The sequence below is a fragment of the Amnibacterium sp. genome (genome assembly GCF_051956055.1).
Lineage (GTDB): Bacteria > Actinomycetota > Actinomycetes > Actinomycetales > Microbacteriaceae > Amnibacterium.
This window is the reverse complement of record NZ_JBQCGC010000023.1, coordinates 1-41066: the sequence shown is the minus strand read 5'-3', so window position 1 is coordinate 41066 and position 41066 is coordinate 1. Positions and strand designations below refer to the sequence as shown.

Here is a 41066-nt window from a genome sequence, read left to right as displayed (position 1 = left end):
CCTGCTGTTCCAGCACGTGTTCGGCTTCCCCGGCTTCGACGTGCAGGTGCCGCTGTTCGCGTTCCTGTTCCTGGTCGCGCTCGGCGTCGACTACAACATCTTCCTCACCGCGCGGGCGCGGGAGGAGCGGCTGCAGCACGGCACCAGGGAGGGGATCGTCGTCGCCCTCGGCACCACGGGCGGCGTGATCACGAGCGCCGGTGTGCTGCTCGCGGCGGTGTTCGTGGTGCTCGGGGTCCTGCCCGTGGTGGCGCTCGCGCAGATCGGGACGCTCGTGTGCATCGGCGTGCTGCTCGACACCCTCGTCGTGCGGACGCTGCTCGTGCCCGCGCTCGTGCTCATCACCGGCGATCGGTTCTGGTGGCCGTCTCCGCGCGACGCCGCCGTGCTGGAGCGTGCCCGGGCCTGAGGCTTCCGGCCCGGTCGGCCGCGGGCTCAGGCCTCCGCGGTGTGGTGGTCGTGCTGGTGGCCCGCGTCGGGCGAGCCGCCCATCTCGCGCAGCATCGGCCCCGATCCGGAGCGGAAGAACCGGATCACGAGGACCGCGGCGACCGCGAGGAACACGATGTTGAGCCAGGTCGTGTAGTTCCAGGAGATGCTCGACTCGAGGACGGCGGCGTGCCGGTCCTGCGGCACGAGGCCGAGCGGCGCGAAGACCAGCTCGATCACGTAGCCGGCGAGCACCATCGACAGGTAGAACGTGCCCGCGATGACGAGGGTGGCGCGCAGGCCGTAGTAGCGGCGGTAGATCGCCAGGATCGGCAGGATCAGCAGGTCGGCGAAGATGAAGCTCATCACGCCGCCGAAGCTGATGCCGCCGTTCCAGAGCACCGCGGCGAGCGGCACGTTGCCGACCGAGCACACGAAGCTCACGACCGCGATGAGCGGGCCGATGAGCGGTCCGAGCACGAAGGCGAGCACCGGGTCCTTCGCGAGGAACACGGTCTGCCAGAACGACGCCGGCACCCACGCGGCGAGGGCCCCGGCGATCAGCAGCCCGATGACGATGTCGCGGAGCACGGCGGCCCAGTCCATGACGAAGTAGCGGCTCGTCGCGGTGAGGCCGTCGCGGGACAGCAGGCGCCGGAGGAACGGCCCGTCGGACTGGACGGACATGTCCATGCCGGCGTGCCCCTCCATCGACCCCGCCACGCCCTTGTCGGCCTGCTCCCGCGCCGCGTCGACGACCCGGCGGTGGAGCCAGAGGCGGAACAGGAGCGCGACGAGCACGATCATGATCGGCCCGGCGATGAACTCCGCGAGCGTGAACTGCCAGCCGAGGGCGAGCGCGAGGATGATGCCGAGCTCGAGCACGAGGTTGGTCGACGCGATCTCGAACACCATCGCGGAGGTGAAGCTCGCCCCCTTGCGGAACAGCGACCTGGCGAGCGCCACCGCGGCGTAGGAGCACGACGACGAGGCGGCGCCGAGGCCCGAGGACACCGCCACCGACCTCGGACCCGAGCCGGCCATCAGCGCCGTGATCCGCTCCCGGCGCACCACCGCCTGGATCACGGCGGAGAGCGCGAAGCCGAGCACGAGGGGCCAGAGGATCTGCCAGGCCATGTTCCCGGCCATCGCCAGGGCGTCGAGGACCGCGGTGAGCACGAACATGCGCGACACCATACCCCCGAGGGGTATCCGAACGGGCTGGGAGGTGGAGGGCTCCGCGCCCGCGCGTATCAGCCCGAACCTGACCGCTATCTGCTTGCACACGCTCAACCGAAAGTGCGCGAGCGACACGCGGACACGCCGCGCACGATCCCCGCGCTGCGTAATCGGTGCCCCCCAGACTGGGGGCACCTCGTCGTCAGGCGGGGAGCAAGTCGCCAACGCCGGCGGTGTCCGGTCGTGGCCGGGCGCCGCCTGGGGAACCGGGAGCCGATCCGACGTGACGAGACGCGCGAAGACCAACCGCCATGCGGCGGGCGCGATGGGCCGCAGCACCGAATCCGCGACGGCCCAGTCGCCCACGATGGTGCTGTTCGTGCTGCTGGGCGTGCTGGGCATCATCGCCTACGGTTCGTTCCTGCTGAACCCGGCGAACCGCGGCGACCTGCTGCCGTGGCTGCTCGTGATCGGCGCCGAGTCGGTGCTCGTCGCGACCGCCCTGCTGTCGATGTGGACGATCCTCGCCGGGTCGCAGGACCCCAGGGACTACGGCTACCACCGGGCGAAGGAGCTGCTGTTCGACGGGCGCCTGATCCGCGAGTCCCGGGTCGAGGCCGACCCGCGGCTGTGGCCGCTCCGGGTGGGTGGCGAGAGCATCGACGTCGACGTGTTCATCACGACCTACGGCGAGGACGTCGCGGTGATCCGCAGGACGGTGCAGGCGGCCGTCGCCATGCACGGGCGGCACCGCACGTTCGTCCTGGACGACGGGCACTCCGACGAGGTGCGCCGGGTCGCGCGCTCGAGCGGCGCGCACTACCTCCGCCGGGCCGACCGGGCCCACGCGAAGGCGGGCAACATCAACGCGGCGCTCGCCCGCACCTCCGCCCCCTTCTTCGTCATCCTCGACGCGGACTTCGTGCCGGCACCCCAGTTCCTCACGGAGACGCTGCCGTTCTTCGCGCGGCGCAGCGTCGCGTTCGTGCAGACGCCGCAGACGTACGGCAACCTGACGAACTTCATCTCCCGCGGCGCCGGCTACATGCAGACCGTGTTCTACAAGCTGATCCAGCCGGGCCGGAACCGCTTCAACGCGGCGTTCTGCGTCGGGACGAACGTGATGTTCCGCCGCACGGCGATCGAGGACATCGGCGGCATGTACACGGCGTCGAAGTCGGAGGACGTCTGGACGTCCCTCATGCTGCACGAGCGCGGATGGCGCAGCGTGTTCCTGCCGGAGGTGCTCGCGATCGGCGACGCCCCCGAGACGATCGCCGCCTATGCCAAGCAGCAGCTGCGCTGGGCGACCGGCGGGTTCGAGATCCTGCTCACCCACAACCCGCTCGGGTTCCGTCGCCGGCTCACGCTCGACCAGCGGCTGCAGTACCTCGCGACCGCGACGCACTACCTGACCGGGATCGCGACCGCACTGCTGCTGCTCGTGCCGCCGCTCGAGATCTTCCTCGACCTGCGGCCGATGAACCTCGCCATCACCCCGCTCACGTGGGGGCTCTACTACGCCGGGTTCTACCTGCTGCAGATCGGGCTCGCGTTCTACGCGGTCGGGTCGTTCCGGTTCGAGACGCTGCTGCTGTCGGCGTGCTCGTTCCCGATCTACCTGAAGGCGCTGACCAACGTGCTGACCGGGAAGAAGACCGCCTGGAGCGCGACCGGCGCCGCCGGCAGCGCCTCCTCGCCGTTCAACTACATCGTCCCGCAGATGCTCACCTTCCTGTTCCTGGCGATCACGAGTGCGGTCGGGCTCTGGCGCGACCTCGACAACGGCGTGTTCACGCTCGCCTCCGCCTGGAACATCACGAACACGCTGATCATCGGCTCGTTCCTCGGGTTCGCGGCGCGCGAGTCCGCGCGCATGAAGCGCGAGGTCCGCGTCGCCAGGCGCCTGGAGCGCGTGTCGACGTCCCCGGTGTCGTCGATGCCCGGCGTGCCCGTGCTGGGCATGGCCCCCGCTGAGCAGATGGAGGGGGTCGCATGACCTGGGGGAACCGGTTCCGGCTGCTGCTCGGCGGCGTGCTCGTGCTGGCGCTGACCGCCGCGCTCACCGTCGTCTTCAACCAGCGGCAGCACAGTGCCACGAGCGAGACGGCCGCGATCACGGCCGTCGACTACCCGGTCGGCTCGACCTACGCGGGCACGGTCACCAAGGTCGCGGTGCAGGAGGGGCAGCAGGTGCAGGCGGGCGATCCGCTCGTCTCGGTGCGGAGCGCGAGCCTGCTCCACGACCTGCATCAGGGCCTCGTGACCACGAAGTCGCTCGGCTACTCGGTGTCGTCGACCGGGGTGATCGAGTTCCAGTCCGCGGTCGCCGGCACGGTGAGCGGGCTGCAGGTGCGGCCGGGGATGTTCGTCCAGGCGGGCGGCACGCTCCTCCACGTCGCGAAGGCCGGGTCGCTCACCGTCCAGGCGAAGGTGTCGCTGACGCCGACCGACTACGGGCGGCTCACCCGCGGCGCGGCCGTCGACCTGCTGCTGCCCAATCAGCAGACGGTCACGGGCCGCGTCGGCGACATCTCGGTCACGACGGTCGGGGACCGCGCGATCGCGCAGCTCGAGGTGCAGAGCTCCGCGCTGGTGCAGGGCGCGGACGACGGGCTGATCGAGCCCGGCACGCCCGTCACCGCGACGGTCCACCTCCGGGACGACGGCCCGCTCGCGGGCGCGCTGGACGCGGGGCAGGCGCTGCTGCGGAAGGTCGGTCTGTGACGGCGCGCCGCCGCGCCGCGCTCCTCCTGCCCGCCCTCGCCGCGCTGGCCGGGCTCCTGACCGGCTGCACCGGCGCGCATCAGCCGGTGACGCCGTCCTCGACGGAGGCGCCCGTTGCCGCCGCCGCCGCCCTCACGCGCGCGCTCCCATCGCTGCCGACGGGCAGCGCGCAGCAGCGCCCGAGCCGCCTGGCGGCCGGGCTGGCGGTACCGACGAACCGCTGGTTCTCCGGGCTGGTCTTCGGGGCGAAGCCCCAGCCCGTCTTCCCGATGCCGTTGTCCTTCACCGCTTCGTCGCACGGCTTCGACATCGGGCTGCCGCGCCCGGTCGCGACGGCGGACTCGATCCTCGGCCCCGCGGTCGCCGGCCTCGGCCTGCGGTTCGACGGCGCGCCGATGCGCGTCTCCGGGTACGACGCGCTCACCGTCACCTCCCGGTTCGGGGCGGCCGATGTCCTGATGGCGGAGGGCTGGCCGTACGTCGCGGTGACCGCGCGCTCGGCGCTCACCGCGCGGTTCACCACCGCGCTGCGGACGGGCCCGGACGGCACGGCCCAGGCGGTCGTGGGCGGCACGACCTACGCGGTGCGCGCACCCTCCGGTGCGGTGTCGGGGTCCCGGCTGCGCCTGGCCGCCGGGCAGCGCGCGGTGCTCTGGGCGCTCCCGAGCGGGGTGTCGGCGGCCACCATGGCGGCCGGCGCGAAGGGCGTCGTGACCGGCTCGACCGTCACGCATCACGCCGCAGGCGACCGCATCGTCACGCGGCTCGGCTACCGCACCGTTGGCGACGCGCCCACCGTGCTCGCCGCGACCGCGATGCAGCAGACCGGCGGCGCCCACTGCCGCTCGGGCGCCGTGCTCTCGTCGCTCGGCACCCTGTCGCTCTGCCGCGGCCGATCCATCACCTCCGGCGTGGCCGCGGTGACCCCCTCCGACTCGATCGATCTCTCGCACGCCTCGTCGGCGCAGCTCGCCTCAATCCGGTCGCAGCTCACCCGCGACCTGCAGTCGACGCCCGCGGAGCCCGCGGACACCTACGCAGGCGGCAAATGGCTCTACCGGCTTGCGAACCTCCTCCAGGTCGCGAAGGCGGCGCACGATCCCGCCGCTGCCGCCGACGCGCGGAAGCGGCTGCAGACGGCGCTCACCGAGTGGACCCAGCCGAAGGGCTGCGACACCCGGTCGACCCACTGCTTCGTGCACGACACCCGGATCGGCGGGATCGTCGGGCTGCAGGCCTCGTACGGCAGCGACCAGTTCAACGACCACCACTTCCACTACGGGTACTTCCTGTACGCCGCGGCGGTCGCGGCGCAGGACGACGCGGCGCTCGGCGCGCGGATCGCCCCGGTGATCGATCTGCTCGCGGCCGACATCGCCTCGCCGACCGCGCAGGACGGCATCCCCGCGCTGCGGGTCTACGACCCCTGGGCGGGCCATTCCTGGGCGAGCGGGTACGCGCCCTTCGCCGACGGCAACAACCAGGAGTCGACGTCGGAGGCGGTGAACGCCTGGAACGGGCTCGCGCTCTGGGCGTCGGCCAGGAAGGACGCCGCGCTGACGAGCACGGCGGCCTGGCTGCTCGCGAACGAGGCCGCAGCCGCGAAGGCGTTCTGGCTCTATCCCGACCTGCGGGCGTTCCCCGCGTTCCACCACGCCTTCGCGTCGCTGGTCTGGGGCGGGAAGCGGGACAGCGCCACCTGGTTCAGCCCGGATCCGGCGGCGAAGCTCGCGATCCAGCTGATCCCCATGAGCCCGGCGGCCGGCTACCTCCGCGGTGCCCGATCGTCGATGCGGGCGGACCTCGCGGAGGCGCGCACGAGCCGCAGCGGCCTGTTCGCCGACTACCTGCTCATGTACGGGGTGCTGGCCGGCGGGTCGAAGAGCACCGCGCTGCACGAGCTCGCCGGGTTGCCGTCGACGCAGGTCGACGGCGCGAACTCGAAGGCCTACGCGGCTGCCTGGATCCTGTCGCGGTAGCGCTCAGTACAGGCCGCGCGAGTAGTTCTCGGTCCGGTAGTACTCGTCGAACTGCTCGAGCGTGCGGCCGTCCGGCTCGACGTCGCGGGCGATGATCGCGCGGCGGGGGACCAGCGCCTCCGGGGCCCACGTCTCCGGCCGCCAGAGCCCAGAGCGAAGGAACGCCTTCGAGCAGTGGAAGAAGACCTCCTCGATGTCGACGACCACGGCGAGGACCGGCCGCTTGCCCTTGACGGCGAGGTCGTCGAAGAACGGGGCATCGGACACGAGCCGCGCGCGGCCGTTGATGCGCAGCGTGTCGCCGCGGCCGGGGATCAGGAAGTCCAGCCCCACGTGCGGGTTCCGCAGGATGTTCCGGTACCCGTCCGCGCGGCGGTTGCCCGGGCGCTCCGCGATCGCGATCGTGCGGTCGTCGAGCACGTGCGCGAGCTGCCCGGCCGGGTCGCCCTTGGGGGAGGCGTCGCAGCGGCCCTCCGCGTCGGCCGTCGCCATGACGCAGAACGGTGACGCGGCGAGCCACTGCCGGTCCACCTCGAGCAGCGCGGTCCGCGACTTCTCCCGCGCCCGGGCGTTCGGCTCGCCGATCAGGGCGACGAGCTCGTCCAGGGTCTCGACGGCCGTCCAGGTCTCCGCGTCCGCGATGGTCACGACTCGACCGTAGGACCGCGCGGTCCGGTCCGCACCACGACCCGCTCCGGAACCACGGGTGCGGGTCGGCGCGCCGCCGCGTCCTCCCGTACCGTGCGCGCCATGCGACCGCGTCCCTGGGTCCCGCTCGCCGTCGGCGTCGCCGCTGGAGCGATCGGGCTCGTGCCCTGGCTCATCCACGGGATGCGGCTGCCGCTCCAGAACCTGTGGGTGACGGCGCCACCGGAGGACGCGTGGCCCCTCGTCCTGCTGCCCTTCAGTCAGTACGCGCTGTCGACGCTCGCGTCCCTGCTCGTGATCGGCGGAGCCCTCGGCGGCCTCGGCGGCCGTGCGCTGCGCGGGGAGCGCACCGGCGCGCAGCGCGCCCCGCTCGCGGCGGGCGTGCTCCTGGTGCAGGTGGTCGCGCTCGTGCAGACCACGGTGGTGGTCCGGGCCGGGCTGCCCGATCGGCCGGAGACGGCGACCTACCTCGGGCTGCTCATCGCCGGGTCCCTGTTCGCGATGCTCGTGGGGCTCGCCGTCCTCCTCCTGCTCGCCGCTCCGCGACGCGCAGCCGTCGTCGTCGGTGCCGCGCTCGCGGCCGTGCTCCTGCCGTCCTGGCTCGGCGGCTTGCTCGTGCCGCCGATCACGTCCGTCACAGGACCGACCTGGATCCTCGAGGTGCCGCGGTGGCTCGCACCCATCGCCGTCGGCGTCGCGGTCGCCTGGAGCGGCGTGCGGACCCTCGGGCGCATCGCTGCGGCCGTGTTCGCGGCGCTCGCGCTCTGGATCGGGCCGCCGATCGTGACAGCGGTCACCTCCGCGGCAGGAGCGCGGGTCTACGCCCGCCTCCCCGGCGAGATGCTCGGCTTCGGCCTCGACGTCTTCCGGTCAGCGCTCCTCGCACCTGAGCTGGTCATCCCGCCGCTGCTCGTCGCCGCGGCGATCGCCGCGGTCGGCATCGTCGCGCACGGAGCGGCGCGACGGCGGCGGCCTGCTCCGGAGGCCTGAGCGGCGGCTACAGCGCGTTCAGGAACACGATCGCGCTCGCGCCGATGAGGACCGCGCCGAGCGTGGCGGCGAGCGTCCGCTGCAGGACGAAGCGGAGGCGCTGCGCGCGCTCGTCGACGAGGCGGAGTGCGGGGGATGCGGGCATGGGGAGCCTTGGGGGGAGGCGGGTGCCGGATCGGGTGGTCCGGCTCACGAACGCTCCCGCCCGCGCGCGGGTGGCGGCAAGCCCCCCGAACGGGGGTGCGACGATCGACGGGTGCCGCCCGGCTCCCTCCGCCGCCTCCGTCCGATCGCCCCTGGACTGCTCGTCGCCACGAGCCGCCGGGACCGGACGAACAGCGTCGTGCTCGTCGGGCCGCGCCGGAGCGCGATACTCGTCGATCCGGCGTGGACCCCGGAGGAGCTCGACGGCCTCGCCGCCGACCTCGCCGCCCTGCGGCTGACCGTCGTCGCGGGGATCTCGAGCCACAGCCACTTCGACCACCTCCTGTGGCACCCGGCGTGGGGCGAGGTGCCGCGCTGGGGCTCGCCCGCGACCGCGGCCGCGCCGCGGGCGCCGATGCTCGACGAGCTGGGCCCCGGGTTCCCGCCAAGCGCATTCCTGACCGCGCCCCCACTCGCCGCGCTGCCGGAACGGCTCCCGTGGACGGGGAGCCCCGTCGTGCCGATCGTCACGGACGCGCACGCCCCCGGGCACACCTCGCTGTGGCTCCCGCGGCTCCGCGTGCTCATCGCCGGCGACCTGCTGAGCGACATCGAGCCCCCACTGCTGTCGGAGGTGGACCCGGACGGCGTCGCCTACCGCGCCGGGCTCGACCGCCTCGAGCCGTTCGCGGCGCGGGCCACGCTGGTGATCCCCGGGCACGGCTCTCCGGGCGGTGATGCGCTCGCGCGGCTCCGGCGCGACCGCGAGCGACTGGCGATGCGCGCAATCGACGCCGACCGGTAACACCGGTGAAACGCGGAAGGAGGAGCATCTCGCTGAGCGACCGCTGAGAGGAGTCCATCCGTGACCGCAGTGACCGAGCCGGGCGCTGCGCCCGCCGCACAGGAGTCCGCGAAGCTGCAGCGGCACTTCGGCCGCTTCGACATCCTGTTCTTCCTGATCTGCACGATCGTGGGCGTCGACACGATCGCCTCGGTCGCCTCCTCCGGGGGCGAGGCGTTCACCTGGATGCTCGTGTTCGCGGTGGTCTTCTTCGTGCCGCAGGCCCTGCTGTTCGCGGAGCTCGGCAGCGCCTTCCCGCAGGAGGGCGGCCCGTACATGTGGACGCGGATGGCGTTCGGCCACCTCGCGGGCGCGATCAACAACTTCATGTACTGGGTCACGAACCCGGTGTGGCTCGGCGGCACGCTCGCGATCAGCGCGATCGCGGCGCTCCAGACCTTCTTCAACGACGGGAACGCGTACGGCACCCCGGTCGTGCTCGTCGTCTCGATCGTGTTCATCTGGATCGCGGTGCTCGCCGCGGTGCTGTCGTTCCAGATCGGCAAGTGGATCACGACCGTCGGCGCGTTCGCCCGCTTCCTGCTGCTCGGCCTGTTCACGGTCTCGGTCGTCGTCTACGCCGCCGAGCACGGGCTCCACGGTCTCGGCGCCTCCTCCTTCACCCCGACGATGGGCGGATTCGTCGCGCTCGTGGGCGTGCTCCTGTTCAACTACGTCGGCTTCGAGCTGCCGTCCGCGGCGGGGGAGGAGATGCGGAACCCGAAGCGGGACGTGCCGTTCGCGATCCTCCGCTCGGCGATCGCCTCCTTCCTCCTGTACGCGGTGCCGATCCTCGGGATCCTGCTCGTGCTGCCCGCCGACAAGGTGACGAACTTCGGCGGACTCGTCGACGCGATGAAGAGCGTGTTCACCGTCTACGGCGGCTCGATCGCCGCCGACGGCGCGGTGACCCTGACCGGACTCGGCCAGGCGCTCGGCGACGTCGGCGCGGTGTTGTTCGTGCTCTGCGTGCTCACCTCGGGTGTCACCTGGATCATGGGCTCGGACCGCGCGCTCGCGGTGTCGGGCTACGACGGCGCCGCGCCGCGCTTCCTCGGGGTGCTGAACGCGAAGCTCGGCACGCCCGTGCGGGTCAACGTGTTCAGCGGCGTCGTCTCCACGCTGGTGCTGGTCCTCGCGCAGGTGATCACGCAGGGGAGCGCGGCGAAGTTCTTCGGCGCCGTACTCGGCGTCACGATCTCGACGACGCTGATCAGCTACCTCCTGATCTACCCGTCGCTCTGGAAGCTCCGGAGGACGCATCCCGACGTGCCGCGGCCGTACCGGATGCCGTTCCACCGGCCCCTCACGATCGTGCTGATGGTGCTGCTCGCCTTCACCGTGCTGCAGCTGATCGCGCCGGGAGCGCCGTTCGGCTGGTTCGGCGCGGACTACCGCCCGGACGGTTGGAAGGCGAGCGAGGCGGGCCTCTACCTCGCCACGGAGCTCATCCCCGTGCTCGTCTTCATCGGCATCGGGGTGCTGTTCTGGGCGCTCGGCGCGCCGACCAGACGGGCGAACGCCCTGGCGGAGGGTCGGGAGGAGTCGATCGTCTTCGGCGCGCTGCCCGAATCGGTGGCGGACGAAGGGCTCGCGGTCGAGTAGCCGCGCTCCGGGGAGCGAATTGGCGTGCCCCTCCGGTCCACGGGCGCCCGATCGGGGGATGATGGCCTCCTCGAGGCCGTCAATAGGCTGCATCGAGCGCGAAAGGAACTCGATGTCGTCGTCTTCGTCGAATGGTTCGTGGCCGGAGCATCACCTTGCGGACCCCGAGCTGATCCTTCTCAGTGTGGGCGTCTCTCCATGTCGATGACCGGACCGCGCGACTGGGCGCCGGAGGAGCCAGCAGCCTCGCTCCCTCCTGACCACCCCGCCTGGCAGCGATACGCCAGCGGGCAGCAGGCTCCGATCTCCGGCACGCGCCTCCCTCCGCCGAGGCGGGCGCGGGTGCGGCGCCCGTGGGGCCTCGCGCTGCTCTCACTCCTCGCAGGCGTCGCCGCGATCGCGGTCGCGCTCGGCCCGCTGCTCGCCTCGAGCGGGGGCGTTCACGGCTTCGCGTTCTCGACGATCGGCGTGGGCGCGATCCTGATCGGCCTCAATGCGCTGCGCCGCAACCGGAGGGCGCCGAGCGCGGGCGTGCTCGCGACCGCGGTCGCGGGCATCGGTGCGGGAGCCATCGGCAGCGTGGCGATGCTCGGCATGCTCGTGACCTCGCCGGGCGGTCCCACGCTGCTGCCCTTCGCCCCTGCCGGACCGGTCGTCGCGGGCTCGACCGGGCAGTGGGCCGCGTCGACGACCCAGGTGACGCTCACGTCGGTCGCGGTGGTCGGGGTCGGACCGACGAAGCAGGTCGTGGTCGGCAACGGCGGCTCCGTGCGTCTCGCGGCCGGCTACTCGTTCCGCTCCGCGACGTCGAACCCGCAGCTCGACGTCCGCCTCGAGCGCCGGGTCGCCGGAGGCGGCTGGACCGCGACCGGCATCGAGGCGACCGTCGCGCCGAACGCGCCCCTGACCGCTGCGACGCCCGCGTACTCGACGACGCTCGCGACCGAGGCGGTGCAGTACCGGTTCGCCTCCGGCACCTCCGCGTCCGCGCCGGTCTCGGTCGTGTACGAGAACCAGCACCTCTACACGGGCATGGCCGCCACGATCTACGCCGACGCGGCGCCCTACTGCCCGAACACCGCGGTCGAGATCGCGCACCTCGGCGGGCGTGAGGCCGGCGACTACGCGCCGGGCGCCCTCCTGATCCGCATCAGCACGGCCGTCGGCGTCAGGGCCAACCTGACGCGGGCGTCCCAGCGCGCGCTCGCGCTCCACGAGTGCTCGCACGAGCGCCAGTGGCTGAACTACGGCGGGTCCCAGGAGGGGTACGCGCAGATGAAGGCGGCCGCGGCTGCGGACTTCACGGTCGGCGACAACGGCGCGCCGCCCATCGAGCACGCCGCGGACTGCGGGGCGATGGCCCTGGAGCCGAACGGCTACCTCGGCTACGGCGGGTTCTGCACCCGGGCCGAGCTGAACGAGGGCGCGCGCCTCCTCAACGGCCAGGAGTACTGACCCGCGGGCTGGCGCCCTATGCCGGCCGAGCTCCGTCCTCGCCGCGGGTGACCGCCTCCAGCACCTCGGCCAGGAGCGCGTCGGTGTCGGCCTTGAGCTGGGTGAGCCGCTGCTTGCGCTCGTGCCCCTCCTGCGCCTCCACGAGCCGGAGGCCGCGCTCGAGCCGATCGGCACGCAGCACGTAGCCCTCCGCGTCGATGCGCTCGTCCGCGGTCTTCGCGTCGCGCGCCACGTCCCGGATGATGCCGAGCGTGCCGGCGATCTTCGCGGCATCGCCGTGCCGGTGCTGCACGTCCTCCATCTGCTGCGGCACGTCGCGCAGGCGTGCGCGGAACCAGGCCGGGATGCCGGGGTTGTCGTGCGCGAACTTCGTCAGGACGGCGACCGCGCCCGCGACGCGGGGTCCGTACTTCAGGATCAGCGGCCCGGCCTTCGCGGCCATCGCCAGCACGGCGCGTGCGGTTCCCGGCATGTGCCGCTCCTCGTTCCTCGCCGACCGTCGCGGCGGCGCGGAACCATCGTGCGCGACCGCCCTGCGGGAAGCCTGCGGTCGCGACCGTCTCTGGTCCGCCTTCAGCGGAGTGCGGCCACCGGCGCGACCTGCAGCTGCGACCGGGCGTATCCGCCGATGTACAGCGTCCCGCTCGCCGCATCGAGATCGAACGAGATCGGCTGCTGCACCGTGGGGATCGTGCCGTCGAGCGCCGGCCGACCTGCCGAGTCGACCCGGAGGCGCGCGACGAGGTTCGTGTTCGACAGCGCCGTGTAGATCGTGCCCGTGGCCGGGTCCCCTTCGATCCAGAAGGCCCGACCGGGCACGGCGGCGCGACCCAGCTCCTTCGGAGAGTCGGCGAGGTCGTAGGTGAACACCGCGTTGCCGCGCACATCGCACACCGCGACCCGGCTGCCGCCGATCGGGGTGACGTGACTCGGGCCCTCGCCGGCGGGGAGCGCCGCCAGGAGTCGGAGCGTCGAGGCGTCGTAGACGAACAGCGTGCTCGTGGCGACGTCCACGACCGCGACCCGCCCGTCGACGGCGGTGATCCCACCCGGCTGTACCGCCTCCGTCAGGTCGGTCACGAGCTTCCCGTCCCGGATGGCACGGACGCCGTGGCCGTACTCCTGCGAGACGAAGACCGTGCCGCCCGTGACGACTGCCTGATGGGGCTGCTTCCTCGTCGGCCAGGAGGCCACGACCTGGAGCGAGGGGAGCGCGAGCTCGAAGAGGGTCGCCTTGTCCTCCGCCGGGAGCAGGAGGGGGCCGGTGGGGGAGGCGAGGTCGATCATCCGGGCGGATCCCGGGACCTCGGCCGTGGTCACCGCGGAGGCCGCGAGATCCACCACGACGAGCTCGTGGCGATGTCGGGCCGCGAGGTAGACGCGGCCCACTGACGGCGCGACGGCGACGCCCCACGGGTGGGTCCCCGCGGGGAGATCGATGACGTGCCCGACCGGTGCCTCGGTCGGCACGGGTGCCGTGCCGGGCTCGGCTGCACCGGTGATCGGGCGGCCGCCGTAGCCGGTTCGGGCCGGAACCGGACGTGCGGGCGCGCCTGTGCAGCTCGAAAGCGCGGCCGTGACGAGGCCGGCGCCGCCGAGTTGCAGGACCGAGCGCCGGCTCGGTGCGGCACCGGATCCCAGCCGTGCGCGCATGCCACCTCCGGCCCGTGAGGGGGCCAGCGTAGGTTCCGCCCGCGCGAGCGAGGTGCGGCCTGCGCGATGCGGCCCGACTCGGAGCCGGGGGCTGGTCAGAAGGGGGTGTGCTCCGTCTCGTCGGTGGTGCGGATGCGCATGGCGGTCTTCATCACCTGCACCCCGCCCCACTTGGTGCGCCAATAGGGGGTCCCGTCGGCCCCGATGCGGACGTCGGCGAACCCGGCGTCCTTGGCCTGATGGGACCTGCGGCAGAGGATCTGGAGGTTCTGGTGCCGGGTGCGGCCGTCGTGCTCGAACCGCTGGACATGGTCGATATCCGCCCGGTGGGCGGGGAGCCCGCACCCGCATCCGCAGGTCGGTTGCCGCAGATGCAGCAACTTCTTCAGCCCGGCGGGGATGTACCGCTCGTGCGAGTCGAACTTGAGGATCACATCGTCGACCGGGTCGATGACCGCGCGGGTCCAGGTCGCGGTGTGCGCGACCAGGGTCCGGGCGGTCTCGGCATCGATCGTGCCCATCCCCGCCACCTGCCCCGGAGCATCCCCGGCACCGGTGGCGGTGTTCGCGGGGATGGTGACCAGGATCGTCGCGTCGATCAGCTTCCGGGACGCATCCCCGTCCCCGCCCTCCCCGGTCTCGCCGAGGCGTTCGAACGGGTACGACGGCCCACCCGCCTCAGGCCCCCTCATGCACCCCGTCAGCAGCGCATCGATCGCGGAGTCGACCATCAGACACCCCAGGGTGCGGCACTCCCCGTCGCGCCCGTGCGCGGCCACGGCGTGCTTGCGGATCCGGTCGTACACGGCCGCGATATCGATCGCGGTGGAATGGATCTCCAGCACCGCCTGCCCGTCCTGCGTCGCCCGCGCCCGCACGAACCGCCGGTTCGTGGCCTCCGTATGCCGCTCCGTGGTGGTCTCCGGCTCCAACTCGTCGCGGAGTTCGTGCAGTTCCCGCTCGACCGCCCGCACCCGCTCCGTCTGGATCAGTTCCGCGGCCTTGGCATCGAACACCCCGTAATGCGTCGGAGGGAGGCCGATCGCGATCGTCCCGGCCGCGACCGCGGCGTCCTCCGACGCCGCCCCACCCAGGAACACCGCCCACGTCGCCGGGAGGTGGTCCCGCAGCATCCGCGCCGCGTCCAACCGCCGTTGCACCGCGGAACGGGTCACCCGCAACTCGTTGGCCTGATGCAGCAGGAACCCAGTCACCACCGGGTCATCCGGACGCGGCATCGACCCGGTCTGCTCCTGCTCCTCCAACAGCATCGCGTCCATCCCCGCGAGCATCAGATGCAGCCGGACCGCCGCGGCGGCGTTGACCATCCGGTCCGCGTGCTGCAGCGACTTGGTGAAGAGTTCCTCCCGCGCATCGAGCGCGGCGAACGGATCCTGGGGCTCTGCGGGCGGTGGGGATCCGCCCTCATCAGTGGGATCAGACATGCGAAAATCTCACCACGCCCCACCGACAGCGATTCGAAGCCGCATTCGATCCGCAATCGAGTCGCTGGAACCGGACGGGTGAGGACTCGCAACTCCCCGGGCAATCTCAGCGGCCTCAATCGACCCGGTGTCCCTCTAGCTGCACCGGCGGGAAGCCGCCAGCGGTAGCGGTCCCCGTCAGCCGGTCGCCGATCACGAGTGCGTCCACCGTGATGCCGACGGGGAACGGGAACGTCAGCTGCTGGGTCCATCCCACACGGAGGCCGTCTCCCTCGGGCGCCGTCCGCATCGCCGGCACCGGGATGCGACGTCCGTGATAGCTCGCCTCGACTGCGCCGTCCTCGCCGATGTGCACGTCGAAGCGGATCCGCCCGACGGGGGTCGGCACCTCGACCTCCCACTGACCGCTCGCGTCCATGAGGGGAAGTGAACGCCGCGAAGGTTGAGCCCAGCTCAGGTGTGACGGCGTCGCGGTGGCGGACGGCGCGGAACGTTCGTTCCGGACCTCCGGGGAGAGCCGGTGCCAGGGTTGGGCACGCGATCTGCCTTGAGCGCGGACCTTGCTCAGCCCGTCTCAGCTCACGATCATCGGACGATGATCGTCGTCGACGTGCACGAGGCGAAGACAGGGCTCTCGAAGCTGATCGCGAAGGTCGAGGCCGGTGAGCAGGTCGTCATCGCGCGAGCGGGCAAGCCGGTCGTGGAGCTGGTGATGCACCGCTTGCAGGGGATCCGGTTCGGGACCGCAGCAGGACTGATCACGATCAGGGACGACGCGTTCGCTTGGCCCGACGAGCAGATCGCACGGCAGCTCTACGGCGACGAGTGAGGCGCTGTTCGACACGTGCGCTGCGCTCTGCATCGTTGCGCGCGGGGAGCGGCTCGGCTGGGACGCCCGGTGGCTCCTTGAGCACGCGGACGGCGTGGAGTTCTCGTCGATCGCGGTAGCGGAGCCGAATCAAGGCGATGCTGGGCAAGCTCGCGGTACCGGAGGACCTGCTCACCCGGATTGATCAGGCAGGTCTCCGTCCTGCTCCGTACTCAGGAGCAGCAGCGGATGGGCTCGAGGGGTGCGACCCTCGTGCCTCTTCGACCGCACGTTCCTCGCGCAGGTCGTTGCGATGAACACGCAGTTGCGCACTGCGGACGAAGTCCTGCTCGCACTCCACGCCGCACCCGGTGATCGACGCCCGCTCCTGAGGGGAGAACGCGAAAACCGAGCGCCACACCGGGGCGTAGACCTTCGTGAACCGCACGGCTCTTATTCAGTATCGCTGACAGCGGCGCGCCGCACCCCGCCGTGCATGAATTGAACATGAACTACCCGCGTCATCGAACGGCGGGAGAACAGACATGGCTGACGACATTCAGCTCATCAGCGACGGCGACGGAGTCGCAGTGATCGGCGAGTGCTCCGCCGTCGAGCGCTTCTTGGCGTCAGAGCGGCTCGATTCGTCGAAGCTCGATCAGCGGGCTCTGAGCGAGTTGTCGCTTCTGGCGATCGGTGTGGCAGGGGCAGCGGTGCAAGCCGGAGGTGCGATTGCTTCGCAAACTGGCCGGTGGGTGCAGCTGACCGAGGAATCAGCCTCCCTCCTGCACTCGCTCGGGCCGGTGACCAACTCGGCGAGCGGACTCATGATCGGCGTCGTTCGGGGCGATCACGGTCAGTGGCAGAAGATGCTGGAGTTCACTCAGCTGGGGTCCGGCGCGCTCAACCCGATGGTGATCTCCAGCGCGGGGGCCGCGTTGGCTCAGATGGCGATGATGAAGAAGCTGGATGAGCTGAGCGACTACCTCGCGGTCATCGACCAGAAGGTCGACGACGTGCTTCGCAATCAGAAGGACGGCGCGCTCGCAGACATGATCGGTGTCGATCTGATCGTCGATGAAGCAATGGCCATTCGGACAGAAGTTGGCCGCGTCTCCGAGATCACCTGGTCGAAGGTGCAGGCGGTCGGAACGACCGTCGCGCGAACACAGGCGTACGCGCTGCGGCAGCTCGACGGACTGGCGGAGAAGCTGGAGCGCATCACCGACGTCGACGAACTCGCGAAGGTCGTTCCGTCCACGGAGGTGAAGTCGAAGGAGTGGACCGCAGTGCTCGTCCACTGCTTCCGGCTGCAGGAGGCAATCGCGGTTCTCGAGCTCGACCGCGTTGCCGACGTGGCGCCTGGCGACCTGGAGCAGCACCGGATAGGCCTCAAGACTGCTCAGCAGAACCGGTTCGAGCTGATCACGACGAGTACCGAGCGCCTGCTCGAGCGGATGAACGCGGCGGCGGCGCGGGCGAATAAGTGGGTGCTGCTCAACCCACTGAAGTCGCCCGCAATCGTCGATTCGACGAACCGAGTCGCCGCAAGAGTCGTCGAGCTGCATCAGTTGCTCGGGATCGGTCGCGACGACGCTTCGATGGAGGTCCGCCGATGGAGGGGTGCCGTCGGTGACTTGAGGTCGCGTGCAGTCGAAGCGGGCTCTGAGGGCGTGGGCCTCGGTGCGCGCGCCGGTGCGAGGGCGCTGGGCCGGGCCCGTTCCTTGACGAACAAGGTCGCCGCGGGCATCGCGGAGCGCACAGCCGAACGGCCTCAGGGGCAACTCGAGGAGTGAACGATCAGGAGGAGCGCAACTTCGAGGCTCGGAAGCGCGGGAACCGTCAAATCACTCCGCCAGCATCCATACCCGGCGAAGGGGGACTCGAGCAGTGATGTCGTCAGGCAGGCGGTCGTAGAGGGCGAGCATCTTGTCGATGACGTCCGTCTTCGGCTGGGAGCCGGGGAGTGGACCGATGACACCTCCATGGCGATCCCGCTGCTCGAGGTCGCGGCTCGCGGGCAGCGCTTCGACGCCGCGGCCCTCGACCACGTCGCGACGCGCTGGCTCGAGTGGAGCCGCGACGCGAAGGACGTCGGCAATCAGACCCGCGCGGTCCTCGGCGCCGGGCGCCGCGTCGGAACGGGGGAGGCGCTGCTCGAGGAGGCGCGGTGATTCGCAGACACGCACTCGCGATCGGCCGGCAACGGCTCGCTCATGCGCACCGCGCCGGTCGTGCTCGCCTACCTCGACGACGAGGCCGGCTTGGTCGAGGCGGCTCGCCTCGTCAGCGACCTCACCCACGCCGACCCGCTCGCCGGCGACGCCTGCGTGCTCTGGTGCCTCGCGATCCGCCGCGCGGTGAACACCGGCGAGCTGGACCTCAAGGCCGGTCTCGACGCGCTCCCGTAGGATCGCCGCTCCGAGTGGCGTGCCCGAATCGACGACGCCGAGCGGATGCAGCCTCGCGACTTCCCCTCGAACGGCTGGGCCGGCGGAGCGCTCCAGGCCGCGTGGTCGGCGATCACGCATGGCAGCTCGCTCGTCGACATCCTCGAGCGCGCGGTCCGCGGCGGCAACGACACGGACACGGTCGCGGCGATCGCCGGCGGTCTCGCGGGGGCCGTGCACGGCGCTTCCGCGCTCCCGGCCCGGTGGCGCCGCATCCTGCACGGGTGGCCCGGCCTGACCGCCGATCAGCTGACTCGGATGGCCGTGCTCGCGGCGCTGGGCGGCAAGCCTGACAGCAAGGGTTGGCCGAGCGCGGTCGTCTTCCCGACCAACAGCCGCAGGACCCTTGTGCAGCACCCGCACGACGACGGGGTGTGGCTCGGATCCCTCCGAGCTCTCGAGGACCTGCCGACGGAGATCGACGCCGTCATCTCTCTCTGCCGCGTCGGCAGGAAGCAGACCGACCGCGAGCAGGTCGAGTTCTGGCTGATCGACGAGGACGGACGCAATCCGAACCTCGATTTTGTCCTCCGCGACGCGGCGGACACCGTCGCGGCGCTGCGAGCCGAGGGCAAGACCGTGTTCCTCCACTGCTTCGAGGGGCGGAGTCGCACACCCGCAGTCGGTGCCAGCTACTCGGTGCTGCACTGCGGAAAGTCGCGCGAAGTCGCCCTCCGTGAGGTGACCGCGGTCCTGCCCGAGGGCGCGCCGCAGCGCTTCCTCCAAGACGCGGTTCGCTGGCTCGAGACCGTCGAGTGGAGCTGACCGTGACGTTCCATCAGCCCTACCGAGTCAGATCAGCGCTTGAGGCTTCCCGCGGACCGGCCTTCGACACGCGTTCCGGTGACACCCGTCGGTGTGCCACAGATGTCCGCCGTGGCTGGTAGACCTTTCGCGAGCGGTCAGCGCGGGAGACCGCGCGGACGGGTGGGTACCGTCGCGAGCCGCTCATGGGCTGCGGGGAAGGCGGGCGAGCTGTGCTCGAGACCAGGTCGACAGGGTCCTTGAATGAGCATCGGCGCCAGCCGGGGTCGCCGTCACTAGGTGCGTTCCGGTTCATCGATCTCTTCGCGGGTCTAGGGGGCTTCCATGTCGCCCTCGAACGACTCGGGGGCGAGTGCGTGTTCGCTTCCGAGTGGGTTCCGGCGCTGCAAGCTCTGTACCAGCGCAACTTCGGTGTGGCCGTGCACGGAGACATCACGAAGGTCGATGTGGCCGAGATCCCGGCGCACGACTTCCTAACCGCAGGATTTCCCTGCCAGCCCTTCTCGAAGGCAGGCGAGCAGCTCGGATTCGATCACACCCTGCAAGGGCAGCTCTTCTTCGAGGTGCTACGGATCCTGGAGGAACGGAGGCCGAGCGCTTTCGTCCTCGAGAACGTCCCGAACCTGCTGAAGCACAACAGTGGTGACACGTTCGCTTTCATGCGCAAGCAGTTGGAGCGGCTCGGGTACGACGTGGCGGCAGAGCGTCGATCTCCGCATCAGTTCGGCATCCCTCAGGTCCGCGACCGCCTGTACATCGTTGGCGCCCAGGACTCTCTGGGCGAGTTCCGCTGGCCGGAGCCGGAGACTACCGACACCGACATCAATTCCGTTCTCGATGTGCTCCCGAGCGACGCGAGGCAGGTTCGAGGCAGCGCGTTGACAGCCCTCGAGGTCTGGCAGGACTTCCTGGATCGGGCACCAACCGGAACTCGACTTCCCTCGTTCCCGCTGTGGGCGATGGAGTGGGGAGCGACCTATTCGTTCGAGGAGTCGTCTCCTTGGGAGCAGCTCCGCGAAGGCGGCCATGAGAGCTTCCGAGGGGTCTGGGGATCCTTCTTCCAGCGGATTCAGGGTCTCAGCGACGAGGAGGTCGCGGATCTGCTGCCCACCTACGCGATGGCGCGTACCCCGACCCTCCCTGCATGGAAGCGGCAGTTCATCCGACAGAATCGCGACTTCTATCTGGAGCATCAGTCATGGATCGCCCCGTGGCTGCCGCGTCTCGAGGGCCTGCCTACGAGCTTCCAGAAGATGGAGTGGAACGTGAAGGGTGGGCGTCTGTCACTGGAGGATCACGTGATCCAGATGCGAGCGTCGGGTATGCGGGTGAAGCGCGCGACCAGCGCCCCCGCACTCGTAGCGATGACGGACTCCCAGGTCCCCATCATCGGTTGGGAGCGGCGTTACATGACCCCCAGGGAGTGCGCGAAGCTCCAGGGCCTTCAGGGAATCCAGCTGCCCGCAAGCGAGAAGGACGCGTACCGAGCTCTCGGTAACGCGGTGAATGCGGACGTCGTTGAGCGAATCGCGGCACACCTCCTTCAACGGTCAAGCGCTCAGCTGCGCCCCCACGACGCGCGCTCAGCTGCGCCTAGCGCTGTCGGATGATGCGTTCGCCGAAGGCGTCGACGAGTACATCGATCAATTGCGCAGCGACCGCTTCGTCGATCTGGATCGTCTGACTGACCTTCGGTTGAGATTGGCGTCCGTCGGACCCGTAGGTCGAGATCTGTACCAGGGCTTCAGGTCCGCTTCCGGCGATCGCCCATGTCGCGTCGACCTCGGTCGGGTGAGCCTGCGCAGCAGCGCGTCGAAAGGTGAAGGTCCGGATCTTGGCCACGTTCAGAGGGTACGAGTCGTTCTGGTAGCGGCGTCGATAGCGTCGAGGCATTCCTCGACGGCCGCGACAGCATCGTTGACGCGCTCATGCTCGCAGAGCCTGAGCACCTGCCAGCCGGCACCACGCAGCGCCGCATCGGTGTCGAGATCACGAGACCTGTTCTGCTCGATCTTCGACCCCCAGTAGGCGCTGTTCGAGCTCGGTCGTGAACCGTGGAAGGCGCAGCCATGCCAGAAGCAGCCGTCCACCATGACTGCAAGCCGGCGCCTGGTGAAGGCGATGTCGATCGATCGCCGAGGACGATCGGGGACGGGGAACTGGACGCGGAACCTCAGCCCGCGCGCATGCAGCGCAGATCGGAGGGCGAGCTCGGGCCGAGTGTCTCGTCGCCGATTGCCCTGCATCGTCGCTCGAGCGGCAGGGCTGGATGCCCACGACTCGTAGTCGCGGTGAGACAGCGGCACGACGAGATCTTCTCAAGCCTCTCCGCTGGTCGCGATCAGCGAGGCCTCGACTCGACGTCCATCAGTGCCGGTAATCCCGACTGTCCGAAACGGCCGCGAAGCGCCACCGACGCCTCATGCGGGTCGATCCCGAGCAGGCGCAGCGTATCGAGAGCGATGGTGGAGATGTATGACCACTGCGTCGCAGTCTGCGTCTTCTCGAGCCGAGCCCAAGAGGGCTCGTGCAGCGTCGCGCGCAGAAGGTTCGTCCGCGCGTCTCTCATCCGGGCCACGATGTCGTCGCCGAGCACCGTCACCGCAGCGGCGATCGCCACCAGCGTGCCCACGAGCGGCAGCTCCTGCCACTGAGCACCGGTTCCGCCGTCCTTGAACGTCGGCGACCAGGCCTCAGGCATCTGCTCGACCAGGGCGGCGGCTCGTGAGAGCACGGCGAACATGTCCCGCAGTCTTGCCGCGTCTCGCAGCGCATCGTTCGGGTCCTTCTGCACCCGACGGAGGAACGAGTTGATCTGTGCAGCCGTGGAGAGCCGACGCGCCCTCCCGGTGTCGTCGCGCGAGTCGTTGACGAGCAGTGACGCGGTCCAGGAGAGCACCTTCGATCGGCGATATCGGACCGTCCCAAATCCGAGCGAAGTGAGCGCTGCGGACAGCGGCCGGATGGATGCCCACCTCGTCGAGAGGAAGGGCGCAACGTTCTCGAGATCGTTGCTGTCACCTGAAGCGACCAGAACACCGCGCATGAGGTCGAGATCGTGGAACAGCGCGTTCCTGATCTCCTCCGCGTTGAGGTGCTTGCCCTGCTTGTTGTAGAGGTTGAAGACCTCATGGATCTGCGTGTGCGACGCGCGGAGGTACTCGATCACCGGGATCTTGTACTCGGTGACCCGCTCGAAGAGGTCTGCGATCTCGATCCGCTCCTCGGCGACCTCGACCGTGTCGTTGCGGATCTGCGAGTAGTACTTGCCTCGGAGCGGCTCCAGAGCGCCGCGGAGACCGGCACCGAGGCGGAACGGGAAGTAGAGCTCCTTCTCCACGCCAGCCGTGAGCGCTTCTCCGGTGATCGTCTTCCACATCGACCGGAACCGGACGTAGTCCTGCTGAAACGGGGTGAGCAGATCGACCCCGTGCTCCAGGCCGACCTCCTTCACCGTCCTGATCGCGTCCGGGTGGGATCCGATGAATCGCAGGATCGAGGTGAGCCGCTGCTTGCCGTCGACTACTTCGTATGGTGCAGCGGGATCGTGCTGAGGCTTGAGGACGATGACCGAGGGCAGGGGGATGCCTCTGAGGATCGATTCGATGAGCAGCTGAGCGTCCGCGATGGGCCAGACGTCGCCGCGCTGGTACGAGGGACTGAGATTGAGCTTTCCCCGGAGCGCCCGACTGCTGAACTCGTTGATGTTCCAGACCGCCGCCTTCGCTGCGATCGGATCGGAGGAGGACTCGATAGGGAGGCCGTCCTCGTCGCTCACGAGAGCGATGCCTGGGTCAGCCTCCTCCTCCTGCCCGAGCACCTGGTCCTCCTGCGAGCGGAGGTAGCGGTACAGGGCTCGATCGAGGAGGTCATGCAGCCGCTCGAGCGCGGCATCTGTCAGAACGAGGCCCGTAGGGGCGCCGATGAAGGCGTCCGCGGTCGCCGAGAACTGCAAGGACCTCGCGATGACTCTGGAGAGCAGGTCGCGGCTGTGGAAGGGCAGCTCCTCGTCGAAGCCGAGCCACTCCTCCACCTCCGCCAGGCAGGATGCCCAGGAGGACTCATCCCATCGCACATCCCTCGCGAAGAGCCTGCTGCTCAGTCGGGGGGCGCCGTCCGGTCCGCTCTCCGCGAGCGATAGGCGTTCGATCAGCTTCGCCGTCCGACGTTCGAGCGCCGAGCGATCCGCGTCGTCGAACTGGCCGGATGCGGGCGGACGAGTGCTGTCGTCGAGAAGCGTCATGGCCGAATTCCCTCGATTGCGAATGGTGCTGCTTGCACTGGACCACAATTTGACAGGGAATTCTGCCCCCAGGAGACGGGTGACACGCCGACGGCGTGAAAGGTCTGCTGGATCCGCGTCTGCAATTAGTCTGCTTTCGGCCACGGCGCAATGGAGGTTGGAGCTGTATTGACTGATCCCGGTACGTCATCTGCATGGTCGCGATACGACCGCTGGACTGAAGCCATCGCTGATGTCGTATTCGCGCGTCGGTCACGCGCCGGGCGCCCGGTCTACCTCGACCTCGAACCCGAGGTCCTGGAGCAGCTCGGTCGGCGCATGTCGCTGTCGGAGGAGCAGGACGTCGTCCAGGTGCTGAGGGACGACGTTCGTCGTACGACCGACAGCGGCTCTGCGCACGCGTTCCGGCCGCATCTGCGGCGCTACCTCGTGTGGCGCAGATCGAGCCTCAGGACGACACCGCCCGTGCTTCCGCTGCTCGCACTCTTCAGTCTCGCTGCTGAGCAGATGGGAAGTGGGGACGGCATGTCTCCCACGAACTACTATGCGCGGCTCGTCCACCTCATCGGCGGCGACGTGCAGTCGGTGGCCGCGAGCTACCGCGACGTGGCCGAGCGGCTGTGGGGTGGGCTGAATCTCTGGCTTGAGCGGAACGAGGGCGAGCGGGGGCTGCCCACAGCGTTTGCGCTCGGACATCGGCATGTCGGGCTCGCGGTCTCCCAGGCCCTGGTCCGCGAGACGGACCGGGAGCGGCTCCATCTCTTCTTCGAGCAGTTCGGCCTCTCGCCGACCTCTGTCGTGCCTCCCCAGGAGTTGGACCCGCTGCTCGACTCGTGGATCCGCACGAGTGGCTCCGCGGGGATCAGCCTGGCGCGGCTGTGGGACGTCCCGCTCAACAGATCCGTCATCTGCGAGGTGGCCGCCACTGAGCTGGCGGAGTGGTCCGGCGCTGTAGCGGGTCGAGTAGCGCGTATCGGACCGCAGCGCGCTCGACTGGTCGTGTCCCAGAGGAGCTTCCCCAGACCTCGTATCAGCACCGGGATCCTCGTGCCGACGAAGGAAGGCGCGCAGGAGGCGACCCTGCTGAGCGCAAGGGATGGTCAGCCGGTCACATTGCCGCTGGAGCCCTTCCGAGAGGGGCTCGCCCTGCTCGGCGAGAACGACTCCTTCGACAGCGCGGACCTGCTGACCGGACTCATGCGCGTCGAGGTCGAAGGCGTAGGGGAGGTGCGCCGCAGCCCTCAGGGTGTCGTCGTCTTCAAGCACGACGACCTCAGCAACACCTGGATCGAGACCGCCCGGGTGCTCCTCGGGGACTCGCTCATGCTCCTGGCCAGACGGGACCGCATGCCCGCCCTGCAGACGGCACTGGAGGAGATGGCTCGCCCGGGCTGGAGTGTGCGGGACGCGATTGCAGGCCTTCCCGAGGATTGGGTGCAGGTCGCCGGAATCGAGATCTTCGGACGACCGGTTACCAGGATCCCCGAGAGCAGCGACCTCGCAGCGCTGATCCCCCTGACAACCCGACAACTCCAGCTCGCTGGCGGATTGAAGGTGCCGGGGCGGGTCAGGAACCGTTGGCACGTCGCCCGTGCTCCGGAGCTTCGAGCAGTCAGTGACGAGGTCGCGGGCTTCTCGATCGCACTGATTGATCTGGGAGCGGAGGTGGAGACCTCTGACGAGGCGCTGGTGCTCGAGACCTGGAGCTCGGATGCTTCCAACAGCGTGGTCAAGGACCTCGCCGACCTCGACCTTGCTGTCGGCGAGTACGCGCTCGTGATGCAGGAGCGCGATGAGAAGGCCGCCACCTCACGACTGAGCTTCTCGCTCCGCTCGTCCGACGCCCCGGACGAGGCCTCCTGGGAATCAGCGAAGCCGGTCCAGCGTATGCGGAGTCACCCGCTCGCTGTGGTGGGTGCCGAGAGCGGCGAGGGCGGGCGGTCGACGGAGAGGCGCCCTGAGAGCCGCATGGCGCTGGAGCCCCTTCCCTGGTGGCGTCGAGGTCTTCGTGAGGAGCGCGCTGCGCGGATCGGACTCGCTCGTCCGCCGGCGGCGAGCTGCTTCTACACGGGTCGCCACCGGATGCGGATCGACACGGCCCCGGTCGATGGGCGCGGTCGGCCACTCGTCGCGACCACGCTCGGCCGCTGCGATGACTGTGGGACGGAGCGCTCGTTCTCCACCAACCCGCGCTCAGCGGAGCGAGCGAAGGAGCGGGCTGACCGCGAGGCTGCGGCGGCGCTCGCTCGATCACGAGTGGCCGAGCGACCCGCGATCCGACAGAACGGCGAGAGCGACGACCTTTGGACGATCGCGCTCGATCTCCTGGTGTACTTCGGAGGCGGCGACTACGACCTCCTGCAGCGCGTCGCGAACGAGGTCGCCGACGGAGCGCAGTTCGCAGCGCATTTCGTGAGAGTGCTCGAGGGCCTCGGTCACATCTCGGTGGCCCGCTCGTCCACGACGCTCCAGCCGGAGCGGTGGCACATCGATCCGCGCGGTGCGATTCGCACCGGACCATTCCTGAGTCTGATCGGTGCATGGAGCGACAACGAGGTCAAGGCGGTCCTCGCGGCCGGTGCAGCATCGGCAGGCGATCCCGACTCGGGCAGAACGACGATCCGGACCTTCACGGACGCGCCGCCGGAGATCGAGGAGCGGGCGCTGCACGCCTCGGCCAAGCCGTTGGTCGGCGAAGCCCTCCTCGGTATGGCAGCCACGATGCAGGAGACGCTCGCGGCCCTGCCGCGAACCAGCCCTCCCTCGACGCAGCGCCTCGAACGGTTCGATCCGAACAGTGCGTCCTGGATCGAGACCTACGACATCTCGTCAGTCGGCGCCTACCGGACGACGGATCGCAGACGAAGGCACTACGTGCGGACGCAGGTCGACCTTCGCGATGGCACCGCTGCGACCATCGACACATACGGCGCCAAGCACGCAGCGTCGGTGCTCCTGACCGGGCGAGCGCTTGCGGCGTACCACCATGCGAGCCGAGAGCTCATCGTTCCCATCGGGGCGGATCTCCCTGTCCTCTACGACCGAGCAGTCGTCGCTGAGACCCAGCGACCGCCGTTCGTCCGGCGCGGCTTCGCCATCTATGCCGATGTCTCGGCTGAGGTGGCCGGGCGTCTCGGATACCTCCTGACCCACTGAAGGGATGGCAGTGCCCACTCCGCACCCGCTCACCGTCCACCGCGAGATCGAGAGCACCGTCCTCCGGTACATCGACACCGCGTTCTCCCTGCGAGACGGATCGCTCCGTGCCGAGCGCCGCCGCCTCCTCTCGGAGCATCAGCCGCTCCTGCCGCTTCCGATGCTCGAGCCGGTAGTGCCCTACGACAACATCGTCCCGGGCATCGCCGCACTCGAGGAGGTCGGCCTCGACCGGCGAGAGGCGTCCTGGCTGCTGCGAGGACTCTTCGGTACGGACGATCCCGACTCCGTGGTCCTGCGCGAGCACCAGGCGACAGCGTTGGAGGTCGCGATGGGTGACGCCGTCGCCGCCAACCCCGTGGTGACGTCTGGGACGGGTTCGGGGAAGACGGAGGCATTCCTCCTGCCGATCCTCGCTCGACTCGTTCGCGAGGCTCGCAGCTGGCCCGCCGAGCCGGCGGCGAATCCATGGTGGACGGCGATGCCGCCGCGATGGGAGCAGCTCCGAGCGGGCCAGCGCCCGGCGGCGGTCCGGGCGCTGGTGCTCTACCCGACGAACGCGCTGGTCGAGGATCAGGTCGCTCGGCTCCGTCGAACCGTGCGGGGGATCAGCGCCGCAGGAGGCCCGTCGCTGTGGTTCGGCCGCTACACCTCGGCCGCTCCCGGCGGCACCTCCAGACCATCTCCTCGCGGCGCGCATGATCGGGCGGGGTTCATCGCCTCGCAGATGCGTGAACTCGTCGACGAGTTCGACGCACTCGACTCCAGCGACCCGTCGATCGTGGACTTCATGCCCGACCCCCGACGGGCCGAGATGTTCACCCGTTGGGACATGATCGCGACGCCGCCGGACATCCTCATCACGAACTACTCGATGCTGAATGTGATGCTGATGCGCCAGCTCGAGGAGCCGATCTTCGAGGCGACGCGGCAGTGGCTCGCGTCCGACCCGAACAACGTCTTCACCTTGGCGGTCGACGAGCTGCACCTCTACCGCGGCACCCCCGGCACGGAGGTCGCCATGATCGTCCGAGGCCTGCTCATGCGTCTCGGCCTGGAGCCGGACTCGTCGCAGCTCCGCGTGATCGGAACCAGTGCATCACTCGGGGACAGCGGCCACGACTACCTCGAGGACTTCTTCGGGGTGAGCCGCGAGCGCTTCCGGATCATCAGCGGTCGTCCGAGGGCCGTGGAAGCGACCCTGCCAGTCAGGTCGGCCGACGAGCTGAGGATGAGTTCGGCGCTCGCGGAGGCGTGCCGTGATGAGACCGGTCAGATCCGAGCCACCCCGATGGAGGTCGTGGCGGAGCGCGCCTTCGGCTCCTCCAGCGCGATCGATCAGCTCGAGCGGGCCCTGGGCGCCGTGAGCCGGGAGCCCGAGGGTGTCCGCATCCCGTTCCGTGCGCACTACTTCCTGCGAACGATGAGGAACGTCTGGGCGTGCAGCAATCCCTCCTGCGATCAGATCGACCGCAGTGCGAGCGGTTCTCGGGCCGAGGAGGACGGAGCACGTCCGGCGATCGGCCGGCTCTACGGGCGGCCCGTCCGGCAGTGCGCCTGCGGTGGGCGCGTCCTCGAACTGCTTTACTGCGGCCGGTGCGGTGACGCGAGCCTCGGGGGGCACGTGCTCGCGAGCGACCAGGACGGGGAGTTCCTCGGCGTGGACCCCACCGACACGGAGTCGGAGCGCTCCCGCTACGTCTACGAGCGGTCGACCGACGAGTACCGCTGGTTCCTGCCCAGCGAGGACAGGGCACTGACCGTCGGATCCTGGAAGCACAAGGGACCGGGCGAGGTCGAGTACACCTTCACCTTCGAGCGAGCGCGACTCGATCCGCTCACGGGCCATGTGCAGCAGACCCGGGAGGACTCGAATGGGTTCGTCATGAGCTGGACTCCGCGGAAGGGCGCGGCTGCACCTCCCTCCCTTCCCTCCCACTGCCCGAGGTGCGGGCATCATCCGACCCAGGTGTCGTTCAAGTCCGGCCAGGTGCGATCGGCGATCCGTGCGCACACGCAGGGCGCCACGCAGGCGGTGCAGCTGCTCGTGTCGAGCGTGTTCCGAACGCTCGGCGAGAACCCGGACGCCCGCCGGACGATCGTGTTCTCCGACTCGGTCGACGAGGCGGCCCGGATGTCGATGGGGCTGGGTCGGAACCACTACCAGGACCTGGTGCGTCAGCTGGTCGACAAGCAGCTGTCCACCTCCGACGACCTGCTGTCGATCGCGCGTCGTGGCGTGCGCAGGGAGGATCTCGGCACGGACCAGGCGAAGTACGACCTGGTGCGGTCCGTTCGACCGGATCTGATCGCAGCGCTCTACGAGGAGCGCGTCGGCGCACCCAGCGAAGCCGACCTGGCGATCATCGACGAGTACGAGCGAACTCAGACCGGTGGGGTGATCGGGTGGTCTGACCTCGTGCGCGGGGTCGAGCGGGACCTGATCGCCCTCGGCGTCGCACCGGGCGGCCCTCGTGCGTCGCTGGCTCAGCTCGACGAGCAGGGCACGCCCTGGTACAAGGCGTTCGAGCCGCCCGTCGCCGGCGAATGGCTACCGATCGTCGATCCTCACACCCGGAAGTCCTTCGCGGATCACTACCTGGAGGCGCTCACGGAGTCGATCGCCGACGCGTTGACCGGCGTCGATGGGCGTGACGGTGAGTCCGCGCTCGTCGGTACTTCCGGCCGCACGTCGCCGCGCGCCTGGACGGGTCGGTCCGTGAAGCGGTGCTCTCCGCGGTGCGCATCCACCTCGCAGCGGGTCGCTTCCGGCCATCCGAGCACACCAACGAATCGGCCTCGAGGCCAAAGGACGTCACCGACTTCCTCAAGCGCTGCGATGCCGCTGGTCAGGACGTGGCGGTCATCGATGCGGCGTACGAGGAGGTGCTCAAGGAGATCGCAGCCGGCAGCATCGTGGAGCTCGGAAGAGTCGGTCTTCCGCTCGCGATCGTTCCGGCTGAGGAGACGATCTGGATCTGCGACTTCTGCGGGCAGCGCCACCTGCACGCCTCCGCCGGTGTCTGCGTACGGCCTGGATGCGGCGGCACCCCGCGCCCGCAGGCTCGAGTCGCGGGCGACGAGGACTACTACGCGTGGCTCTCCCACCAGGAGCCGCTGCGGCTCGCGGTCGCGGAGTTGACGGGCCAGACCAGGCCTCCGAAGGAGCAGCAGCGTCGCCAGCGGGTGTTCCGGCACGCGCTGCTCCCGCGGCCGCGTGAGAACGAGCGGACGACACCGCTCGACGTGCTCAGCGTGACGACGACGATGGAGGTCGGCGTCGACATCGGCTCCCTCCAGTCGACGGTGATGGGCAACATGCCTCCGCAGCGCTTCAACTACCAGCAGCGTGTCGGCCGAGCCGGTCGATCCGGCCAGCCGTTCTCCTTCGCGGCGACGCTCTGCCGTGACCGGTCGCATGACGACTACTACTTCGCGAACCCCGATCGGATCACCGGGGACATCCCGCCTCAGCCCTGGGTCGACACCGAACGTCCGGCGATCCTGCGGCGCGCAGTCGCAGCAGAGCTTCTCCGTCTCGCCTTCCGTGCTTCGGCGGCTCCTCCCGCCCCGAGGGGGGACAGCGTCCATGGCACGTTCGGACTGGCATCGGACTGGCCGAGCCGAGTCGACGAGATCTCGGCATGGCTGCGCACGAGTCCGCTCGTCGACGATGTCGTGCGCCGGCTGCAGGCGTTCACCGGACTCGACGACTCGGGGCAGCTCGCGCAGTGGGCGCGGGAGTCGCTCGCACCGGAGATCTCCAAGGTCGTGGCGGACAGCTTGTTCACGCAGCCCGCGCTGAGTGAGCGCCTGGCCAACGCGGGCATCCTGCCGATGTTCGGGTTCCCGACGCGCACGCGAGAGCTGTACCGAGGTGTGCAGGGCGGGAAGGTCCTGCCGGGTGGCGACATCGCGAACAGGTCCTTGGACCAGGCGGTGTCGCTGTTCGCTCCTGGCGCCCAGATCGTGAAGGACGGCTGGGTGTACACCGCGAACGGCTTCGCAGCATTCACCGGAGTGTCTGCCAATCCGGTCTCGGCTGACCCGATGCGGTCACGGCTCGAGTTGACCCGCTGCATCCAGTGCGCGGCGATGACCGCTACGGAGACGTGGTCGACGTGTCCCGTGTGCGGGAGCGCGGTCGAGAACCTGACGGTGTTCCAGCCCGAGGGATTCCGCACGCACGAGAAGCGCGACGACACGCTTTCCGATGACCGCAGGGCTGCTGGAGCGAGCCGGCCTGAACTCGGCTGGCTGAAGGTGGATGAGGCGCACGAGCGCATCGGTGCCACCGCGGTCTGGAAGCTCGAACGCGCCAACTTGCTGACGATCAACGACAACAACGGCATGAAGTATTCGATGTACAGGCACTCCAACCGCTCGATCATCGTGCCGACCACGCCATCTGGCGCGAACGGCATGCAGCACTTCGCTGATGCGGCGATCGGCGCGCTCCGGGTGACCGACAGCGCGCTCCTGCTCATCGACCAGGTGTCGCGCCCTGAAGGGGTAATCCCGACAGAGGCGTTCAGGGTGCCGTCGGGAACCGCGGCGCTGCTGTCATTCGCTGAAGCCCTTCGTCGGGCGGCCCAGGACGAGCTGGCGGTGGATCCGTCGGAGATCGTGACCGGGATCCAGCAGCGCTCCATCAACGGCATCCGGACCGCCGCCGTCTACATCGCCGACACCTTGGAGAACGGTGCCGGCTACGCGCTCGAGCTGACTCGCGGCGGCCGGCTCGAGCGGGTGCTCACCACCATGCTGAGCGTGACGGGCGGCAGGTGGTCCTCGAGCGAGCACCTCGAGTGCGACTCGTCCTGCCCTGACTGCTTGCGGTCCTGGGACAACCGGCATCTGCATCCGCGGCTGGACTGGCGCCTGGCGCTCGACGTCTGCGAGCTCGCCCTCGGTCTTCCGCTCCAGGAGAGGCGCTGGTTCGATCTCGCATCCCGCGCCGCGCGACAGTTCGGGCTGGCATTCGGGGAAGCCCTCGACGGTCTGAGCTTCGAGGAGCATGGAGGGCTGACTGTGCTCCGCTCCGGACACAAGCGCGTCGCGGTCGGGCATCCGCTCTGGACGCGCGAGGCCTCGGACTTCAACGATCGTCAGCAGGAGGTCGTGGCAAGCGCCGGCCTTGTCCAGTGGACAGACGTCCGCACCCTGCAGAACAGGCCGGATTCCGTGTATCGACTGCTCGTGAGCTGATGACTCCAGCCAGAGTGTGGTCGCCGGTTATCTGGCGGATTCGTACCCGACGGATATCGGGTCCTTCTCCGCTACGCCCGTCCCGTCCGGAAGCTGATCGGCTATATCGCCCGCCGCCTCCCTCGAATCCGGCGGATTCGAATCCGGACTACACCCTCGGGTGCGATGGTTCCGCAGGCTCGCTTGACGAGAGCCTGCGCATCGAGCCCGATGCCAAAGTCGACTAACAGGTCGGTGTTTACGTGACTTCTCGCGTGATGGCGGGCAGAGAGGATCACGAACCGCCTCGCATTCGCCTTTCACCATGGCGAACCGTCAGAGCCTGTCCTGCAGGTGTTCACGGAGCCGGGGGTCCGAGACGTACACGTACGTCCCACGAATCCCGCGCGTCAGGAGCACCCCGTAGATGTCGGCGATGTAGCGACCTAGATCGGCGTCGCTGTACTCGATGCCGAGCAGCTTGTTGTTCTGTTTCCCACGCTTGTCGAAGTAGGACTCACGAACGCCGACGAGCCTGCCGGACGACGGGTCGATCCGCAGGTCGTCGCCGACGATGACGCCCGCGTAGTTCAGGTCGTACCCCTGCACCGTGTGGATCGAGCCGACCTGATCGACCGCGCCCGGAGACGTGATCCAGTCGACCGCTGTCTTGTTCCACTGCAGGCCGTATCCGTCGATCTCGATGTCTACGGCCGCGGCGTCGGTCCTGCTCCTCCACTCCCATGCGTAGCCGGCGACCAGACGACACAAGCCGTACTCGCGATCACGCATGCGGATCGCATCGTGCATCGCACGGATGTCATCGAAGAACCGGATCTCGTAGTCGGACGCGGCGATCCGGGCACGGGCCTCGAGCGCGGACACAGGCGCGCTCACGTCGAGCAGTGCACGCACGTGGTCGACGTAGTCCCGCCCGCCGCGGACGCGCATCTGGGTCCGGAGCTCGGCCGCGAGTTCGACGGAACACCTCCTGGACCGAGCGTCGCAATGACTGCTGCGGAATCACGAATCCGACGTTCAGTGCGCTGTAGGCCGTGCGGGTGTCGAGGGAGAAGAGCGCTGAGAGCGGGGACTCGCTCTCGCCCTCAGGGTCGGACTGTGGCGCCCCGAGGTCGGCAATCAGCTTCATGAGGAAGATCCCCACGATCGTCTTGCCGGTTCCAGGGGCACCCCGCACGACGATCGTGCAGTCCTCCTTTGCGAGGAGGCGATCGGCGACGATCCGCATGATCCCTTCGACCGTGTCGGTCTGCTCCGGCGTCAACGCCTTGAATGGGGAAAGCTTGTACAGATCGTCGTTCTCGATCGCCCCGATGTCGCGAGTGAACAGGCCCTCCCGGCGTAACTCCTCGAAGATCGTCTCGAACGACTCCTGGTATCGCGCGCGCTCGAAGTAGTTGCCGTCGACGACGCCGTCATTGCGGTTGATGACCTTGAACTGCCCGTCACCCGCGAACAGGCGGATGAGAAACGACTCAAGATCGAGCGCGGCGGACTTGTTGAAGCGCTCGTTCAGGATCACGCGCACGGAGCGCATGTTCGCCTTCGTGCCCGACTCGAGATGCTGGCGGAGGCGGGCCTGTGCGTTCAGCGTCTCTCCGACGTACACCTCTATATCGCCGGCGCGATTCGTCCCCGGTGCGACGCTGTCCAGCACGTATACGACCGGCCAGTTGCTGTGTGAAGCACTGGATTCCGACCACTCCCGGACCGCGTCGGCATCGAATGCGAGCCGCATGACCTCAAAGCCGGTCATACTTCTCCGACCGTCCCCGAGCGCGATCCACCGGGTACTTGCGCGCGTTCTCATCGATCTTCGACGTGATGAGTTCGTCCACGTCCGCGCCCACCCGGTCGGCCAGCAGAAGGCAGTAGATCAGCACGTCGGCGAGTTCGCGCCTCACCTCCGACGGGTCCGCGTCCGAGGACCACTGGAAGCACTCGAGTAACTCGCCTGCTTCGATCGCGATGCTCTTCGCAAGGTTCTCCGGCGAATGGAACTGGGACCACTCCCGCTCCTGCACGAAGGCGCGGACCGCAGCGCTACTCGTCTCCCAGACCACCGCTGAACGCTAATCGTTGCTGATGGCTACCCGTGGGCGCAGAGCCGACAAGCTCGTCACACGCGGCCGAACGCTCGACCAAGCAGCCCTGTGAGAGCGGTCGCCAGGGCCTGCAATGCTGATCCTCGCCGTGCTACGATGTAGCACATGGGTACGGCGGGCATCCGGGAGCTGAAGCAGAATGCGTCTGCGGTCGTGGCGCAGGCGGCCGCTGGTGAGACGGTCGTCATCACCGATCGAGGGCGGCCGGTCGCGCAGCTCACGCCCTTGTCGGATTCGCCCTATGCCGAGATGCGTGCGGCCGGGTTGATCAGGCCAGCGACGCGGTCGATGCGCGATCTTTCGAAGCCCGAGGCCGGTGAACCCGTCTCTCCGATCCTTGAGGCGATGAGAGCTGACGAGCGGTAATGACCGTCCACTACATCGACACCTCGGCGCTGGTGAAGCTGGTTGTCGCCGAGCGGTACTCCGACGAGATGTGGACGTGGGTACAGCCGGAACGAACGCTTGTGACGAGCGATCTGACCCGCACCGAGTTGATGCGTGCTGTGACGCGAGTGCATCCGCTTCGTGCGCAGCGCGTGCGGGCCATCCTCGATTCGATCGACACGGTTGGGCTCACTGCTCGCGTGCTGGATGAGGCGGGTCGCCTGGCGACGCCTGAGCTTCGATCGCTCGATGCGATCCATCTGGCGGTCGCCCTGTCATTCGGCGACGACCTGAGTTCGGTCGTCACGTACGAAAACCGACTCGGGTCGGCAGCGGCAGGCGCCGGCTTGGCGGTCGAAGCGCCAGGAGCGACTGGAGCCGATCATGGCTGAGCAGCTGAGGCTGCGTCTGTCCGCGGCCGAGTTGCATGCCGTGCATGTACGCCCAGATATCGAGGTCGCCTCTGTCCGGGAAGTCGTGCGGCGAGCGATTCGCGACTACTTCGACGCGCGCGGTCGTGCTGAACTCGTCGATCGGGTCCTCGATCGCGCGCTTCCGCGGTACGCGCAAGCGATTAAGCGACTCGCGATAACCAGCGATCTCGGCAACGCCCTCGAGCAGGGCCGGAGGCCGTGACTGCGCCTGTCTCATACAGGCGGTACGTCCGACCCCGACGAGGTGTTGTGGTGTCGGTGTCCGACCCCGGAGGTGTGATGGCGCCATGCTCCGACTCGTGCCCGATGGCGACGACGCCGACCGTCGCGCCGGGGAGGCGCTGCAGGACATCATCGCGCCGATGCTCGAGGACCTGACGGCTAGGCGCCTCCGCCGTCACCAGCGGGCGGAGGCCGATCTGCGGGCCTGCATCGAGGTGACCGGGGCACAGCACCTCGATGACGATGAGCGGGTGCTGCTCGAGCTGGAGCGGTCGATCGATCCGACCGGCGCCGTCGCACGCACCGCACCCGCCGGAGTCCTGCTGCTCGTGCTGCCGTCGTTCCTCGAGGACCCGAGGTGGGACGGCGAGGACGACATCGACCGGAAGGCGCGCATCGACCTCATGCTCTCCATCGCGCGGTGGTGCGTGCGGCTCCCGGAGCTGCGCGACGTCGACACGGACGACGCCATGGAGGACGTGCTCGATGCCTGGCGGGTCGCGCACCGGCGGCTCCGGTTCGACAAGGCCCGTCGGGCGCGCGAGCGGATGGACCCTGCGTTCCGCGCGATGCTCGACGACGTCATGGTCCGCAGTGGCATCCCTCGTCCCTACTACGGACCCTGATCTCCTCCATCGCCGGCATTGCAGTTCGCCGTGGCTGACCTCGGTCCCGCCCCCACCGCGATCGTGCTCAGCCGCGGTACCAGTTGCGCTCCCAGCGGTGCGCCTTCAACTTGTCCACCATCTGCTGGGGGAGCGCGTCCCGGTCGCTCGTGGCCGCGTTCCGCTCCACGTTCCGGACCGTGCGCATTCCGGCGATGACGGTCGAGACGGCGGGATGCGACAGCACGTAGCGGAGCGCGACGTCGGGCACGTCGTCGACGCCGATCCCGAGGTCGTCCGCCAGCGCCTGCACGTGCTGCTCGACCTGCGCCGGGCGGTCGCCCTGGAAGAAGGTGCGGCGGAAGTCGCCCTCCTCGAACGTCGTGTCCTTCGTGATGCGCCCGGTGAGCCCGCCCTCGTCGAGCGCGACGCGGACGATCACGCCCACGCCGCGCTCCTGGCAGGCGGCGAGCAGCTGCTCCTCCGGCTGCTGGTGGAACACGTTGTAGATCACCTGCACGGTGTCGACCGCGCCCGACCGGATGAGGGCGAGGGCGTTCTCCGGCTCGTAGTCGTTGATCGAGATGCCGAAGAACCGGAGCTTGCCCTCCTGCTTCAGCGCCTGGACGGTCTCCAGCCAGTCGCCGTGCCCGACCCACTCGTCGCTCCAGACGTGGAACTGCACGACGTCGAACGCGTCGAGCCCGCTCGCCTTGAGGCTCGTCTCCAGGCTCGCCCGGATGTGCTCGCCCGGGAACGTCTGCTCGACCGGGACCGCCGCCCGCGCGGGCCACTCGCCGTTCCTCGGCGGGACCTTCGTCGCGACGATCGGGCCCTCGCCGCGGTGCTCCCGGACGACCCGGCCCACCAGCTCCTCGCTGCGGCCGTACCCGCGCGCTGTGTCGATGAACGTGCCGCCCAGCTCGATGAAGCGCTCGAGCGCCCGCAGCGACTCGTCGTCCTGCGCGCCGACCCAGCCGCCGCCGGCACCACCGATGCCCCACGCGCCGTAGCCGATGTCGGACACCTTGAGGCCCGTGCGGCCCAGCTCCCGGTACTGCATGTCGTCTCCTGTCGTCGGAACGGGAGACGCTAGACGCTCAGACCGCACGGAGGATGAGCGCCGTCGCGGGCGTTCAGCCGGTGACGAGCTCCCGGAAGAGGTCCGCGACCTCGTCGGGCGAGAACCCGAGGGTCGCGTCTCCGATGCTCAGCTCCACCCGCTGCGCCCCGGGGTCCTGCGTCGTCGCGATGCCGCGGAAGGTCCAGATGCCCCGGGTCTCCGCGATGCGGCGGACGGCGGCCTGCACCTGGTCGGCCGGCGCGTCCAGCAGGACGTGCATCATCGGCACCTGCGGCGGGTCCGGCAGCACGCGGACGCCGTCGACGTCGCGCAGCGCGGCGGCGATCGCCCGCGCATGCGCCAGGTACTCGGGCATGCGGGCGAGGCGCTTCGGCAGCAGCGACAGTGCGGAGGCCGCCGCGGGCCAGAGGCCGTAGAGGGTGCCGCCGAGGCGCTTGCGCCACTCCCGGACCTCCGCGATCACGTCCTCCTCGCCCGCAAGGCAGCAGCCGGCCAGCGCGCCGATGCCCTTGTAGAACGACACGTAGACGGTGTCGAACGGCGCCGCGAGCTCGGCGGGGGAGCGGCCGTATCCGGCGGAGGCCTCCCAGAGCCGCGCGCCGTCGCAGTGCACGGTCGCACCGCGGGATCGGGCCCACGCGATCTGCTCGAGCACGTCGTCCCACTCGGGCAGGAGGCCGCCGAGCTCGCGCTGCGGCAGCTCGAGCAGCAGCGCTGCCGGAGGCTCGGCGACGGCCTGCAGGTCTGCGAGCGTGATCAGCCGGTTCGGGTCGCCGACGGTGCGCCCGTGGAGGCCTTGCACCCGCTCGAGCGCGCCGTCCTCGTGCAGGGCCAGGTGGCAGGTCGGATGGAAGAGCACCGTGCGGCGTGCGGTGCGGTCGGCGTGGACGCGCAGCGCGGCCTGCTGCGCCATGATCCCGCTCGGCAGAAAGACCGCGGCCGGCTTGCCGAGCAGGCGGGCGACCTCCGCCTCGAGCGCCGCGACCACGCCTCCGGCGCCATAGACATCGACCTCCGTGTCCGGCGGGATCGTCGCGAGCAGGTCCGCGGCCCGGACCGGGCCGTGGCCGGCCAGGTGCCGATCGCAGCTGTCGCGCAGCGCGGAGAGGTCGTCGTCGTCCGTCATCGGACCAGTCTCGGGCCGACGCGCCGGGAGCTCCCACTGTGGGCGTCGGGGAGCGCGCGGACGGTCAGATCGAGATGTAGGTCGAACCGGTCGTGAGGTCGGTGGTCATGCTCCCGCTCCGCAGGAGCTGGTGGAGCCTGCCGTCCGAGTCGGAGACCGTGGAGGTGCTGCCGGTCTCCGAGATCACGAACCCGGACTTGCCCGTACTCAGGTCGGTCACCATGCTGCCGGTGCGCAGCACCGAGTGCATCCTGCCGTCCGGCCCGAAAAGGTTCGAGATCCTGCTCATGGTGGGAGAAGCTACTCCGCTGCTCGGACACCGTTCCCGCCCCAGGTCGAGTGGGGCGCACGCCCGTTCCGGAGCGATCAGACGAACCGTGTTCCCCTGGTCAGCATCCGATGTCGGAGGTGCGGTGCATCGTCTCCGCATGGCTGCTGTACCCCGCCGTGGACCGTCGCTCTGGACGGTGCTGTTCGCCTTCTCGCCGATCCTCGTGCCGGCCGCGATCATCGGTCTCTGCTTCGCCTACTTCTTCATCCTCATGATCATCAGCGCGTTCCAGAACGGCTTCGCGGCCGGTTGCGCGGCGCTCGCGGGGCTCATCGGGACGCCGACGCTAATCCTGCTCTGGCTCCGGGCCGTCGGCAGGGTCGCGCTCGGGTGGGGGAGGGCCCCGGAGCCCCAGACGTTCGTCCTGCACCCGACGGTCGAGGAGCGGTACGCCGCGGGCGACTTCGTGCATCGCGACTATGAGCAGGACAAGCGCGAATGGGAGGCGTACCGGCGCGAGCAGGGGTGGTGAGCTCGTCGGCGCCTCCCGCAAGCGGGTCGGCTACTGCGTGAACGCGACCGTGAGCGCCCACCCGGTCCCGATCGGCGCTCGGACGGTGAGCTGGGCGGGCGGCGCTCCGGAGTAACGGACGACCGTCGGGGCGACGCTGCCGTCGCGGAGTGCGGGCCCCTCGAGGGCGACGGTCTCGAGCGCGGCGTCGTCGTGCGAGCCCTCGCGGTGACGCTCTGCGACCCAGCCGATCGGCGCCGGGTCCGAGGAGACGAGCGACACGATCAGCGTGCCGCCGGTCGGTGGTGCGCCCGACAGATCGAGCGGCATGACGGCGCTGCCGCTCCCCGAGGTCGCCTGCCCGGCGATCGGGCCGTGGCGCAGCGTGATCGTCGCCGGCATCAGGAGGGGACCCGGGGTCGGGCGTGCGGTGCCGCTCCAGGGCTGAGCCGCTCGCCGCGTGGGAGGCGGAGAGGTTGTGCTCGTGCGGGCGATCGCGGTCGAGATCGTTCCGAGACCGAGGACCAGGAGGACGCCCGCCGCGCCGAGCACGATCGGCCAGCGCGACCGGCGTGGAGCAGGTGCAGTGAGCGCCGACGCCTCGGTCGGCTCCGGCGCGGTCTCGTCGGGGGCGGGCGGCTCCTGCTCCGCCGACCTCCGCTCGAGGAGGGCGGCGTAGGCCTGCCGGTCCGCATCGGAGGCGCTCGGGCCGTAGACGCGACGGCGGAGCGCTTCGAGCGCCTCCTGGTCGCTCATCGGCCGGTCGTGCACCGGCTGACCTTCATTCGTCGTCGCGGAGCTCCCACGGGATCTCGCCGACCAGCACGACCGGCTCTGCGGGAGGCAGGTCGAACTCGCCGGCATTGAAGATGTCGCCGACGGCGCTCAGGTGCCCGATGTGCACCGCGGTCTGGCGTCCGTCGACCGTCGTGATCGGCACGTCGCCCAGGTGGTGCTCGGTGGTGGGCTCGGAGATGCTCATGCGTCCATCTCCGCATCCCTCGTCCTCCTGACGACCGCGGCGCACCTGAGTCCCGGTGATCGTGCGGCTGCTGCCCGGGATCTTCCCAGAGAGCGGCCGACTCACTTCCCGTACCCGGAGAAGTCCTCCTGGTGGACCCGGGAGGACTTGACCCCCGCCTTTGACAGCGCATCGACCGCTGCGTCGACCATGGGCGGCGTCCCGACCACGTAGTGATCCTGCTTGCGGGGCTCGTCGAGCACGGACCCGAGAGTCTCCGCGGTGAGCCGCCGCCGTTCACCGGTCCAGTCGACGTCGCGCGTCATGACCGGGACGAAGGTGAAACCGGGGCGCTTCGCGGCGAGTCGATGCAGCTCGTCCAGGTACGCCGCTGAGGAGCGTTCCCGGTTGAGGTAGATCAGGCTGACCGCGCTGAGCCGATCATCGTGGTCCAGCTCGCGCAGCATGCTGATGAACGGTGCGATCCCGATCCCGCCCGCGATGAGGGAGAGCGGTCGCCGAGGCTTCGACGGAAGCACGAGGTCGCCCTTCACCCGCTCGATCCGCACGCGGTCCCCGTCTCGCAGCGCGTCGAGGGAGCGCTTGTAGCCGCTCGGGCCGGAGCGCGTGACCACGACGATCCGGTCGCGCTCGTGCGGGGCGTTGACGATCGAGAACTTGCGGCTGCTCTTGCGGTCCGGCCATCGCAGCCGACCGAGGTCGACGCGGCAGTACTGGCCGGCTCGGAACTCGATGCGCTCCTCCGGGAGGAACGTGAGCTCGACGGTGCCGGCCGCGACCTCGCGCCGGCCGCGCAGGACTGCGGCCGTGCCGTGCTTCACCGCTACACCGGCGCGGGTCGCAGCCGGGCGGTCACTCAGCGGCCGACTCTGCTTGCTCGCCGTTGTCGACGATCGAGCCGTCCTTGAACAGGATGCCGCGGGCGATCTCCCGCCACTGCGGCTTCGCGCGGAGCAGGAACTCGAGCTCCATGCTGAAGTGCTTGTACTCCTCCCCGAGGGAGTCGAGCATGATGGCGCGGGCGGACTCGTCGGGCTCGACCGAGATCCGCTGCTCGTACCAGCCGATCGCCTCCGCCTCCTCCGAGAGACTCGCGCACATCCGCGCGAACGTGCGCACCTCAGCAGAGAGCTCCTCGGGCGGCTCGTGGTACTGGTCCGTCGGCATATCGTCTCCTTTTCTGGAGGCGGCAATCGCGTGTTCGAGCGCCCCGGGTGGGCGCCCCGACCGCCTCCGTGATCGAGGCTGACACGGGCGACTGGACCTCTCCTTGCGGTCTCCAGGCCGTTCGCTATCCGTGAGGTGGGCGGTTCATATGGACCGAGTCGGGGTGGTCTCGAGGCTCGCTTCGCTCGCACCTCGACCGACGAAATCCTGCGAACGCGGTCAGTGGGTTGCGAGGGTCAGGAGGAACTGGCCGCCGCCCGGCTTCACGTCGGTGGTGACGCGGAGGTCCGGTGCGAGGCGGGAGAGGCGGTCGACCAGCCAGTCGGCGGCCTGATCGGCGTCCTCGCGGCTCGGGCAGCGGGCGACGACCTCGCGGCCGCCCTTGCGGGAGAGACGCTCGACCGTCTCGACGATCGGGGCGGGATCGATCACGAAGAGGTCCGA

At 69.6% G+C, this 41066-nt stretch carries 38 protein-coding genes and 2 pseudogenes; 20 read left to right on the top strand and 20 right to left on the bottom strand.

The features are described 5' to 3' along the window. Nucleotides 1-409 (top strand): MMPL family transporter (locus tag ACTHLI_RS03520; protein WP_440181533.1); only part of this gene is annotated, 409 nt, incomplete at its 5' end. A gap of 26 nt (nt 410-435) precedes the next feature. On the opposite strand, the gene ACTHLI_RS03515 is transcribed toward ACTHLI_RS03520, so the two are convergent. Then, nucleotides 436-1614 (bottom strand): permease, encoded by a 1179-nt coding sequence (locus tag ACTHLI_RS03515; protein WP_440181531.1) that lies wholly within the window; start codon nt 1612-1614, stop codon nt 436-438. Nucleotides 1615-1891: 277 nt separating this feature from the next. Between ACTHLI_RS03515 and ACTHLI_RS03510 the strand changes: the two genes are divergently transcribed. The 3 genes from ACTHLI_RS03510 to ACTHLI_RS03500 are packed head-to-tail and all read left to right on the top strand — an operon-like array spanning nt 1892 to nt 6314. After that, entirely contained in the window at nt 1892-3607 is a 1716-nt protein-coding gene (locus ACTHLI_RS03510) for a glycosyltransferase (RefSeq protein WP_440181529.1), read from the top strand. After that, nucleotides 3604-4335 carry an HlyD family efflux transporter periplasmic adaptor subunit gene (locus ACTHLI_RS03505; RefSeq protein WP_440181528.1) on the top strand — a complete coding sequence of 244 codons (732 nt, stop codon included), beginning with the start codon at nt 3604-3606 and terminating at the stop codon, nt 4333-4335. The genes ACTHLI_RS03510 and ACTHLI_RS03505 overlap by 4 nt, the downstream gene beginning before the upstream one ends. After that, on the top strand, nt 4332-6314 hold the full coding sequence (locus ACTHLI_RS03500; protein ID WP_440181527.1) for a glycosyl hydrolase: 1983 nt from the start codon (nt 4332-4334) through the stop codon (nt 6312-6314). Before ACTHLI_RS03505 ends, ACTHLI_RS03500 begins: the two co-directional genes overlap by 4 nt. Before the next feature lie 3 nt (nt 6315-6317). Here the strand turns inward: ACTHLI_RS03500 and ACTHLI_RS03495 are convergent, their stop codons facing one another. Continuing rightward, nucleotides 6318-6962 (bottom strand): pyridoxamine 5'-phosphate oxidase family protein, encoded by a 645-nt coding sequence (locus ACTHLI_RS03495; RefSeq protein WP_440181526.1) that lies wholly within the window; start codon nt 6960-6962, stop codon nt 6318-6320. A 102-nt stretch (nt 6963-7064) separates the two neighbouring features. On the opposite strand from ACTHLI_RS03495, the gene ACTHLI_RS03490 reads away from it, so the two are divergent. Beyond that, nucleotides 7065-7952, top strand: a complete 888-nt coding sequence (locus tag ACTHLI_RS03490; protein WP_440181525.1) for a hypothetical protein — start codon at nt 7065-7067, stop codon at nt 7950-7952. Between the two features lie 7 nt (nt 7953-7959). Here the strand turns inward: ACTHLI_RS03490 and ACTHLI_RS03485 are convergent, their stop codons facing one another. Then, the gene (locus tag ACTHLI_RS03485) at nt 7960-8097 is read right to left on the bottom strand and encodes a hypothetical protein (RefSeq protein WP_440181524.1); all 138 of its coding nucleotides are present in this window, start codon (nt 8095-8097) and stop codon (nt 7960-7962) included. Nucleotides 8098-8208: 111 nt separating this feature from the next. Here ACTHLI_RS03485 and ACTHLI_RS03480 point away from each other — a divergent pair, with 111 nt between their 5' ends. The 3 genes from ACTHLI_RS03480 to ACTHLI_RS03470 all read left to right on the top strand — a co-directional run bounded on the left by ACTHLI_RS03480 (nt 8209) and on the right by ACTHLI_RS03470 (nt 12000). Then, nucleotides 8209-8901 carry an MBL fold metallo-hydrolase gene (locus ACTHLI_RS03480; RefSeq protein WP_440181523.1) on the top strand — a complete coding sequence of 231 codons (693 nt, stop codon included), beginning with the start codon at nt 8209-8211 and terminating at the stop codon, nt 8899-8901. A gap of 60 nt (nt 8902-8961) precedes the next feature. After that, nucleotides 8962-10545 (top strand): APC family permease, encoded by a 1584-nt coding sequence (locus ACTHLI_RS03475; protein ID WP_440181522.1) that lies wholly within the window; start codon nt 8962-8964, stop codon nt 10543-10545. A 342-nt stretch (nt 10546-10887) separates the two neighbouring features. Further along, entirely contained in the window at nt 10888-12000 is a 1113-nt protein-coding gene (locus ACTHLI_RS03470) for a hypothetical protein (RefSeq protein ID WP_440181521.1), read from the top strand. 16 nt (nt 12001-12016) lie between these two features. On the opposite strand, the gene ACTHLI_RS03465 is transcribed toward ACTHLI_RS03470, so the two are convergent. The 4 genes from ACTHLI_RS03465 to ACTHLI_RS03450 all read right to left on the bottom strand — a co-directional run bounded on the left by ACTHLI_RS03465 (nt 12017) and on the right by ACTHLI_RS03450 (nt 15516). Next, nucleotides 12017-12472: a hypothetical protein gene (locus ACTHLI_RS03465; protein ID WP_440181520.1), complete on the bottom strand. Its 456-nt coding sequence runs from the start codon at nt 12470-12472 to the stop codon at nt 12017-12019. A 101-nt stretch (nt 12473-12573) separates the two neighbouring features. Beyond that, entirely contained in the window at nt 12574-13470 is an 897-nt protein-coding gene (locus ACTHLI_RS03460) for a YncE family protein (RefSeq protein WP_440181519.1), read from the bottom strand. A gap of 278 nt (nt 13471-13748) precedes the next feature. Then, nucleotides 13749-15098, bottom strand: a complete 1350-nt coding sequence (locus ACTHLI_RS03455) for a DUF222 domain-containing protein (protein ID WP_440181517.1) — start codon at nt 15096-15098, stop codon at nt 13749-13751. A gap of 115 nt (nt 15099-15213) precedes the next feature. After that, nucleotides 15214-15516, bottom strand: a complete 303-nt coding sequence (locus tag ACTHLI_RS03450; protein ID WP_440181515.1) for a hypothetical protein — start codon at nt 15514-15516, stop codon at nt 15214-15216. Between the two features lie 177 nt (nt 15517-15693). Here ACTHLI_RS03450 and ACTHLI_RS03445 point away from each other — a divergent pair, with 177 nt between their 5' ends. The 4 genes and pseudogenes from ACTHLI_RS03445 (at nt 15694) to ACTHLI_RS03430 (ending at nt 20731) form a co-directional block, all read left to right on the top strand. Next, nucleotides 15694-15927, top strand: a complete 234-nt coding sequence (locus ACTHLI_RS03445; RefSeq protein WP_440181514.1) for a type II toxin-antitoxin system Phd/YefM family antitoxin — start codon at nt 15694-15696, stop codon at nt 15925-15927. A gap of 524 nt (nt 15928-16451) precedes the next feature. Beyond that, a complete protein-coding gene (locus ACTHLI_RS03440) occupies nt 16452-17702 on the top strand; it encodes a hypothetical protein (protein ID WP_440181513.1) in 1251 nt (416 codons plus the stop codon). A 3-nt stretch (nt 17703-17705) separates the two neighbouring features. Beyond that, a pseudogene (locus tag ACTHLI_RS03435) lies at nt 17706-19121 on the top strand (ADP-ribosylglycohydrolase family protein). Between the two features lie 185 nt (nt 19122-19306). Beyond that, a complete protein-coding gene (locus ACTHLI_RS03430; RefSeq protein ID WP_440181511.1) occupies nt 19307-20731 on the top strand; it encodes a DNA cytosine methyltransferase in 1425 nt (474 codons plus the stop codon). On the opposite strand, the gene ACTHLI_RS03425 is transcribed toward ACTHLI_RS03430, so the two are convergent. The 3 genes from ACTHLI_RS03425 to ACTHLI_RS03415 are packed head-to-tail and all read right to left on the bottom strand — an operon-like array spanning nt 20715 to nt 23508. Continuing rightward, nucleotides 20715-20963, bottom strand: a complete 249-nt coding sequence (locus tag ACTHLI_RS03425) for a hypothetical protein (RefSeq protein ID WP_440181510.1) — start codon at nt 20961-20963, stop codon at nt 20715-20717. The genes ACTHLI_RS03430 and ACTHLI_RS03425 overlap by 17 nt on opposite strands. A gap of 2 nt (nt 20964-20965) precedes the next feature. Then, on the bottom strand, nt 20966-21427 hold the full coding sequence (locus tag ACTHLI_RS03420) for a very short patch repair endonuclease (RefSeq protein ID WP_440181509.1): 462 nt from the start codon (nt 21425-21427) through the stop codon (nt 20966-20968). A 35-nt stretch (nt 21428-21462) separates the two neighbouring features. After that, nucleotides 21463-23508, bottom strand: coding sequence for a DUF262 domain-containing protein (locus ACTHLI_RS03415; RefSeq protein WP_440181508.1), 2046 nt, complete (start codon nt 23506-23508; stop codon nt 21463-21465). Nucleotides 23509-23682: 174 nt separating this feature from the next. Between ACTHLI_RS03415 and ACTHLI_RS03410 the strand changes: the two genes are divergently transcribed. From ACTHLI_RS03410 to ACTHLI_RS03400, 3 genes are read left to right on the top strand one after another with little or no spacing between them, the layout of a single operon-like run. Beyond that, nucleotides 23683-26520: a hypothetical protein gene (locus ACTHLI_RS03410; protein ID WP_440181507.1), complete on the top strand. Its 2838-nt coding sequence runs from the start codon at nt 23683-23685 to the stop codon at nt 26518-26520. Nucleotides 26521-26524: 4 nt separating this feature from the next. Then, nucleotides 26525-29662 carry a DEAD/DEAH box helicase gene (locus ACTHLI_RS03405; protein ID WP_440181506.1) on the top strand — a complete coding sequence of 1046 codons (3138 nt, stop codon included), beginning with the start codon at nt 26525-26527 and terminating at the stop codon, nt 29660-29662. 44 nt (nt 29663-29706) lie between these two features. After that, the gene (locus ACTHLI_RS03400) at nt 29707-31728 is read left to right on the top strand and encodes a Zn-binding domain-containing protein (protein WP_440181504.1); all 2022 of its coding nucleotides are present in this window, start codon (nt 29707-29709) and stop codon (nt 31726-31728) included. A gap of 315 nt (nt 31729-32043) precedes the next feature. On the opposite strand, the gene ACTHLI_RS03395 is transcribed toward ACTHLI_RS03400, so the two are convergent. Together ACTHLI_RS03395 and ACTHLI_RS03390 are read right to left on the bottom strand one after the other, a co-directional pair. Then, nucleotides 32044-32658: a DNA/RNA helicase domain-containing protein gene (locus ACTHLI_RS03395; protein ID WP_440181502.1), complete on the bottom strand. Its 615-nt coding sequence runs from the start codon at nt 32656-32658 to the stop codon at nt 32044-32046. 812 nt (nt 32659-33470) lie between these two features. Next, complete coding sequence (locus ACTHLI_RS03390) at nt 33471-33791, bottom strand: nucleotide pyrophosphohydrolase (RefSeq protein ID WP_440181501.1); 321 nt, start codon at nt 33789-33791, stop codon at nt 33471-33473. 147 nt (nt 33792-33938) lie between these two features. Here ACTHLI_RS03390 and ACTHLI_RS03385 point away from each other — a divergent pair, with 147 nt between their 5' ends. The 4 genes from ACTHLI_RS03385 to ACTHLI_RS03370 all read left to right on the top strand — a co-directional run bounded on the left by ACTHLI_RS03385 (nt 33939) and on the right by ACTHLI_RS03370 (nt 35502). Continuing rightward, nucleotides 33939-34199 carry a type II toxin-antitoxin system Phd/YefM family antitoxin gene (locus tag ACTHLI_RS03385; RefSeq protein WP_440181500.1) on the top strand — a complete coding sequence of 87 codons (261 nt, stop codon included), beginning with the start codon at nt 33939-33941 and terminating at the stop codon, nt 34197-34199. Further along, on the top strand, nt 34199-34612 hold the full coding sequence (locus ACTHLI_RS03380; protein ID WP_440181499.1) for a type II toxin-antitoxin system VapC family toxin: 414 nt from the start codon (nt 34199-34201) through the stop codon (nt 34610-34612). Before ACTHLI_RS03385 ends, ACTHLI_RS03380 begins: the two co-directional genes overlap by 1 nt. Then, nucleotides 34605-34856 carry a ribbon-helix-helix protein, CopG family gene (locus ACTHLI_RS03375; RefSeq protein ID WP_440181498.1) on the top strand — a complete coding sequence of 84 codons (252 nt, stop codon included), beginning with the start codon at nt 34605-34607 and terminating at the stop codon, nt 34854-34856. Before ACTHLI_RS03380 ends, ACTHLI_RS03375 begins: the two co-directional genes overlap by 8 nt. Nucleotides 34857-34941: 85 nt before the next feature. Then, a complete protein-coding gene (locus ACTHLI_RS03370; RefSeq protein ID WP_440181496.1) occupies nt 34942-35502 on the top strand; it encodes a hypothetical protein in 561 nt (186 codons plus the stop codon). 67 nt (nt 35503-35569) lie between these two features. Here ACTHLI_RS03370 and ACTHLI_RS03365 read toward each other — a convergent pair whose 3' ends face one another. The 3 genes from ACTHLI_RS03365 to ACTHLI_RS03355 all read right to left on the bottom strand — a co-directional run bounded on the left by ACTHLI_RS03365 (nt 35570) and on the right by ACTHLI_RS03355 (nt 37980). Further along, the gene (locus tag ACTHLI_RS03365; RefSeq protein ID WP_440181495.1) at nt 35570-36544 is read right to left on the bottom strand and encodes an aldo/keto reductase; all 975 of its coding nucleotides are present in this window, start codon (nt 36542-36544) and stop codon (nt 35570-35572) included. 73 nt (nt 36545-36617) lie between these two features. Then, entirely contained in the window at nt 36618-37691 is a 1074-nt protein-coding gene (locus tag ACTHLI_RS03360; RefSeq protein ID WP_440181494.1) for a threonine aldolase family protein, read from the bottom strand. Between the two features lie 64 nt (nt 37692-37755). After that, nucleotides 37756-37980 carry a hypothetical protein gene (locus tag ACTHLI_RS03355; protein WP_440181493.1) on the bottom strand — a complete coding sequence of 75 codons (225 nt, stop codon included), beginning with the start codon at nt 37978-37980 and terminating at the stop codon, nt 37756-37758. Nucleotides 37981-38119: 139 nt separating this feature from the next. On the opposite strand from ACTHLI_RS03355, the gene ACTHLI_RS03350 reads away from it, so the two are divergent. Further along, the gene (locus ACTHLI_RS03350; RefSeq protein WP_440181491.1) at nt 38120-38494 is read left to right on the top strand and encodes a hypothetical protein; all 375 of its coding nucleotides are present in this window, start codon (nt 38120-38122) and stop codon (nt 38492-38494) included. A gap of 30 nt (nt 38495-38524) precedes the next feature. Here the strand turns inward: ACTHLI_RS03350 and ACTHLI_RS03345 are convergent, their stop codons facing one another. The 5 genes and pseudogenes from ACTHLI_RS03345 to ACTHLI_RS03325 all read right to left on the bottom strand — a co-directional run. Next, nucleotides 38525-39229, bottom strand: coding sequence for a hypothetical protein (locus tag ACTHLI_RS03345; protein ID WP_440181490.1), 705 nt, complete (start codon nt 39227-39229; stop codon nt 38525-38527). 25 nt (nt 39230-39254) lie between these two features. Then, complete coding sequence (locus ACTHLI_RS03340; protein ID WP_440181488.1) at nt 39255-39455, bottom strand: hypothetical protein; 201 nt, start codon at nt 39453-39455, stop codon at nt 39255-39257. 101 nt (nt 39456-39556) lie between these two features. After that, nucleotides 39557-40276, bottom strand: coding sequence for a ferredoxin--NADP reductase (locus ACTHLI_RS03335; RefSeq protein ID WP_440181486.1), 720 nt, complete (start codon nt 40274-40276; stop codon nt 39557-39559). 31 nt (nt 40277-40307) lie between these two features. Next, nucleotides 40308-40622 carry a ferritin family protein gene (locus tag ACTHLI_RS03330; RefSeq protein ID WP_440181484.1) on the bottom strand — a complete coding sequence of 105 codons (315 nt, stop codon included), beginning with the start codon at nt 40620-40622 and terminating at the stop codon, nt 40308-40310. A 219-nt stretch (nt 40623-40841) separates the two neighbouring features. After that, nucleotides 40842-41066, bottom strand: a pseudogene (locus tag ACTHLI_RS03325) (hypothetical protein); the annotation flags it as partial.

What these genes read in the sequence shown, in the direction of transcription:
- ACTHLI_RS03515 (WP_440181531.1), bottom strand. Translation starts at nt 1,614, where the DNA reads ATGTTCGTGCTCACCGCGGTCCTCGACGCCCTGGCGATGGCCGGGAAC.
- ACTHLI_RS03505 (WP_440181528.1), top strand. Translation starts at nt 3,604, where the DNA reads ATGACCTGGGGGAACCGGTTCCGGCTGCTGCTCGGCGGCGTGCTCGTG.
- ACTHLI_RS03490 (WP_440181525.1), top strand. Translation starts at nt 7,065, where the DNA reads ATGCGACCGCGTCCCTGGGTCCCGCTCGCCGTCGGCGTCGCCGCTGGA.
- ACTHLI_RS03485 (WP_440181524.1), bottom strand. Translation starts at nt 8,097, where the DNA reads ATGCCCGCATCCCCCGCACTCCGCCTCGTCGACGAGCGCGCGCAGCGC.
- ACTHLI_RS03465 (WP_440181520.1), bottom strand. Translation starts at nt 12,472, where the DNA reads ATGCCGGGAACCGCACGCGCCGTGCTGGCGATGGCCGCGAAGGCCGGG.
- ACTHLI_RS03455 (WP_440181517.1), bottom strand. Translation starts at nt 15,098, where the DNA reads ATGTCTGATCCCACTGATGAGGGCGGATCCCCACCGCCCGCAGAGCCC.
- ACTHLI_RS03450 (WP_440181515.1), bottom strand. Translation starts at nt 15,516, where the DNA reads ATGGACGCGAGCGGTCAGTGGGAGGTCGAGGTGCCGACCCCCGTCGGG.
- ACTHLI_RS03445 (WP_440181514.1), top strand. Translation starts at nt 15,694, where the DNA reads ATGATCGTCGTCGACGTGCACGAGGCGAAGACAGGGCTCTCGAAGCTG.
- ACTHLI_RS03440 (WP_440181513.1), top strand. Translation starts at nt 16,452, where the DNA reads ATGGCTGACGACATTCAGCTCATCAGCGACGGCGACGGAGTCGCAGTG.
- ACTHLI_RS03430 (WP_440181511.1), top strand. Translation starts at nt 19,307, where the DNA reads ATGGGCTGCGGGGAAGGCGGGCGAGCTGTGCTCGAGACCAGGTCGACA.
- ACTHLI_RS03410 (WP_440181507.1), top strand. Translation starts at nt 23,683, where the DNA reads ATGTCGCTGTCGGAGGAGCAGGACGTCGTCCAGGTGCTGAGGGACGAC.
- ACTHLI_RS03405 (WP_440181506.1), top strand. Translation starts at nt 26,525, where the DNA reads ATGGCAGTGCCCACTCCGCACCCGCTCACCGTCCACCGCGAGATCGAG.
- ACTHLI_RS03395 (WP_440181502.1), bottom strand. Translation starts at nt 32,658, where the DNA reads ATGCGCGTCCGCGGCGGGCGGGACTACGTCGACCACGTGCGTGCACTG.
- ACTHLI_RS03385 (WP_440181500.1), top strand. Translation starts at nt 33,939, where the DNA reads ATGGGTACGGCGGGCATCCGGGAGCTGAAGCAGAATGCGTCTGCGGTC.
- ACTHLI_RS03380 (WP_440181499.1), top strand. Translation starts at nt 34,199, where the DNA reads ATGACCGTCCACTACATCGACACCTCGGCGCTGGTGAAGCTGGTTGTC.
- ACTHLI_RS03375 (WP_440181498.1), top strand. Translation starts at nt 34,605, where the DNA reads ATGGCTGAGCAGCTGAGGCTGCGTCTGTCCGCGGCCGAGTTGCATGCC.
- ACTHLI_RS03370 (WP_440181496.1), top strand. Translation starts at nt 34,942, where the DNA reads ATGCTCCGACTCGTGCCCGATGGCGACGACGCCGACCGTCGCGCCGGG.
- ACTHLI_RS03365 (WP_440181495.1), bottom strand. Translation starts at nt 36,544, where the DNA reads ATGCAGTACCGGGAGCTGGGCCGCACGGGCCTCAAGGTGTCCGACATC.
- ACTHLI_RS03360 (WP_440181494.1), bottom strand. Translation starts at nt 37,691, where the DNA reads ATGACGGACGACGACGACCTCTCCGCGCTGCGCGACAGCTGCGATCGG.
- ACTHLI_RS03355 (WP_440181493.1), bottom strand. Translation starts at nt 37,980, where the DNA reads ATGAGCAGGATCTCGAACCTTTTCGGGCCGGACGGCAGGATGCACTCG.
- ACTHLI_RS03350 (WP_440181491.1), top strand. Translation starts at nt 38,120, where the DNA reads ATGGCTGCTGTACCCCGCCGTGGACCGTCGCTCTGGACGGTGCTGTTC.
- ACTHLI_RS03345 (WP_440181490.1), bottom strand. Translation starts at nt 39,229, where the DNA reads ATGAGCGACCAGGAGGCGCTCGAAGCGCTCCGCCGTCGCGTCTACGGC.
- ACTHLI_RS03340 (WP_440181488.1), bottom strand. Translation starts at nt 39,455, where the DNA reads ATGAGCATCTCCGAGCCCACCACCGAGCACCACCTGGGCGACGTGCCG.
- ACTHLI_RS03330 (WP_440181484.1), bottom strand. Translation starts at nt 40,622, where the DNA reads ATGCCGACGGACCAGTACCACGAGCCGCCCGAGGAGCTCTCTGCTGAG.